Source organism: Acinetobacter sp. IRS14 (assembly GCF_034650275.1).
Classification (GTDB): domain Bacteria; phylum Pseudomonadota; class Gammaproteobacteria; order Pseudomonadales; family Moraxellaceae; genus Acinetobacter; species Acinetobacter oleivorans.
Window position 1 is genome coordinate 235583 of the sequence record NZ_JAOVFN010000002.1, and the last position, 57671, is coordinate 293253.

Here is a 57671-nt window from a genome sequence, read left to right on the forward strand (position 1 = left end):
GAGCAGCGGACTTTTAATCCGTTGGTCCCGCGTTCGAGTCGCGGACGACCCACCAAATTCTAAAAAGCCTCTCACTGCGAGAGGCTTTTTTTTATTGTTATCTTATTTTAGTTTCATGACTAAAAGATGACGATGCATTTCTTATATAAAATGTCTTTAACCCAATTCATAAAGATTTCTAAACGTTTAGGAATATAACTTCTGTTCGGATACAAAATATTGAGTGGCAAAGATTGAGCCGTATGTGTACTTAGCACTTCAACCAGAGTTCCTTGCTCTATTTTATCCTGAACATCGTAGTATGGAAGTTGAATAATCCCTAAGCCAGCACAAGCTGCCGCAACATAGGCTTCTGTATTATTTACACTTAAAGCACTATCGATCATTACTGTTCCATTTTGATATAAAAATATGCCCTGTTTTTCTCCTACGGCTCCTGCGTAGTTAATGAGTTTGTGCTGAGACAAATCTTCTAATTGTTCAGGAATACCATATTGTTCTAAATAATGGCGACTTGCACAGTTCACCATAATCAAGTTACCGACGAACTTCGCGATTAAACTACTATTCTCTAGCCGCCCCACCCGAACAACACAATCAATTCCCTTCTCGATCAAATCAGTCATGTCATCTGAGCTATTTAGTTGTAAATGAATGTCTGGATAGCGGCTATAAAAATCGGGAAGTTCAGGAATAATCACTTGATGCACGATTCGGCTGGGCATTGAAATTTTTAGCGTGCCACGGTAATGCTGCTTTTGCGTTTGTATGAGTTGTTCAAGCTGTTCATAGTCAAACAATAGGTTTTGACATTCAGGCAATATTCTTTGTCCATCTTGAGTGAGGCTTACTTTGCGCGTAGTTCGGTGAAATAACCGAACACCATAGTGAGTTTCTAATTGTTGAATTGCACTCGTTACTGTAGAGCGAGGTAAATCAAGCTGATTTGCTACCTCACTAAAGCTTTGTCGTTTAGCGACTTCTGAAAAAATAAAAAATTGCTGCAACCGATCCATTTAATTGTTCGTATTTTCTGAATAGTTAAACCAAACTAGCATAATTGATCAAAAATTACCGCCAATCTAGACTAAAAACACATTAAAACAAGTCATCATAGGAACAATCATCATGACAACTCATACTCTGAAAGATAAAGTTGTACTGATTACGGGCGGTGCAAAAAACTTAGGTGGACTTATTAGCCGTAAATTTGCAGAACAAGGTGCAAAAATTGCAATTCACTACAATAGCGCTGAAACTCAAGCAGATGCAGAACAGACGCTCTCAGATGTAACTGCATTCGGTGCAGACGCTGTTTTAATTCAAGCAGACCTAACGGATATTGATAATATTGAAAAGCTCTTCTTAGATACTAAGCAGCATTTTGGCGGAATTGATATTGCCATTAATACAGTTGGAAAGGTTTTAAAGAAATCGTTTTTAGACACCACAGAACAAGAGTTTGATAGCATGAGCGATATCAACTCAAAAATTGCCTACTTCTTTATTCAATCGGCGGGTCGTCATTTAAATGATGGCGGCAAGATCTGTTCAATCGTGACTTCTCTTCTTGCAGCTTACACTGGGCTGTATTCAACCTATGAAGGCTTAAAAGCACCTGTTGAGCATTACACTCGCGCTGCATCAAAAGAATTTGGTGATCGTCAGATTTCTGTGACTGCTGTTGCCCCTGGCCCAATGGATACACCATTCTTTTATGGACAGGAATCTGCCGAGGCAGTGGCTTACCACAAATCAGCTTCAGCTTTAGGTGGATTAACCAAAATTGAAGATATTGAGCCATTAGTTCGTTTTTTGGTAACCGATGGTTGGTGGATTACCGGCCAAACAATTTTTGCAAATGGTGGCTACACTACTCGCTAAAATCAAAAAAGCCGCATTTGATAATGCGGCTTTTTAGTTTGCTTCTTACAAGAACTCTTCTAGTACCGAGTTTAAGAAAATATGTCCCTGCTCTGTACAAGCCAAACGAGAACTATCCTCTACCAGTAGCTTTCTAGCTCGCAGTGAAGTGAGTACCTCATTTAAATGATCTAAGCTTAAGCCTGTACGCTGTTCATATAATTCAGCTTTTACCCCATCATTTAGACGTAAAGCATTCATCATAAATTCAAAAGGTAGCTCTTCTACCTCAATCTTTTTCATTTGCAAATGTTCAGCAGGAACCTTAGCTAAATAGTCTTTTGGCAAACGAGTTTTTTGGAAACGATACACACCATCTGGTCGTGTCACTTTGCCATGTGCACCTGCCCCAATCGCAAGATAATCACCAAATTCCCAATAATTCAAATTATGTGCTGAAGGCAGCTCTTTACGCCATGCCGAAACTTCATAATTTATAAAACCATTTGCCTTAAGATATGCCTCACCCTGCTCTTGAATGTCTTCAAGCATTTCATCTTGCGGTAAAACGGGTTGAGTACGGAAGAAAACGGTATTCGGTTCAATGGTAAGTTGATACCAACTAATATGTGTTGCGCCACTTTCTACAGCAAGCTTGAGATCATAGAGCGCCTGCTCTAGCGTTTGCTCAGGCAAACCATGCATTAAGTCTACATTTACTCGTTTAAAACCAGCCTGCTTTGCTTGTTGAATCGCTTCAATTGCATTGTTTGCAGAATGAATACGTCCAAGTTTTTGCAAATGATCTGTATTAAAGCTCTGAACACCTATCGATAAGCGGTTAATGCCTGCCTCTAAATACCCTGCAAAGGGGTCATGCTCTACCGTTCCCGGATTTGCCTCTAAGGTAATTTCGCAGCCATCTTCAAATTTAAGCAATGACTTAAGTTCTGCAAATAACCATACATAACCCTGGGCCGAAATCAGTGAAGGGGTTCCACCACCAATAAACACACTATGGATCGGACGTCCCTGTGCCATCTCTAGTTGAGTTTCAAAGTCGGCGACCAATGCTTTTAAATAGGTTTGCTCAAGTTCTGACGAAAGTGCTCCGTCTGGTACTGCATGCGAGTTAAAGTCACAATATGGACATTTACGCACGCACCAAGGCATATGGATATATAAAGATAGAGGAATAGAAGCAGGGTTTAATACGGCCAAGGAGCAGGTCCAATTTACACAATATTTCTATTTTAACATGACTGCATCAATGGGCTTATGAAAACATACCTTAATTGCTTTAGACTAAATTTAAACATTCTTAAATACTGATAAAAATGATGAAATTCTCTAGTCAACTTTTCCTGATCTTACCCTTAGCTATGGGAATCGGTGTTGCCATGGCTTTTCAGACCGCAATTAATGCTCAACTGCGCGAGCAACTACACTCACCCTTACAAGCAGCTTTATTATCATTTTTCATAGGTACTATTGTTTTAGCAATTATGGTTTTCTTTCAAAGTGCCGAGAAGCCCTCTTTAAGTGAAATATCAAATATTCCATGGCTTCTTTGGACTGGAGGATTTCTTGGGGTTTATGCAATCAGCATGAGCATTTATACTGCACCTAAGCTTGGTTTTTTAACCTTTACAGGGCTAGTCGTTTTTGGGCAAATCGTTATTTCAATGTTACTTGATCATTTTGGTTGGTTGGGCACAGAAAAGACACCTGTTACATGGCAACGGTTTCTTGGTGGAGTCATCATCTTTGTTGGTGTGGTACTCACTTTGCAGCGTTAGCTTCATTTTTTATATTTAAAAAGAGTACCTTTTGTGTCGAATGTCACATCTTTTCGGGCTGAATTAAAACAACTCTTCCACTTAATGCTACCGATTTTAATTACCCAGTTTGCTCAAGCAGGATTCGGGTTAATTGATACTATTATGGCTGGGCATTTATCTGCAACCGATTTAGCAGCAATTGCTGTAGGGGTCGGTTTATGGGTTCCAATCATGCTCCTGTTCAGCGGCATTATGATTGCAACAACACCTTTGGTCGCTGAAGCAAAAGGCGCAAGAAATACTAAGCAGATCCCCGTCGTTGTTCGTCAGTCATTGTGGGTTGCTGTCATTTTAGGTGTACTGGCAATGCTCATTTTGCAGCTTATGCCGTTTTTCTTGCATGTGTTCGGCGTACCAGAGAGCTTACGACCTAAAGCAAGCTTGTTCTTGCATGCAATTGGTTTAGGTATGCCAGCTGTGACTATGTACGCAGCGCTACGTGGCTATTCAGAAGCATTAGGCCATCCACGCCCTGTCACAGCTATTAGCCTATTAGCTTTAGTTGTATTGGTTCCTCTTAACATGATCTTTATGCATGGATTAGGGCCAATACCTGCATTAGGTAGCGCTGGCTGTGGTTTTGCAACCGCCATTTTACAATGGCTCATGTTGATCACTTTAGCAGGATATATTTATAAAGCTTCAGCTTATCAAAACACGTCTATTTTTGGCCGATTTGATAAAATTAATATGGCTTTAGTTAAAAGAATTTTACAGCTTGGTCTACCGATCGGTTTAGCTGTGTTCTTTGAGATTAGCATTTTTAGTACAGGTGCATTGGTCCTTAGCCCGCTGGGTGAGGTGTTTATTGCTGCACACCAAGTCGCAATTTCCGTTACCTCTGTGCTGTTTATGATTCCGCTTTCACTAGCCATTGCCTTAACCATCCGTGTGGGAACGTATTATGGTGAAAAGAACTGGGCTTCGATGTACCAAGTACAAAAAATTGGTCTCAGCACAGCAATATTTTTTGCCATATTAACCATGACTTTTATTGCTCTAGGCCGCGAACAAATTATCTCGATTTATACTCAAGACTTAAACGTAGCTCCTGTTGCGATGTATTTACTCTGGTTTGCAATGGCATATCAGTTGATGGATGCATTGCAAGTGAGTGCCGCAGGCTGTTTAAGAGGTATGCAGGATACTCAAGCACCGATGTGGATTACGCTCATGGCATATTGGGTGATTGCTTTCCCTATTGGGCTTTATTTAGCGCGTTATACCCATTGGGGCGTGGCTGGTGTGTGGCTAGGTTTGATTATTGGTTTAAGCATTGCTTGTGTTTTATTACTTTCAAGGCTTTATTTAAATACAAAACGTTTAAGCCAAACCTAATAAAAAAGCCGATGAAACATCGGCTTTTTTATTTTATGCAGACTTTGCCCGCGGGCTTGCTCCAATTTGCCAGACAAAGGGTAAATCGGTACGGTTCACTTCCCAATCGCCAATGACCTTTTCTTTATAGATGAGCGGATTATGAGAAGAGACTGTTCGTGCATTACGCCAGAAACGGTCGAGTTGTTTAACCTGACTACTTGCCGATGCACCTAAAGCGTTAAATAACTGGCTGGTTAAATCCAATACCAAATTAGAAATCACCACCTGCCCTTGTGCCGACTCAAGCTCTGCATCTACATTAAACTGATGTTCTTTCACTTCTAACTCACTAAAGTGACTTTCATAAGCCTTCTGTAAGGCTTCTGCTGTTTTAATCGTAATTGCTAGACTTCCATAGGCTTGAGCCGAGGCTTTACCCACCACCTGTAAAACTTGTGGGTCGTGACGAACAAGGTCACCATTACCATGACTAAAAATACGCTTTCGCTCACGTATTTCTTGGCTAAAAGTTTCGACCGCAGCATGCGCAATCCCTGTTAGAGTTGCAAGGTGTACTACTTGATAGAAAGCAGTTTGATATTTAAAACGCTGATCAAATGGAATAAGGTGCGAGGCTGGTAAATGCACCTGATGCACTTTTAAAGTACCACTGCCCGTTGTCTTTTGGCCAAAGCCATCCCAATCATCAATCACACTTACCCCAGTTTCATGGCGATAAATAGCAGCAATCACATGACGGTCATTTACTTCATCGTAAGCAAATAAATCGATCCAGTCAGCAAAAATACTTCCTGTTGAATAGTACTTTTCACCATTCACCACCAAGTTACCCGAAGCATCTTTAGTGACTCGGGTAACGACGTCACCAATCTGTACATTTCCAACTTCTGTCCATGCATTACCGACTAGATCACCTTGTACAAAGCGTTGGAACCAGACTTCCTGCGAATGCTCTTTATGCGCAACCAAACGGTCTTCGACAAAAGCAAAGTGTCCACGCAACGCTTGCACAATATTCGAATCTGCTTGCGCCAATTCTGCTAGAAGCTGGAAAAGTTGTGGCAATGACACCCCATCTCCACCATATTTAACGGGTACCCGTACTGCACCTAATTTGAGTTCTTTTAACCACTGAATCGGTTCAAAAGGCAAGATTCGTTCTTTTTCTCGTTGAATTGCACCTTGGGCAATTTTTTCAAAAACTGGACGAAATCTACTTGCTACCTTTTCATAATCGGCGCCTACCGATAGCTCTTCTAATTCAATTTGCGTAATTGTCATCTTTATTCTCCTAATCTTATTTTTTCTTCACTTTAGCTCCATGCATGACGAGGTGGATGGATGCCATTGAGGTAATAATTACCGACAATGTGATATTTCCAACGCACGGGATCATGCAAGGTGTGAGTGCGAGCATTACGCCAATGGCGGTCCAAATTAAGCTCTGACAAAGTAGAACGTGTTCCAGACAACTCAAAAAGCTTATTCGCTGCTAAAATCGCAACTTCTGTAGTGAGTACTTTTGCTTCTGCAACTAGTAATGTCGCTTGATTTACATGTTCTTCTGTCGTGTCGGCAATCGCTTGATCAATCGCATCTCCTGCCAAATCTAATACTGCCTCTGCGGCACGAAGTTTTATTTTTAAATCACCAATATTTGCAATCGTATAGGGGTCATCACTCGCTTTTTCCAAACCTGAATCGACCCATGCGCGACTATGATTTTTGACATAGTGAATTGTTTCTTCAATTGCACCACGTGCAATACCAGCGTCGACAGCAGCTTGAATAAATTGTGAAATTGCACCTGCTGGTGTAGGACGTTCGAAAGCCTGATAAATTGGAATGAGATATTCTTCACGTACTGGAACTTGATTAAGTTCAACGGTCCCACTGGCTGTGGTTCTTTGCCCGAAACCAGACCAGTCATTAATAATATTCACTCCTGAAGTTTCCCGAGGAACTAGCGCCGCATAAGGCTGCCCTTGTTCATTCACAGCGACAATTGGAACCCAATGTGCCAGCAATGCGCCTGTTGCAAAAAACTTCTTCCCATTAATTTCATAACCGTGCTCGGTCTTTTTTAATGTGGTAGTGAGGTCAGCCACCGTTTTGCTATGTTTTTCCGAAAATGCATTGCCAAAACGAATCCCTCTCAACACTAAGTTAAAGAAGAATTGTTGTTGTTCTGGGCCTGCATCAAGACGTAAATGTTCAATAAAAGCCAAGTGATTTTGGGGAAGCTGTGCAAGAGATGGATCAACACTCGCAATTGTTTTGATGACCTCAGCCAAAGTTCGATATTTGACTTGTGCACCACCAAATTGCTTAGGAACCGTAATGGCCCATAAGCCGCTTTGTGAGAACTGTTGAATTTCATTTAGGGGTAAACGGCGCTCTCTGTCTCGCTCAGATGCTTCTTGTGCAAACTCTTGAGCAAGTTGTTTGGCAACCTCAATTGCTTCTTCATCAGAACGAATAATATGCGCATCTTTTGACTGCTCAAACACAGATAAAGGAACCGCCTGAGACCGCCCATGGGCCGAACTTAAACTTGTCATAACTTTTGTTATCTCTATTTTTATTTAACCTGTCATTCACATTACCACCAAAAAAACAGGCACTTTATAGATATTAAAGCTTTGTTTATGAAATGGATTTTCACAAGCTTTTCATATTTTTTACTATAAAAATAACATTTTGTTTTTCGAAAATTTTCTTACATGAGATAAACAATTTCATATAGGCTTTTTAAGCTTTGTCACCTATGATCAAAACTAGGCAATATTATGTTGTAGTCAATGAGGTATCGAAGATATGGCAAAGAATGCAAGTTCACCCGGCAAACGATTTATGAAACTTGCAGGAATGACCGCGAGCATTGCAACGAAAACCGTTTCTAACTCGATTCGAAACTTGACCGCAGATGAAGAGCAAAAGTTGGCTTCAAAAACCAAGTTATTTCAGGATATTGGTTTGCAAATTGCTGATACCTTAGGTGAAATGAAAGGTGCCGTCATGAAAGTCGGCCAAATTGCATCTCAATATAAAGATATTTTCCCACCCGAAGTCGCCAAAGCAATTTCAAAGTTACAACGCCAAGCCCCAGCCATGCCTTTTGCTGCCATTCAGCAACAAGTTGAACGTGAGCTTGGAAAACCGCTCAATGTTGCCTTTAAATCTTTTGACCAAGAACCTTTTGCAGCTGCTTCAATTGGCCAAGTTCACAAAGCTACACTACCTAGTGGCGAACAAGTCGTTGTTAAAGTGCAATATCCGGGTGTTGATGAGGCCTGTGAAAGTGACTTAAAACAAGTGCGTTTAGCCCTTCGTTTAATGGGCGTACTTAAAATTGATAAAAAGCTACAAGATCAGCTTTTTGCAGAAATTCAGGATAGTCTTTCAGCAGAACTTAACTATGAAATCGAGGCTCAAAACCTTGAAGTTTTTAAAACATTTCATAGCCAGTTAGATGACAAAATTATCATCCCTACTGTTTATAAAGATTATTCTTCAAGACGTATTTTAACCTTGAGCCTCGAACAAGGTGACAGCATTGAAACTGCCAGTGCATGGCCTATTGAAATTCGAAATACGATTGGACGTCGTTTGATTCGTGCTTTAGGTCAGGAAATGTTCTTTTTAAAACGTTTTCACTGTGATCCCCACCCGGGTAACTTTGCCTTCCGCCAAGACGGTAGCGTCATTATTTATGACTATGGCAGTGTTAAAACACTTTCAAATGAAATTGTGTATAGCTTTAAACGCTTAGTAAATGCAGCTCGTCATGAAAATATCGATTTGATTGAAACTGAGTTACTTGAGCTACATTCACTAGCCGAAAAAGGCAAATTCCCGAGCGATCTTTATAAACTCTGGATTGAAGTGTTATTACGTCCGCTTACCACCACTTATGATTTTGCCGAGAACTCATCACATCATGATGGCATGCTGGTTGTGAAAAAATCTTTGAAGTACTGGGATGTCTTTAAGCCTTCACCGGATACATTAATGGTCAACAGAACCATTTCAGGACACTACTGGAACCTCATTCACTTAAAAGTTCATGACAATTTGAATGGACTATTTGAAGAGCTTGTCCCGCCTTCTAACTAACTTAATTTACTGATCAATGTAGCCTTCTAGGGGTTACATTGACTTTTTAATTGGTATGTTATAACATTTCTTTAATCAAAAATAATTTAGGACAATCTCTCATGCGTAAAGATATTCATCCTGCTTATCAACAAGTGTTATTTCATGACACCAATGCAGACGTGTACTTCTTAATTGGTAGTACTCTTCAGTCTAAACAAACCAAAGAATATCAAGGAAAAGTCTATCCTTATGTAACCCTTGATATTTCAAGTGCATCTCACCCTTTCTACACAGGTGAAGTACGTCAAGCAAGTAACGAAGGCCGTGTTGCAACCTTTAATAAACGCTTCGCTCGCTTTAATCGTAAGAGTTAATCTTACGTTAAGATTTGACCAATACACTTAAATCATTGGAAGCCTAAGACTATCTCCTCCACTTAGGCTTCTTTTTTTATGTGTATTTTTTCGATCTTTTTATGTTGTGTATAAAAGATAACTTATCCACAACTTGTATAAAAACTCTTCTTATTTTTCCCACAACTTATCATTTTTTTGTATTCGCCAAGCTTTCAAAGTTGCTATTCGATGCTATGCTTGAACCCTCATTTAATAGGAAGTTTAAGATAATGGCACAAGAGTTACTTGCACAATTACAAGCAGGCACAGCAAAATTTTCAGACGTTTTAGCTCATATTGAAGCACGTTACCAACATACTCCAACGGCTTTTCAAAATGGCGCACAGCATAATGCTGCGACTGAAAATCAAGGCAGTGCAAAAGTTTTCTCTTTTGCCAAGTTACAAGGTTTAGACCAAGCTCAAACTTTAAGTTTATTTGCAGAACACTACGCAGCTGTATTGGCTACTCCTGAGGGCACTGATCATCAAAATATTCGTCAGTTTATGCAAAATGGTTGGGATGGTGTGAAGTTTGAAGGTCAGGCTTTAACTGAAAAAGCTTAATCATTTTTTTAGCACAGCCTCAAATTATGAGATTTTCGAAAGCCTATTAATAGGCAATGCCTCACTTTTGAGGGCAAAAGTGACAAAACCCTTTGTCCCGCTGATGCTACATCCATGTAGCACAGCGAAACGACGGCATCCATGCCGTCTGTCACGATAGTAAATGACTAATTATTAATTAAATTATTTGATTAATCTCTTATATTCGATACTCGGTAAGTCATCAACAGCCTGACTCAAATCAGCCATATAATGTTTTTGCAACATATTTGATAATTGTAAACACATAACAGGTTCTGTTGATGAAAATGGTTTTGCCTATTTTTGCCAAAACAAAAGTAGGTCGAGCCGACGGCTAATCCAGGCATAAAACTTTATTGAAAAGACTCAGCAGTAAACATTTCAACCAAAACAAACACTCAATGTCCTGCTACCCAATAATAAGTCGCCAACCCCAAACACGTAAAAATTAACGATCCAATTAAATGAATGGAAATTCCCAACATCGCCATTCCCAACTTACCACTTTGTAATAAAGTCACAATCTCAATTGAGAACGTTGAAAACGTAGTTAAAGCACCACAAAAACCCGTAATCACAAAGAGCTTATAATTCGGGCTTAAATCACTTTGAGAAAAGTAGGCAATCGCAAAACCAATAATAAAACCACCAACCAAATTAACAGTGACAGTACCGAGCGGAATTTGCGGGTAAATCGGGTTCAGTTTTAAACCTAAAAACCAACGTAACCACGCCCCTAGAACTGAGCCTAAAGCAATTGAAAGTAGAGAATAATACATAAGACCACCCCTTTAGATAGACGCTAAAAGAGCAAAAAATAATGAAGGAAAATATGACATGGCGTACTCCAAAAATAAGCAGAGTACGCAATAACCTACGTACCCAGCGATATATAAATACATGAGGGTAACGTAGGCATCATTAGCCAATACGGCGGTTTTTCAGGGGAGGAATGCCATCTCCCCGTTTTAAGTATATTAGATCATCTTGAATTTGATTTAAACATACTTTTTAAATCATGGACGTTCATCGTATTGCGGTAAATCGTCACGAATGCATTCCCACTCTGCCTTAGAGGCAGCAAAAATATGCATTGTCGGTTTTTGGTCTAATGGTGTATCCAGTGTCCCAATTCTTACACGATACAGTTCAGGCTGCGCATCACGCGAACTAATCAAAGGTGAACCACATTCGCTACAGAACCAACGGTATACACCTTCCACAGCGAATTTTTTGACTAAGTCTTCACCTTGGGTAATTTTAAAATCTGTACTTTTAACAGGAGCATTGGTGGCAAATGCTGTTCCATTGGATTTTCGGCAACGTTGACAATGGCATTGAATGATATCCCCGATATCGCCTTTAATTTCATAGCGAATACCTTGGCACAAACAACTTCCTTGATAAACTGGTGATGCTTGAGACATGTTCTCGTAAATCCTATTATTATTGATCGCTCAAAAATAACACTTTTCACATATCAAAAATAGCACCAAATTCGCTGTTATTTTTCTAAGAATGAATGTACACCTTCACCAGCCGCTCGCCCTGTAGCAAAGCATGCTGTAAGTAAATATCCACCTGTAGGAGCATCCCAATCTAGCATTTCACCACAACAAAACACACCTGAGATTTGTTTAAGGCTCAAGTTCTCAGTTAATGCTTTTTGCTTAATACCACCAGCACAACTAATCGCCTCTTCAATAGGCCTAAAGCCATCTAACTTGATTTGAAGTGCTTTAATTTGCTGAGCCATAGTCTCTGGTTGGCTCCATAACGCTTTATCAACGACTTCTCTAATTAGGTTAATTTTAGCTGTGTCTAAGCCTGCTTTACGCCAGATATTAGTGAGCGATTGTTTTTTACCAGCCTGCAATTTTTTAATTAACTGGAACAACTCTACATCGGGCAATAAATCTAAAAATAGATTTAAGCTTTTCCCTTGTTTTTGCTGTTCTCGTAAAGCACGTCCAAGTTTATAAATAACACCACTTTCTAAACCATAGTGAGTAATCACAATATCGCCATGAGTAACTTGGCTAGGCTCAACCCACGCATTAATACGCTTTAAAGGTTCACCAAAACAGCTTTCCATAAAAGCTGACCAAGTGTGCAATACCCCTGCATTACTTGCTTGAAAAGGTTCAATACTGGATTGATCTATCCATTGCTGCCAAGCACCATCACTACCCAATTGAGACCACGACACCGCACCACAAGCCAATACAACCGCATCGTATTGCTGGGTAAAAGTTTCAGTACTTTGATTATTTTGGTTTTCTAAAGTCACCGTTGTACCTTGTAAATTAATGCAACGATGACGATAAAAGAATTTAACTTGTTGTTCTGCTAAGCGCTTGAGCCAAGCACGCAGTAAAGGAGCAGCTTTCATTTCGACAGGAAAAATGCGACCTGAGGTGCCCACATAAGATTCAATTCCTAGACTTTTCATCCAGCTTTGAATCCAGACTGCATCCCATTTTTCAACCCACGGTTTGAGCCATTCGGCATGGTCATAACGGTCAATGAACTGTGCTAAAGGTTCGGCGTGCGAGATGTTTAACCCAGTTTTACCTGCCATCAAAAACTTGCGTGCAGCGGAAGGTTTTTGTTCATAGACATCAATATCATAAGCGTATTGGCTCAGCACCTCAGCAGCCATAAGACCTGCTGGGCCTGCTCCAATAATGGCAACCCGCTTATTCGCCATGTGTTTGCCCTTGCAATGGCGCGAACTCATCAAATCGAGTTTGATAACCTTCAGGCTTGGTCATAATTAGCTGCTGACAAAGCTCACCACGCTCTAAATACTTAATTTCAAAATGAGTACGTGCAGATGTTTGAGCAATTTTTTCTTTTTGGTAAGGCAGCTTCCATACATTTAATAACTGCTGCTCTGCCTCTTCAATATATTCAGGAATATTACTTGCCAGAGTAATGGTTCCACCTGTTTGCAGACGTGATAACAGGAACTCAAAAAATGGCATGTTCAACCAGCGCTGTGCTGGATTATGTGGTTCTGGATTTGGGTAGAGAATAAAGAAATGTTCAACTTGAGCGGGGTGCAAAGCATGCACTACCCAAGGTAAAGCATCTGCATGTACAGGCACCAAGTTATCTCTTGGTTCCAGACCATGCTGCTTTTGCATTGCCAAGAATTTTTCTCGAGTTCGTTCAATTGCATACAACGTGTGCTGTGGCTGTTGCCCACTAAAAAGCAAAGCATGTTTGCCCTTGCCCGCTCCAATTTCTACACAAATCGGGGTATTTTCAATTGGAGTAAAATCACGAGGCGCTTGCATACGTTGTGCTTGAAATTGACGAATCGGCATAATCACATCAAACTAAATAAAAATCGGCATAAGTCTAACAAGTCACCTGACTTTTGCCTAATCTATTTCTCTTCACTTTGAGGATATCGCTTTATGCCACGTACATTTCCCTGCCCACGTTGTGGTGAACCAAGTGTTTGGGAAGGCAATGAATTTCGTCCATTTTGTTCTGAGCGTTGTAAATTAATTGATTTAGGCGCTTGGGCAAATGATGAATATAGACTGCCTACCCAAGATGCTCCTCAGCAAAACAAGGGTAGTCAAAATGAAGATGATTATGAAGATTAACCTGCTTTACCCGCGACAAACGGGTTAAATTGCTTTTCATAGCCAATGGTACTCATTGGACCATGTCCAGAAATAAACTGAGTATCATCTGGCAAACTAAAACACTCACGTTTAATCGATTCAATCAACTGCTCATGGTTACCACGTGGGAAGTCTGTTCGCCCAATCGAACCTTTAAACAGAACATCGCCCGTCCAAAGTAAGCCGTGGTTTTTATTATAGAAAACTACATGACCTGGCGTATGCCCTGGAGCAAAGCGTACCTCAAATTCATCTTCACCCAATTTTAGTACTTCACCACCTTCAAGCCATTGATCGACTTTGACAGGTTGTGGAATTGGAAAGCCATAACGTGCTGATACTTCCTGAATCATGTCTAGCCAGAACTGATCTTCTTTGTGTGGACCAATAACAGGAACGCTCCATTCTTTGGCAAGCTCACCTACTGCTCCAGCATGGTCTAAATGCCCATGAGTTAGCCACAAAGCCTTCACTTTTAAACCTAAGGCTTCTACTTCTTTTTTCAAAACAGCAGCATCACCACCTGCATCAATCAAAACTGCTTCTTTCGTTTCACTGTCCCAAACAAGGGAACAATTTTGAGCAAATGCAGTAACGGGAACAATTTTGACTTGCAGCATAAGAACCTCTGGCTAAAACGCAATTAACGGTGGGCTAAGGTATGGGTAAGGGCATCAAGATTAGCCTGAACTAAACCTGCAAGCAAATCAATATGAGCCTGATCGCTATTTAAAGCTGGAATATAAGCATAGCTACCACCACCTGCTTCTTGAAACAACTCTGCATTTTGAATAGCTAACTCTTCAAGTGTTTCTAAACAATCGGCAGAAAAAGCTGGGCTTAATACCTGAACAGACTTAACACCTTGCTTCGCCCAATCTTGTAAAAGCTGATCTGTATAAGGCTTCACCCATTCTTGTTTTCCAAAACGTGATTGGAAGCTAATTGCCCATTCATCATCTTTTAAATGTAAAGCTTCCGCGACTAACTTTGCTGTAATACGACAACGATCTGCATAAGGGTCGCCTTTGTCTGCATACGGCTGTGGAATCCCATGAAATGACATCAACAGTTTTTCAGGCTTACCATGCTGCTCTTGGTAGGCTAAAACGCTTTCTGCCAAGGCTTGAATAAACATAGGATGCTGATAATAGTCTTTAATAATAGTCAGACCCGGCAAGTTCCGCTGAGCTGGAATCCACTTGGCAAATGCATCATATAACGGCGCTGTAGACGTTGCAGAATATTGAGGAAATAAAGGCAATAAGATGACATGCTCTTGCGGGTTCGACGCCAATTTTTCTAAAACTTTATCAATACCCGGATTACCGTAAGTCATTGCGGGTAAAACCGTTAAATCAAACTGTTTATTTTCTTGTTCTAAATAAGCCTGCACACGTTTGGTTTGTTCAAACACAATTTCGCGCATTGGCGAATCTGCTGACCATACTGAAGCATACGCATGCGCTACTCTTTTCGGACGAAAAGGTAAGACGAACAGATTTAAAATAATCCACCAGATGAATTTTGGTATTTCAATCACGCGTGAATCAGATAAAAACTGTTTTAAAAAACGGCGCACCGCAGACACAGTCGCCTCATCTGGTGTGCCTAAATTCGCTAAAATGACAGTAACTTTCGGTTTTTGTTCAAACGACATGTGTAAATGCCTTTCAGTTCATCTTATGACACTAATGTAACAGTTTTCAGTGTCATATATAAATTGAATCGCTCTAAGCTTTTAATCGAACGCCTCGATGGTTCCATTTATAACTAAGCAATATCTTTTGAGCTTTAGTGGTTAGTTTCCAAAGGTCATATGATTGCTCAGTTTGTGTTGGGACAATCCAGCCTTGTGATTGCATTTGATTTTTAATTCGAAACAGTGCCTTATGATTAATCTGTGCGCAAGCCACCGCATGTGCACGAGGTAATTCCTGACGGGCATCTTCTAAGCCAGCCTGATTTAAATATTCATTCAGACAAATTCCAAAATTCTCTTCTGGCACAGCTGTTTCAAAGCGCTTTGCCAGCACGCTCAACAACTGAGACCACGTCATTTGTCGTTGTCGTTTAAGCTCTTTAAAGTTGCCATCCTGAAATGCTTGAATCTGATATTCAAATACAAAAATATCTTGTGGTGCGACTTCATTTAACTGAGTTGATGGCTCGGTTACTCGCTGTTCTAAACGCAAAATTTTACTTCTTAAGAGTCTAATTTCATCTTCTAACTGCTGAGCTTGATGAGCAGGAACCCAACCTTGTCCCATATGTTGCTCAACCATTAAAGGAATATTTAAACGGACAGCCAACTCCAATTCACGTGGAGTTTTAAAGTAAAAAATATGCTTTGCTTCGTGTAATAACTTTTTTCTAAATGCGAGAAATTTATCTTTAAGTTGTGGATGTGTTTCTTGTAAATCTATTTCACGACTTTCAGGCTGTTCATGCATGAACACAATAATAGGTTTAGCCTGACTTAACGCATATTCATATTCTAAAGACAGATAACTCACACCAGAAATCGATTGTTCTCCATACTGACTTCCTAGAAGTAAGATTACATAATCACATTCATCAATTTGTCGACGTGCAAGTGTAGTTGTTAAAGGTGTTCGATGCTCTAGTCCCCAAGCAAAGAAACCCATCCCCACCAAGGTTTGAGACAAAACCATTCGCTCTGGCTGCATATCGCGGCCAGACGTTGAAATAAAAATCTGATAGCGTGTATCGAGCATAACAATACCCTTTCGCCTCATGATCTCTATGTGACTTAAAATCAGCCAAGATCATGAACCGCCCCAAATAAAATAATAAATATAAAAAAACACTATTTTCTAAATGATGCTAAAAGATCAGTTCAGATTATGAAGTGTCCAAGTTAACTCTTGTGGAATCATATGTTGTAAAACAGGTTGCAGTGCGTCAGCATTATTTCCGCTGACGTAACATTCAATACGTGCAACATTCTGACCTATTTCGTCACATAATAACGCATTTTTTATTAAAATACGGGCTGTTTGTCGGGCAACTGCGAATCCCGAATCAACCAGTGTGAATTGGTTATCAAAAAGATGATGAATTGCTTCATTTAAGAAAGGATAATGCGTACAACCGAGCACTAAATAGTCTGCACCTTGCTCAGCGGCAGGCTGTAAAACATCTTTTAATGCCGTTAAACACGCCTCTCCCATTTGCTGTCCCGCTTCTACACAAGGAACAAGTTCAAGGCTGGTTAAAGTCATGACTTTAACTCCTGCTGGAACAGCAAACTTCTCAACAACATCTTTAATGAGTTGCCCACGAAAAGTAGCAGGTGTGGCCAACACCGCAACCACTTTAGACCGTGTCTGTAATACGGCAGGTTTTAATGCGGGAACTAACCCTACGATTGGAAAGTGTTCACCATAATGTTCACGTAAATGGTCAAGGCTAAATGCTGAAGCAGTATTACATGCAACTACCGCAATTTTACAACCTTGGCGGTATAACCAATCAACGGCTCGGGCTGTGAGTTCTCTAATTTCTTCATCAGAACGTGGGCCATAAGGAACGTAGGCTGTGTCGGCATAATACACAATGCGTTCATTCGGCAAATATCTAGCTATTTCTGCTGCAACTGACATTCCTCCAATTCCCGAATCAAAAATACCAATTGGGGCATCTGCTGATGCTTTAGGCATAGGTTCTAGATCGGTAAATAGAGGTTGTATGGCGGTCATAGCTGTACTGAAGTGTTAGAAAATTTCACTTCCTAAAGCTTAAACCTCAAGTGCCTAATTGCAAGAGCAAATTACCACTTTTTAACTCTAAAACGGTTTCACCATTCTGTTTTTCGACGAGTGTTCCATAGTTCACTAAGTGATAAAAAGACTGACGTTGAATAAGCGCATTAATTCCAAAACGCACATGTACGTAAGGGCGTAACTCCCCTGCATATTCACGCATAAAAATTGGATGTTCAGCATCAACCAAAATCACATCTTGATTGGTCGTGGTCAGTTGTAAAAATTGATCACCTGAAATTTCAACTTGATCGACCTGATTGACTAATAAAGGTTCATCTTCAACCTCAATTTCAATTTGTTCTACGGGGGTTTTCAGGTAGAATTTCCCTTCTTCTTTCCATAGGACTTTGGTAAATAGATCTAATAGGGCTTGGCGCTTAATTAATTGACCTTCGTGCCACCATTCTCCATTGGCTTTAACCGTCAAATCCATTTTGCCGCAATGCTTTGGATGCCACTGCTCTAAAGGTGGAATTGACCTTTTGTGACTTTGCTGTACACCTTTTAAGTATTGTGCAATGTTCATTAAGTTTTTATCATCAGATAACGGTATTTTTCCCATATCCGATGGGGAATTATTTTGATTTACCATAGTTTATGCCTTGCTGACGAAAAAATATGACGACTCAGCCAATTGGCTAGATCATGGTTTAAAACTATACTAGCCAAAACGATAAAAGGCACAATAGCATATTTGCGCCTATGGATTAAAACACTCACGGCAGCACCGAATTTCTGAATATGACGGTTGCCACCTTTAAGTATTGAGGAGTCCTACATGGAACACATCGAACGTGAATCGATGGAGTTTGACGTTGTCATCGTAGGTGCAGGACCTGCCGGTCTGTCTGCTGCGATTAAGATCCGTCAATTAGCGATTGAAAAAAACTTACCCGATCTTTCTGTTTGTGTAGTTGAAAAAGGCTCTGAAGTAGGTGCGCATATCTTGTCTGGTGCTGTGCTTGAGCCACGTGCCATCAATGAACTTTTCCCGAACTGGAAAGATGAAGGCGCGCCTCTTAACGTACCTGTAACTGAAGACAAGACATTCTTCTTACTTTCAGAAACCACTTCTAAAGAAGCACCTCACTGGATGGTTCCTAAAACCATGCACAATGATGGTAACTATGTTATCTCTTTAGGTAATGTTGTTCGTTGGTTAGGTCAAAAAGCTGAAGAACTAGAAGTTTCTATCTTCCCTGGCTTTGCTGCATCTGAAGTGCTTTACCATGAAGACGGTACTGTAAAAGGTATTCAAACTGGTGACATGGGCATTGGTAAAGATGGCGAACCAACACATAACTTTACTCCAGGCTATGAACTTCACGCTAAATACACTCTCTTTGCTGAAGGTTGCCGTGGTCACTTAGGCAAACGCCTCATTGCTAAATACAACCTTGATAAAGATGCTGATCCTCAGCACTACGGTATCGGGATTAAAGAGCTTTGGGAAATTGACCCAGCAAAACATAAACCGGGCTTAGTGATGCACGGTGCTGGTTGGCCATTGGCTGAAACTGGTTCTTCTGGTGGTTGGTGGTTATACCACGCTGAAAACAACCAAGTGACTTTGGGTATGATCGTGGACTTGTCTTATGAAAATCCACACATGTATCCATTCATGGAAATGCAGCGCTGGAAAACTCACCCACTGATTAAACAGTATTTAGAAGGTGGTAAGCGTATTTCTTACGGCGCACGTGCTGTAGTGAAAGGCGGTTTCAACTCATTGCCTAAATTGACTTTCCCAGGCGGTTGCTTGATTGGTGATGACGCAGGTTTCTTAAACTTTGCAAAAATCAAAGGCTCACACACTGCCATGAAATCAGGCATGTTATGTGGTGAAGCTGTATTTGAAGCGATTGCTGCTGGTGTAGAAAAAGGCGGTGACCTTGCGATTGCACGTGTTACCGAAGGCGAAGATTTATTCACTAAAGAATTAACTTCATACACTGACAAATTCAACAACAGCTGGTTAAAAGAAGAGCTTTATAACTCTCGTAACTTTGGCCCAGCAATGCATAAATTTGGTCAATGGATTGGTGGTGCATTTAACTTTATCGACCAAAACGTCTTTAAAGTGCCATTCACTTTACATGACTTGAAGCAAGACTTTGCTGTATTGAAAACTGTCGATGCAACTAGCTTCAAGCCAAACTATCCAAAACCGGATGGCAAGCTTACATTTGACCGTTTATCTTCTGTGTTTATCTCAAACACTGTACATGAAGAAAATCAGCCAGCTCACTTGAAGCTTACTGATCCTTCAATTCCAGTAAATGTAAACTTACCGAAATGGGATGAGCCTGCACAGCGCTACTGCCCTGCTGGTGTTTATGAAATCATGGAAGATAATGATGGCTCTAAACGCTTCCAGATTAACGCAGCAAACTGTGTTCACTGTAAGACTTGTGACATTAAAGACCCATCTCAAAACATCACATGGGTAACGCCAGAAGGTGGCGGTGGTCCAAACTATCCAAACATGTAACAAAAAAAGCCCCGATTATTCGGGGCTTTTTTATTGGAATCTGCTTATTGAAAAGGCGGTATTTTTGCTACGTTTAAATTGAGGTTCTTTTTATAAAAAATAAATGAGCCTAATAAAAACAGGCCAAGAAAACCAAAGTTTCGAGCTAAATCGAAGTACCAAACTGACTTACCAAGCAATAAATCAATAACTAACATAAGCCCCATAAAACTTGTATGTAAAATCAGACTCATCTTTATTTTTGGTTCGGGAGCAAAATATGTATTTCTATAACCCAACAGAATTGAGCCAAAAATAACAACAGTAACTAAAATAATGACAGCAACAGTTTCAGATAACCAAGAAGTTTCTAGATTTAATAAAATGGCAATACAGAAAAACCAAAGAAAAATAAATAAGCTTCGTTTTACAAAATATTCATTCATTTTTATACGTCATTTATATACTTAATTTTATAAATTATATAACGATTCTTATTTGTAAAAAATTATCATTTCAAATTAAATTTGAATTATTAATGGCTTCTAATCGTCATTATTAGAAGCCTTATTATTCTATTACCCTTTCTTCACCAAATAATGAAATTCTTTATGACCATTTTCATCTAAGCGTTCTTCTTGCAAAAGCAACTCATGGCCTAAATGCATACAAAATTTAGGAATATCCCACGAGGTCGAATTATCTGTTGCGAAGACTTCAACTACATCCCCTGATTTAGATTTTCGGATGGCTTGATGCAACATCATGACAGGTTCCGGACAACGTAAACCACGCGTATTGAGTTGTACAGTAGGTGAAATGGGTTGCTCTGACATAACAAACTCGAACAAATAGAATTTTCACATTTTAGCATAAACAAATTACTGCGCTGTTAACTGTAACTGGCTTTTACATAACAATATACGTTTTGTCTTTTAGCTTGTTTTATAGATGCATAAGCATGTTTTCTTCGGTATGATTCAAAGTATTCATTTGATAGATTGAGTCTTTAGGAAAGATCATGCAAGAGGAACCAAGTCCGTCGTGGGGAATGCGCGGCTTACGAAAATGGTTAGGCACAGCACCAGAAACCCGTGATGAATTATTAAAATTAGTCCAAAATTCACGTCGCTTTTTAGAACCAGATACTGTTGCCATGCTTGAAGGTGTTCTTGACCTTCCAGCTACAAAAATTCGTGAAGTCATGACACCACGAACAGCAATGATCAGTTTGCAAGAAGATGATCAGTTACTTGATATTCTTGATGTATTGGTCGAGTCTGCTCACTCACGCTTTCCAGTCTTCTCTTCTGATCAGCCTGATAATGTTGTCGGGATTTTGCTCGCAAAAGATTTACTACCGTTTCTAACCGAACCGAATACCAAAGTCGATATTCGAGTTCTTATGCGTCAACCGTTATTTGTTCCAGAAAGTGCGCGTTCCGATCAGGTTCTACGCATGTTGAAACATACTCAGACTCACATTGCCATTGTGATTGATGAATATGGTTCAACAGCTGGTCTTGTTACGCTCGAAGATATTCTTGAAGAAATCGTTGGCGAAATTGAAGACGAACATGACACTGCTGATGAAGATGCTCAGTACATTGTTCCGGACAATGACCATACAGTAGCAAATGCATGGATGGTGCAAGCACTTACACCAATCGAACATTTCAATACTGTTTTAGATGCTGATTTTTCTGACGATGAAGTAGAAACTGTCGGCGGTTTATTGCTTCAAGAGATTGGTCTGGTAAGTGATTTACAAGGTCAAACTGTTGAGCTTGGAAATTGGTTATTTACAATCGTTGAAGCAGATGCCCGCACTATTCATCTGATTCGAGCTGTACGTCAATGAGAGCATACTTTGAAAAGCTGTTAGATTCTTCGCAACAACAAAAACAGCTTCCTTTAATTTTTCCTTTACTCATTGCTTTATTTTCAGGTGCCGTGTTCAGTTTTTCACTGGCACCTTATTATTGGTGGTGGTTGGCAATTTTATCTCCAGCCCTACTCTATGCATCACTACATAAACGCTCAGCTAAACAAGCATTTGCAATTGGCTGGAGCTATGGCTTCGGCTTATGGTTTGTAGGCGCTTTTTGGCTCTACACTTCCATCCATGTATATGGCGATACCAATGCTTTTCTAAGCGTAGGTATGATTGCTGTTATGGCCCTGCTTATGGGCTTATTCACCGCACTTCAGACTTGGGTTTACCGACGTTTCTTCCCTGAAACGCCACTGACTTTTGCACCGCTCTGGATTGTTTTCGAGTGGGCAAAAACTTGGGTATTTACAGGTTTCCCATGGCTGTTTGTCGGTTACGCTTTTACTGAACGTTTACTCGATGGTTACGCACCTCTATTCGGTATTTATGCAATTTCCTTCGTTGTTATTGTATTAGCGTGTGCTTTAGTTGAAGTTCTGCGCAAGCGTATTTTCTGGGTTATCCCGTCTGCCCTATTGGTTTTAGGCGCATGGGGAGCATCATATATACAGTTTGTAAAACCTAAAGCTGCTAAACCACTTAGCGTTTCGCTCATTCAAGGTAACATTCCACAAGATTTAAAATGGCTGACTGAATATCAAGTCAGAACATTAGAAATTTATGCAGGTTTGACTCAATCTGAATGGGGTCGTGACTTAATTGTATGGCCTGAATCATCAATTCCACTCTTCCAAACTGACATTGAACCGTTTTTGGATGCAATGGATGCACAAGCTAAAAAGAACCACACTGCATGGGTAACCGGAATTCCTTACTGGGATGTTACCAAATCTCATGAAGTTGGTAGCCCGCTGTATTACAACAGTATTATGGCTTCTGGCAGTGATTCAAGCGGTCTTTATAAAAAGCAGCGTCTTGTGCCGTTTGGTGAATATATTCCACTGTCAGGTTTACTCTCTTGGGTATTACCAGCCATGCAAAATGATATTAGCATGAGCGGTTTTTCACGTGGTGAGAGTAACCAGAAACCACTCTTAATTAAAGGACATGCGCTTGCTGCTGCAATTTGTTATGAAGTGGCTTATCCGAACCTTACCCGACGTAATGCAGAAGACAGCGACTTTTTAGTGACTGTATCTAATGACGCTTGGTTTACGGGTACTGCCGGGCCGTGGCAACATTTACAAATGGTGCAGATGCGAGCTAAAGAAAATGGCCGCTGGTTTATTCGTGCAACCAACACAGGCGTAACAGCGTTTATTGATCAAAATGGTCATATCACTGAACAAGCACCGCTCGATAAAGAGTTTGTCTTGAGAGGTGATTTACCTGCCATGCAAGGTCAAACTCTTTATAACCGTTTAGGTGATTATCCAGTATTAGGATTTGCAGTATTACTGCTGATTTTAGGTTGGATCTATCGTCCACGTAAAGTTGACGTTTCTTTTAAATCACGTCGCTAAATTATAATAGCTTTGTACCCAGAGGAACTTCAAACTCTGGGATACAAAGTGCTACTTCACCCTCTGCATTATGAAATCCTGTCACCAAGCATTCTGACTGAATAGGCCCTATTTGTTTTTTAGGGAAATTCACCACAGCAACAACTAATTTACCAATTAAATCTTGTGGTTGATAAAGTTTAGTAATCTGAGCACTCGATTTACGTATACCCAATTCTTCACCAAAATCTACATGCAAAATATAGGCAGGTTTACGCGCCTTTTCGAAAACTTCAGCTTGAATAATTTTACCAACGCGAAGCTCTACTTTTAAAAAATCATTCCACTCGATTTGTTCCATTTACTTTTTCTCATGTTCTTAAATATCTGATTTGAAGCATATAATATGTACAAATAAAGAAACACCCTCTTTTTATTTCCAGTTTTCAAAATTCATGCTAAATTAAATCTGCTCATTAAAAAGCCGTAAACGTTTACGTCAATCAACGTGCCAACATACCTCCAACAATGCTTGGAGCTATTTGTTCAAAATATTTTTATATTTTTGAATGGCACTGGCGTTTGTTGGTTTACGGAGTCAAAAATGCAAAACTCAAAATCTTTGTCTAGTTTTAGAAAACTTCCAAATCGCTATACATCTATCGTTTTACCTTTTCTTCTATCCATCATTATGACTTTTGTAGTGTCCATGGTCAGTACTTTACGAAGTTTAGGACTAGAAGAATTTTCCCTTTATGTCTGGATGTCTGCATGGGTCATTTCTTGGCTAATTGCTTTTCCAACGTTACTTTTAGTCTTACCTGTTGTTCGTAAAATCACGGCAACATTGGTACAACCTGCTTAACTAAAAAATAAAACGTAGATATTCAATCTACGTTTTATCTAAAAATCTGGTTTTAAAATATCATTAAAAAGCGATAGATAGTTCCAAAGATAAATAAGCAACTAAGCTTGATAAAAAGATCATGGGTACATAACGATAAGCTTTAAACAGTAATTGCTCATATTTAGTAGATATTTGTTTAGCTTGCCAGACACTCGCTTTTAATGCGGTAAAGAAGCTCACCATCAACCATGCACTCACAATACTTAATGCAAAGAAGCCAATCATAATTTGGCTGCTTCCTTCTGTACTCAGCCATAGCTTTAATGAAACTTCAGCAAGCGGCAATAAACCCAAAATCAATAGGACAGACTTGAGCATTACCCAATGAAACTGAGTCAGTTCATCTAATATGAGAAATGCTTTCATTTAATCTCTCCTTTTTAATTGAATAAAGTGCTTTTTATTTATTATGCAAAGCTTTCATTTAAATATATAGCTTATTTTTCTCTACATTTTAACTTTCTTGTAACTATTAAATATGGGAATAATTCTTATTATAAATCTCAAATATCATTATTAATTTTAATTTATATTTTTCAGTTGTTTATTATATTTTTCTGATTGAGAGAGATTATCAATTCGAATTTATCGGTTTATCTTTTTAACTGAATTGATAATCTCTATTGTATTTTTAATTAAGGCTGATAATAAATATCCGCATCATTACCCTCACCACCATCTTTGCCATCTGCTCCAAATGAATACAAATCAAAAGCGCGACCATCTGCCCCAGGAATGACATATTGAATATCGTTTTTCCAACTGTCTTTAGGATAACCACCTTTTACATAGCCACCCGGCATCCAGTTTTTCGCTGTTGCTGGTTGATTAACTAAAGCATCTAGCCCACCTTCTTGCATGGTTGGGAAATGTCCGTTATCAAGCTTGTACTGATCTAAAGCACCAGCCACACCTTTTAATGTAATTTGGGTGGTATCAATTTTAGCTTTTTCACTACGCCCCATGACATTTGGTACGATTAACGCTGCTAAGACACCTAAAATTACAATCACGACCATGACTTCAATGAGGGTAAAGCCTGAGGCACGTTTCATTCGAGCACCGCTCGAACGTGCCTCAAGTCCGAAAGCTACGCTTGAGGTTTTTTGAGCATCCTTAACGTGCTCTTTTTGTTTCATGACCATCTTCATCATTATCTCTAATATCAAAGTTATTAAATCATATTGTTCATATTTACGATTGGCAGCATAACCGCGATTACAATAACCAGTACAATGCTTGCCATTAGAACCAGCATAAGTGGTTCAAGTAATGCCAGTAAGGTTGAAATAAATGTTGTAACCTCACGGTCTTGCATGGTCGATGCACGTTCTAACATGCGGTCCAGTTCGCCTGATGCCTCACCACTTCGAATCATTTGTACCATCATTGGTGGGAAATAACCACTGCGCTCAAGCTGTGTACCCAAGTTACCACCTTCGGTAACACGCTCAGCTGCATGGGCAATTGAATCACGTATGACCCAATTACTAGTCACTGCTGCACCAATCTTTAAGGCATCGACCAAAGGTACGCCTGAACGAGTCAAAATAGATAAAGTACTGGCAAATCGTGCAGAATTAATACCACGTGACAGTTTACCGAATAATGGCAATTTGAGTGTTAATCGATCAAAAGCATAGTGCCCAGCAGTCGTTTTTAAAAATCGTACGAATACGACAATTCCCACAACTGCAAAAATAATAATAAACACCCAAGCATGACGGATAAAATCACTGGCTTTCATTAAAGCAACTGTAATCCACGGCAAGGCATCTTTACTCTGGTCAAACGTTTTTACAATCTCTGGCACAACATAAGTCATTAAGCCCATCACAATACCAAAAGACATCAGCATTAAAATGATTGGGTAAATCATGGCGCCCTGAACTTTCTTTTGCATGGCAAAACGGTTTTCGGTGTAATCCGAGAGCTGATCTAAAATCAGATCTAAATGCCCAGAACGCTCACCTGCTGCGACCGTTGCAATATAGAGGTCTGGAAACCGTCCAGATTGTTGCATCCCTTGTGCGAGTGAATGCCCTTCTAAAACGCGAGAACGGACAGATAATAAAAGGTTTTGCACATGCGGTTTTTCACTTTGCCTGCTCACCGCACGTAAAGCTTCTTCTAGAGGAATCGCGGCCGCAACCAAAACAGAAAGTTGTCTGGTCATGAGTGCCAAATCATAAGCACTGAACTTTTTTTGGAATAACCCCTGACTCTGATGTTTATCTTTTTGTTCAACAGGGTCAACACTAATTGGTGTCCATGCTTTATCGCGTAATTGTTGGCGAATCTGGCGTGCTGAATCTCCTTCAAGCACTCCTTTTTGCTGCTTCCCTGAAGCATCAATGGCAGTAAATTGATATGCAGGCATGGTAATGTTCTAATTTTCCAAAAATAATAGTCGCTGCTGTTGCATCTATGCTACGCAATCATTCATATTCGTTCTATAGCCTGTGTAGAATACCCAAGTCCTCTTCACGACGCTATGCCGTTTTTTAAAATTGACGAAATGAGCCTCTATGACCATAACGCCAAAGCCAGATTCAGTTGTTTATCGTGTGCGTGTAGCCGTACCTGTGCATCTGTACGACACTTTTGACTATACACTCACCCAAGCACAATATGAACGGGCTCACGTAGGCTCACGCGTCGCTATTTCATTTGGACGCCAAAACCTGATTGGTATCATTACAGAAAAAGTAAATCCACATGAGCCATTTACAGGCAAATTTCAGCTTAAAGCCATTTCTGAACTTTTAGATGAAGAACCAATTTTAGATGAACAAGTTTTAAGTTTATTGACATGGTCCGCGCAATATTACCAATTTCCAATTGGTGAGGTTATGCAAACCGCCCTACCCGCGTTATTGCGTCAGGGTAAACCGATGGATGTTTTGTTCCATCTTTGGAAAATCACTCCCTGTGACAATGTTGAAGCACTTCTTAAACGTTCTGTTAAGCAACAAGATGCGTATCAAATTTTAAAATTACACCCTGCAGGAACTACAGAAAATATTCTCAATTTAAGTGGTGTAGAAACTGCAACGCTTAAAGCGCTTCAAAAGAAAGGATTGGTTGATTGCACATTCGAACCACACGACTTTAGCCCAACACCTGTTCAATTGGCACAAATGCCGCTCACGCTCAATGAAGACCAAAAGAAAGCAACCCAGCACGTCGTAAACGCGCAACATCAATACCAAGCCTTTTTACTAGATGGCTTAACTGGAAGTGGTAAAACTGAAGTTTATCTGCACATCATGCACGAGGTGCTAAAGCAAGGTAAACAAGTACTGGTGTTAGTACCTGAAATTGGCTTAACCCCTCAAACTATTTCCCGTTTTAAGTCTCGTTTTAACTGTGATATTGCTTTATTGCACTCTGGCTTAAATGACTCTAAACGCCTACAAGCATGGCAACAGGCACAGACCGGAAAAGCGTCTATTATTTTAGGAACGCGCTCTGCCATCTATACGCCACTGCCACGTTTAGGCCTCATCATTTTAGATGAAGAACACGACCTGTCTTATAAGCAACAAGAAGGCTTCCGTTATCATGCGCGGGATGTCGCACTGTACCGCGGTCACTTGCAAAGCTGCCCTGTTATTTTAGGCTCGGCAACACCAAGTATTGATAGTTATTATTTAGTCGAAACTGGCAAATTAACTGCACTGCAACTCAACAAACGTGCTGGACATGCACTTTTGCCTAAAATGCATTTGATAGACCTTAAAATTGTCAAAAAGCAGCATGGAATTAGCCAACCCCTTATTGAACAAATCAAACATACATTAGCTAGAAAAGAACAGGTTTTAATCTTTTTAAACCGTCGTGGCTATGCACCTGTACTGGTTTGTGAAAGCTGTGGATGGCAAGCAAATTGTCCGCATTGCGACGCGCATTTTACCTTACACACTCAGCCTTATTCTTATTTACACTGCCATCACTGCGGAACCATTCATCGCTTACCCGATCATTGCCCTGAATGTCAGCAAAAAAGCTTAAAAACTTTAGGTGCAGGAACCGCTAAGGTTGAAGAGCACTTACAAGAACTATTTCCAGATCATGATGTCATTCGGGTCGATCGTGACAGTACCAGTCGTGTCGGAAGCTGGCAAAAAATCTATGATCGTATTCATCAAAACAAACCAACAATTTTACTCGGCACTCAAATGTTGGCAAAAGGCCATCATTTTCCACATGTCACATTAGTTGCCATTTTAGATATTGATGCAGGTTTACTCAGTGTAGACATCCGTGCGCCAGAACGTACGGCGCAGCTGATTGTACAAGTCGCTGGTCGTGCAGGTCGTGGTGAACACAAAGGCCATGTTTATTTACAAACATTAAGACCTGACCATCCATTACTCACCACGCTCATTGAAAAAGATTATCGCGCAGTTGCCAAACAAACGCTGGCTGAACGTAAAGTAGCTTTGCTGCCACCTTATCGCTATGCAGTACTAATACGTGCAGAATCTAAAGATCGTGACTATACCTTACAATTTTTAAATGAAGCAGCCGAGCAACTTCGTCAAATCGCTGGTGAGATTGTTGATATTTGGGGACCTATTCCAGCGCCGATGGAACGTAAAGCGGGACGCTACCGTGCCCACATGGTGATTTTATCTGCTGACCGTGCTCGCCTACATTTTTACTTAAGACAATGGTGGTCTCAATTGGTTCATGCACCAAGACAGCATCAACTCAGGCTATCAATTGATGTCGATCCGCAAGAATTTAATTAGATGATTTGAATATCATGGTGTGAAGAAGCCTTTTTGGCTTTACACTTAAAAGAGACTAATACATTCGAGGCAATGAATGTCATTCCTACTGCAAGCAACAATCTTTCTTGGAGCTTCTCTGATTTTAGTCCCTCTTGGCAAACGCCTAGGGATAGCAACAGTTTTAGGTTATTTATTTACAGGAATACTTCTAGGTCCTAGTGTTTTAAATATTGCACATGACCCTGAAGCAATTATGGAACTTGCCGAATTCGGTGTCATTTTATTGATGTTCCTGATTGGTTTAGAACTAAGACCACAGCGGTTGTGGGAAATGCGTGACTCTATTTTTGTAATGGGAAGTCTGCAAGTCCTCATTAGCGGTGGCGTACTTATGCTGATCATACTATTACTCTTTAAGCAGCAGCTTTCTATCAGCTTTGTCATTGGTTTTGCCCTTGCACTGTCTTCCACCGCTTTTGTATTACAGCTTCTGACTGAAAAGCAGCAACTCAACACGACTTATGGTCAGCAGTCTTTTTCAATTTTGCTCTTTCAAGATATAGCGGCGATTCCCTTACTTGCCATCATTCCATTATTGGCAGGAACAGAATCAACCCATCACGGGATCGCTTATTTTGCGGCTATTATTGCAACCTTTACAGGCTTGTTTTTGTTTAGTCGCTATGTGATGCGTCCATTCTTCCGTTTTGTTGCCAAAAGTGGAGCGACTGAACTTATTACAGCAGTAGGATTATTTATTATTCTTGCTGTTGTCTTGCTTATGGATACCTTAGGAATTAGCACGACGTTAGGCGCATTCCTCACAGGTGTATTATTAGCAGATTCAGAATTTCGTCACGAAGTTGAAGCGAGTATTGCACCGTTCAAAGGTTTACTACTTGGCTTATTCTTTATGACCGTGGGTATGACCACCCAACTGTCACTACTCATTGAAATGCCTTTACTTATTATTGGTGGAGCAGTCGGCTTATTGCTCATCAAAACATTGATATTGACTGCCATTGCCCGCTATAAAAAATACAGTTGGAACAATAGCTTACTTTTGGGTACTTGCTTGGCACAAGGCGGAGAATTTGCTTTTGTAATTTTGAGTCTTGCAAAAAGTGAGAAGATTTTAACTCAAGCTCTATTAGAACCAGTGACCCTTATTGTGACGTTGTCGATGGTACTTACCCCGGTGATTTACTGGATTATGGCAACCAAGGTCATTCCTCTGTTTAATAAAGAACGTCCACCTGAGTACGATGAAATTCCTCAGCAGGATAATCCGATTATCATTGCTGGTTTTGGTCGATTTGGACAAATTATCGCGCGTATTGCCCGTCTGCAACATCTGGGTTTTACTGCAATCGACAACAATCTTCATCAAGTGGACTTTGTTCGTCGATACGGCGGTAAGCTTTATTATGGCGATGTGACCCAGCCAGATTTATTGCGTTCCGCGGGTATTGAAAAAGCCAAAGTATTTATTTTAGCGATTGATGATGTTGAAGATTCAATGAATGTCGCACGTCATCTCAGATTAAATTACCCAAACTTAAAGCTGTTGGCTCGTGCTCGTGACCGCCATCACGTACATCTTTTAAGAGATTTAGGCGTTGAATACATTTGGCGTGAGACGTATTTATCTTCATTAGGAATGGCTTATCGCGCCTTGAGAGAACTCGGTATCTCAGATGAACAAGCCTATAACAATATCGAAATCTTTCGGGATTATGATGAGAAATTGCTCATACAGCAGCAAAGTATTTATACTGATGAACAGAAGATCTTTGAAACGCATCGTAATGCCTTAGCCGAACTTGAACATTTGTTTGAAAGTGATGCACAGCAACAGGCTACGTCAAAACATGATGTGAATTTAAAGCGTCATTTACAGCCAAATCGCATCGACATTACAAGAGATCATCTAGAATAACTTGAGATTTCAAAAAATGGCTATATTAAGGACTTATTCACATTGCCTAAATAATTGGACAATGGGCACAAAGCTGCCCCTGTCCGGCTTGCGGCTTCGCTGCATTTCCTAAGCTTGATTAAAACGAAATAGTTATACTCTGCTTAGGGCCCTGGAGAATATTATGTCTGATTTACGCCAACGCTTTTATATTGAGAACTTTCCGGTTCGTGGGGAAGTAGTTCATCTAGAAGAGGCACTACAAACTATCTTAGCTCAACGTGACTATATGCCTGCGGTTAAAATTTTGTTAGGTGAAATGTTGAGTGCGACTGCATTACTTGCAAGTACACTAAAAATCAAAGGCCGTATCAGCTTGCAAATCCAGGCTAGCGGCACCTTTAAGTGGGCAATGGCTGAATGTAATCACTTAGGTGAAGTACGTGCTCTAGCTGATTACGAAACGGACCCACGCTTCATCGAAGCAACAGACAGTAGTACAGTTCTTGGCGCTTTAGTTAATCCAGTTTTATTTATTAATATTGAACCTGAATTTGGCGAGCGTTATCAAGGGATTGTCCCTCTTGATCAAAAAACTTTAGCTGGTTGTTTAATGCAGTATTACGATTTGTCTGCACAAATTCCAACTCGCATTGTGTTAGCAAGTACAACCAAACGCTCTGGTGGTCTACTAATTCAGCTTTTACCACGTCATGATGAAGAAGAGCAAAACTTAGTCGATGAAGATTTATGGCCACGTTTGACAATGTTGACCGAAACATTAAAAGCCGAAGAGCTGACCAATTTAGATGCAAACGAAATTTTATATCGTTTATATAACGAAGAAGAAGTTCGTTTACCAGAAATTGAAGCACTAAAATTTGGTTGTACATGTTCAAAAGAACGCTGTGCAAATGCGCTGATTCAAATTGGTGTAGACGCTGTTCATGAAACCTTAGAAGAACAGAACCCTATTCGTATGGATTGTCAGTTCTGTAATACTCAATACACATTTACTGCTGAAGAAGCTTTAGCATTATTTGGTGAACATTTGAGTTAATCATTAAAATTTATAAAAAGGCGGATATACCGCCTTTTTATTTGTCTGTACTTTTGATGATAGTTTTCAATATTTTATTTTAAATAGGATAATATAAGGCTACTTTATAGCCTATAAATAGATGCTTAAAACGCCATGAATTATTTTGATTATTTTCTCTTTATTTTTAGCGTAATTATTATGATTGCGACCCCAGGCCCCGTAATGATTTTAGTTGCAAGCGCTGGACTTAAAGGAGGCTATAAAAAAGCGCTTGAAACCATTTTTGGTACAAATCTAGCATCTCTTGTCTTAATTTTTATTTCAGTACTCGTTTTAAAGGGAGTACTGAGTGTTAACGATAGTTATCTCAATATCATTCGTATTCTAGGCTGCCTATATATTGGTTATTTGGGTTTTAGTATTCTTAAAGAAGTGATTCAAGCACCTCATCCAGAAGCAATACAAACAGTTTCAGCACAAAATGGTGGTTTTAAAAAAGGCTTTCTCGTGGGTATTTCAAACCCTAAAGATATTATTTTTTTCTCGGCTTTCTTTCCGCAATTCGTCTCTATTACCCCTCACTTAAATTTAAGTCTAACCATACTCACCCTGACATGGATTGTTTTAGACTTCCTCACCTTATCTTTGGTTTATATATTCTTCCGTCGCCTCTCTAACAGTCATTTATATCCAAAAATATTAGGGCTATGCGGTTTATTACTTTTACTTATTGCCCTGTATGGCTTATATCAAAGTTTCATCTAAATCATGAAAGGTATGGGCCTCATTTGCCTATACCTTTTTCTATCAATTTCATTTTGGAATAGAACAACTCTTATACAATCTAGCTTATTGAAAACTCTAAAAATCGTTTCATAATGAAATAAACAACTCCATCGTGATAAAACATTATGGCAAAAAATTATTATGAAGAATTAGGGGTTACACGCAAAGCCTCTGCTGATGAAATTAAAAAAGCTTATCGGAAACTAGCCCGTAAATATCATCCTGACATCAGCAAAGAAAAAGATGCGGAAGAAAAGATGCAGGCCATTAATGTTGCCTATGACACGTTAAGCAATGCAGAAAAAAAAGCTGAATATGACCAGATGTTAGATCACCCTCAAGGTTTTAATAACTTTGGTCAGGGTGCTGCACAAGGTGGTTTTGATGGAGCACAGTTTTATCGCCAAGGCTTTACAGGTGGTGAACAAGCAGACTTTAGCGGTTTTGAAGATTTATTTGGACGCTTTGGTGCAGGATTTGGTGGTGGTCAGCAACAGTACCAGAGACAACAGCGTAGTTATCGCGGTGAAGACCAACATGCCAGCATAGAGGTTGATCTTGATATTGCCTATCATGGATCAACGCAACAGATTACCCTGCAAATCCCGACCATGAATGCTTATGGCGAGCCTGAAGTTCAACGCAAAACCTTACAGGTGAAAATACCAAAAGGTATGAAAGAAGGTCAGCAAATCCGCTTAAGTGGACAAGGACAAAGTGGTATCAATGGCGGTGCCAACGGCGATCTTTATATTGAAATTCAGTATAAAGATACAGACCGCGTTCATGTTGAAGGTAGTGATGTATATTTGACTGTAGATGTGGCGCCGTGGGAAGCTGCATTAGGTCAGGGTATTGAAGTAAAAACACCAGCTGGACCTTTAAACGTCAATTTACCTCACAACGCAAAACAAGGACAACAGCTACGTTTAAAAGACAAAGGGATACCAAATAAAACGCCAGGCCATCTCTATTTAATTTTAAATATTGTATTCCCACCAGCGCATTCTGAAAAAGAAAAACAAGCTTATCAGCAACTGGCTGAAGCCTTCGCTTCATTCGAACCTCGTTCATCTCATTAGGGAGCAAGATCATGACAACCATTCATTATCGCGAAATTGTATATGACGGCCATACCTTTAGTGCGGAGGTCGTTGATGAACAATCTACATTTGATCTACAACAATTTGCTCAAGCTTGTGGTCAAAGCCCTGACTGGATTATTCAGTTAATTGAATATGACATTTTATCTGTCGACAATACGCCCGAAGCACACCAATTTATCGGTGAAGATGTAGCACGTGCACGTAAAGCTTATCGTCTGCAACGTGACTTTGACGCAAGTTTGGCAGCAGTTGCGGTGATGTTAGATTTGATTGATGAAGTACAACAACTTAGAAAACAGTTGAAGCATTTTCATTAAGTTTTTTTTCTCAATAACTTTTTCAAAAGGCATGAGCTAACGTGATGGGCGGCATGGATGCTGCCTTTTGGACTGCGGTAACATGGATGTACCGTCAGTCCAATAAAGGGGTTTTGTTACTTTTGCCCAGTCAAAAGTAAGGATATGCCTATACAAAAAAACATCTAATTCATCCTTAAATTTGAGGCAGTACTAACAACTCAAATTTACTGATTTTTGAAAATTCCTATTACTTCAACCGAGTAATCTTCTCCAATTCCTTCACAGTTTGTTTAATCGGCTCATATTCCAAAAACCAAAACAAATTCATCCGATCTTGCCGATGCTGTTGAGCCAGTAAATCAATCACACTTTTTTCACCACGCCCAACCAAGTGCTGCCGATAAAAATAGTACAACAGAAAAATTGTACTAATCAGCATGGCACCCAACATAATCCAGAAACCAACAGGTGATTTAAGACCAGGAATAAACTCAAAGTTCATTCCATAAATGCCCGTTAAAAGGGTAAGCGGCGCAAATACTGCCGTGATAATCGCAAGAATCCGCATGTTTTCATTAGTTTGGTTTGCAATAGCAGAAAAATGTAAATCAATGGCCGACTGAATTGCGCTACGTAACCGTAAAGTATGTTTCTGAATACGTTCCACATGACTCATTAAATCGTTTAAACGAACCAGTAAAATATCTTGAGAATTATGGATGTGGCTGCCAACAACATGATGGTAGTTTTCTACAATTTCATCCCGAAACTCTTGAAGGGTTTCGATTTGTTCTTCACATAAATTTTCGACCTGTTGAAAGGCCATATTCTCATGGAACAACTGGTGCCATTGTTTAAAACGACGATTACCCTGCAATAGTTGTTGTTGCCAATGCTCTACTCTTCTCGTCAATGGTGAGCGGATATCAAGATAACCATCAACCATACTATTTAACAAGCGTAATGATAAATCGACGGGTGAATTCGGTAATTTACGGGTTTTGTTTTGTTCTTCTAAAGTTTTACATAAAATATTTTCGAGACGTTGAATATAGTTTTCAATCGACTTATTCCCCTGCTCGCGCACACTAATCAGCACATCAGGTGTCAAAATAAAACTAATCGGCGTCGTTGCTAAACCAAAAACACTATCTTGTGATTCTGCATGCTTAATTTCATCGTCAGGCGTAACCAATTTCTTAAAAATTAATAGGTCATATTCTTCAAGTGTGTCAAATGCACAGGGATGTTCAATGTTGGCAATATCCCGCATATGAAACTCATTAATAACCACACCTGAAAGCTTATGAATCTCTTGTTGCCATTTTTCGTTATGGTTAACCACATCCGTTCTGACACTATCAATCCAGAAAAACTCCAGAACATGTTCACTATGCTGTTCGCGGCTTAAAAAGACATAGCCGTCGCTTTGATGGCGATAAAAATAATAAACCTGCATACCACAACGATCTGTTTTTGTATTACTTGCATCATGCCATAAAAAAAGTCCGCATCAAGCGGACTTTTTCGTGTCATTCAAACAATTATGCTTGTTCGATGTCTTTCATAGTCAATTTAATACGACCACGATTATCAACATCAGCAACTTGTACTTTCACTTCCTGACCTTCTTTAAGAACGTCAGTCACGTTCGCAATACGTTCGTTTGAAATTTGCGAAATGTGAAGAAGACCATCAGTACCCGGCATGATGTTTACAAACGCACCGAATTCTACAATACGGATTACTTTACCGTCATAGATCTTACCTGGTTCAACTTCAGCAGTAAGTGCTTGAATTTTTGCAATCGCAGCACGAGCAGCAGCTTTAGTTTCACCAAATACGCGAACTGTACCGTTATCTTCAATATCAATTGCAGCTTTAGTTTCTTCAGTAATGGCACGAATCGTTGCGCCACCTTTACCAATAACATCACGGATCTTGTCTGGATTGATGTTAATCACTTCAAATGTCGGTGCATGTGCGCTGATTTCAGCACGAGCACGTGAAATGACTTTATTCATTTCATTCAGGATGTGCATACGACCAGCAAATGCTTGGTTTAATGCAACTTCCATAATTTCTTCAGTGATACCTTCAATCTTGATGTCCATTTGAAGCGCAGTAATACCGTTTGCAGAACCTGCTACTTTAAAGTCCATATCACCTAAGTGATCTTCGTCACCCAAGATGTCAGAAAGTACTGCAAAACGCTCGCCTTCTTTCACTAAGCCCATTGCGATACCAGCAACTGGTGCTTTAAGTGGAACACCCGCATCCATAAGTGATAAGGAAGCACCACATACAGAAGCCATTGAAGATGAACCGTTAGATTCAGTAATGTCAGATACGATACGGATTACGTACGGGAAGCGGTCAGCAGCAGGAAGAACAGCTTGAACACCACGACGTGCTAAACGACCGTGACCGATTTCACGACGCTTAGGACCAGACTCACGACCAGTTTCACCTACAGAGTATGCAGGGAAGTTGTAGTGCAACATGAAGTTGTCAGTTTTAGTACCTGACAATGTATCAACCATTAATGCATCACGAGTATTACCCAAAGTTGTTGTTACCAACGCTTGAGTTTCACCACGTGTAAATAATGCAGAACCGTGAGCGCGGTCTAATACACCAACTTGAACGTCAATACCACGAACAGTTTTAGTATCACGGCCATCAATACGTGGTTTACCTGACAAGATGTTGTCACGTACTGTACGGTATTTAAGGTCTTCAAATAATTCATTTACTTCGTCAGCAATACCAGTTTCGTCATTTTCAGGAACGAACTGAGCTACAGCTTCTGCATAAAGTGCATCAAGTGCTGCATAACGGTCTTGTTTAACCGCAATGGTATATGCTTCAGAAATTTTAGCTTCGAAAGCTGCTTTTAATTGCTCAAGAAGCGCTTCGTTTTTGCTTGGAGCAACCCAAGTTGATTCAACCGCACCAGCAGCTGCAGCAAATTCTTTAATTGCTTGAATCGCGATTTGCATTTCGTCATGGCCGAAAAGCACAGCACCAAGCATTTGGTCTTCTGAAAGCTCTTTAGCTTCAGATTCAACCATTAATACAGCAGATTCTGTACCAGCAACAACAAGGTCAAGGTCACTTTCTTTCAACTGTTCAAAGTTCGGGTTAAGAACATATTCACCGTTGATTAAACCAACACGTGCGCCACCGATTGGACCACGGAAAGGAGTACCAGCAATAGATAATGCTGCTGATGTACCAAGCATTGCTGCAATATCAGCATCCATAGTTTTGTCAGAAGAAACAACTGTTGCTGTTACTTGGATTTCGTTGAAGTAACCTTCTGGGAACAATGGACGAATTGGACGGTCAATAAGACGTGAAATTAAAGTTTCAGCTTCAGAAGCACGGCCTTCACGCTTACCGTAACCACCAGGGATACGACCAGCTGCATATTGTTTTTCTTGATAGTTAACTGTTAACGGGAAAAAGTCTTGACCCGCTTTTGCTTTAGGTTGAGCAACAACTGCAACTAAAACAGTTACGCCACCCATTGTAATTAAAACTGTGTTTGCTTGACGTGCAACGCGACCCGTTTCTAAAACGACTTGATGTTGACCGAATTGGAATTCTTTACGAACGATATTAAACATTGACATGTATTGTATTTTCCTAATTTTATTCTAGTGAGACCCCTAAGGTTTGGCATTCAGACTACAACTGTTGGTAGATAAATGACAAAGCTTAGAAGCCATCACACTAGGCCAAAAATTTTAAATAATATTAAACGCAAAGAAGGAGCGCACAAGCGCCCCTTCTAAACATCACTTAACCTAAAATTAAGTGAAACTCTCTTTTCAGCGATAAAGCATTGCGACATGCGAAATAGCGAAAACAAAGTGAAAATCGAATTAACGACGTAAACCTAAAGCACCGATCAAAGCAGTGTAACGACCGTGGTCTTTACCATTTAAGTAGTCGAGCAATTTACGACGTTGGTTAACCATACGGATCAAACCACGACGGCTGTGATGGTCGTGTTTGTGAGCTTTAAAGTGACCTTGTAAATCATTGATTTGAGCAGTCAATAAAGCTACTTGTACTTCTGGTGAACCAGTGTCATTTTCAGCGCGAGCAAATTTAGCAATGATCTCTGCGCGGTCTGCATTAGTTAAAGCCATTCGATTTCTCCGAGATGCTTAAAAAAGTAAACGATATGAATCAGTTGAGGCAACTGACTGCCGTGCATCACTACAGCAAGTTGCCTATTTTAAGGTATCTATAGGTGGATTGCAAAATAGTTTTCAGTAACTTGTCATTTTAGACACTGACACGAGCATGCTAACCCTGCACACTAGCTTTGAATAAAAAGAAAGAAGCGCGAGGGACGTGTGAAAATTTTTTCAACCAACACTTGTCCAGTACCGGACAATATTGAGCAAGTTATTCGTCATCAAGATGAAGTTGCTGCTGAACAGGGTGGAATGAGTGAGCGCCAGGTTCAAAAAATCTGGAACAGTATAGAAGCACTATATAAAACCGGAAATTATCCACTCATTACCTTCTGCTTACGTAGACAAGGTAAAATTTTGCTGAACAGAAGCATTGGATATGCTCAAGGGAACTCTCCGGCAGAACTACAAGAGAATGCTCTGATTGCGACTCCAGATACGCCCGTTTGTCTGTTTTCAGCATCTAAGATGATCACGGCCATGCTGATTCATTTATTAGATGAAAAGGGCGAAATCAATTTACTTGATCCTGTGAGCTACTATATTCCGGAATACGGCGTAAATGGTAAGCGCCGTGCGACTCTCTTTCATTTATTAGCACATCGTGGCGGCATCCCCTATATTGATGGCGATGTCACGCCCGAACTCCTATTTGATAAGGACGAAATTTTAAAACGTCTATATGCTGCTAAGCCCGTGTCTCCTGCGGGTAACCATCTTGCCTATCATGCGGTTACGGCAGGTTATATTTTAGGAGAAGTTATTGAACGGGTGACTGGGCAAGATTTACGTGAGTTTGTGCATCAAACTATTGAAAAGCCAATGGGAATGCCTTATTTCAATTATGGCTTAAAACCAGAATACCGCTCACAAGTAGCCTTAAACTGTGCAACGGGTCTACACCCTCGACTGGGTACCGATCACTATCTAAATCATGTGTTGGGTGGAGGGCTGCAACTTGCAGTTGATGTGACTAACGATAGTCGTTTTATGGATACAATTTGCCCAGCTGGCAACATTTATACGAGTGCAGAACAAGCTGGACGTTTCTTTGAAATGCTTTTAAGTGGCGGAAGCTACGGGGGACAGCAAATATTCAGTGAGAAAACGATTTTCAGGGCAACACTGCCGACCACAGGCGTTAACATTGACCGTACTTTATTAATTCCAATGCGCTATGCCTTAGGTCCAATGCTCGGTAGCAATCCAGTAGGTTTATTTGGTCCCATGACTGGACAAGCTTTTGGTCATCTCGGTTTTTCTAATATTTTATGTTGGGCCGACCCTGAAAGAGATATTAGTGTTTCTCTACTAACAACGGGCAAATCGGTCGTGGGAACTCACCTACCTGCTTTAGCCAATGTGCTTTATCAGATTTCAACACAATGCCCACGCATTCCTAGAGATCAACGTCGATCTTTGTTTGGCAGCGACGCTCATGAAACCAACTTAGTGTAAATCAAATAAAAAACCCAAGCATTTCTGCTTGGGTTTTTTGCGCTGTAGTTTTTGTTTATCGTGTTATTTCTATTTTTATTATCGTTGGTGAGATGCTAGTCACATCCTTCTTGTTGTTTTAACTGACTTCCGTTGTTTTGTTTCTATTTCCTTATGTGATGTATTGTGACATATCCAATTATGAAGAAAAGTAGTATTTTTCTTATCATCATGTAAGCAAAAACGTACAGGTCTGTCTAATATTTAATAAATAACGGTTTTTGCCCCATTATCGTACAGTTCTGTATAACATTTAACTTAACAATTCACAGGAAAAATGGCTGTTTAAAAATCATATTACAGATAAATATATTGATATTATTGATATAAATTTTTAAAAGAAATTACACTCAATATTGGCTTAAATCCGAACTTTTCTGATAATTTTTAGAAGTAAATAAAATTGAGAATATAAAAAAGCCCTGTAGTCTCTCCCAAAACTACAAGGCTTAGCGGCTGTAAGTTTCCTCTTTATACACCTACGTCATTGTAAGTTCGCAGTCTCTCGACTTAAGCTATTATTATTGTGCGATTTTGCCCGACATTCCTTGCCAAGCTCGTTGTGCGTTTATAATCTCAAAAACGTGGGATGTACTCTAGCAGCAAATATCTCGAATCTATGTAAGCTTTTTCTTACAAGGGTGAAAATATTAAGTTTGGCTTAACGAACTAACCGATTAACTTTCTGAACTAAACCACTTTTTCGTGTCGTACGAACTGTAAAGGACTGTAGTAAAGCTTCGGGATGAACCAAAAGACTTACTACTTTTTTAGCACGTGTAATCGCAGTGTAAATAAGCTCTTGGCTTAATAAATTCTTTGCGGCTTGATCTAAAACGACAGCAGTGTGTGTAAATTCAGACCCTTGTGATTTATGAATCGTTAAAGCGAATGCACTTTGAATACTTTTAGGTAATCGATTTGCAGCGACCCATTTATTCAAACTTGGAAAATATACTTCAAACTGCTGAGGTTGAGTTCTGTGTTCAAAACACAGACCAATGTCACCATTTGAAATACCGAGCTGATAGTCGTTATAAGTCATCATGACCGGACGACCAACATACCATCCCCCTGCTGTCACTATTGAAAGTTGTTGCTGTATCCAACGCTGCGCATATTGATTTAACTGCTGTAACCCAAATGGACCATGACGAACAGCCGTTAAAATACGGTAGTCATCAAATGCTTTTACTACGTTTTGGACCTGTTCAATCGAGCGTTCTTCTTTTAAATAATTTTTTAGGCTTTTTACATATCCTTGGAAACCGAGCATGAGCTTCTGATAGTAAATTTCAACTTCTGCGTGATTCCCTTCTGGCAAATACTCAAGCTGAACCACATCGGGCATATCAACTTCTAAAGGAATTGAACGTAACTCTGAAACCTGAACAATGTCGATTTCAAACTGTTGCAAAACCGCTGCATGATCTTGTTGATAGATTTGTGCCTGAATAAATTTAGCAACCTGCCCAATCAACGCCCCTTCAGCAAAACGGCGACTGGTTTGTAATTGTACCCTGTTGTCGGCGAGTGCCTGTATTTGTTGCAAATCAGCAAGAACCGCTCCGACGTCGACGGAAGCGAGCTGATTTGCATCTCCTAATAAAATAATTCGACAAGACTCTGGCACTGCTTCAAATAGAAGAGTAGCTAGATTTAAATCCAGCATGGAAGCCTCATCCACGACAATCACGTCATAAGGAAGCGGTTGTTTTTGATTAAACCGTGGTGTTTGACTATGTCCCATCCCTAATAATCGGTGAATGGTTTGTGTTCCCTGATTCCTTAGCTCTTCGCTAATTAATCCAGACTCAAGCAATTTAGGGTCATTAAACGAGTTCTGTAAAGCTTCTTGCATGCGCTGTGCTGCTTTACCCGTTGGAGCAGCCATCGCCACACGAATATGCGGAATTGCTTGGCTAAGCACAGCAATAATACGTGCAAGCGTATAGGTCTTACCCGTACCTGGCCCACCCGTAATAATACTCAGGCTCTGCCGAGCAACCATTTGTAAAGCTGCCTGTTGATGCGGGTCTGTGAGTAGATCTAAGTGGTCATCACAAGATACAGGTTGAATTAATTGTTGCTTTAATCGACAAATTTGTTCTGCAAGTCGTTGCTCTAGGTGCCAATATCGGTATAATGCCAACCCCTGCTCATCATAGACGCATGGGGCAACATTTGAGGTTGCTTGATCGGCAGATATAGCAAGCTGACCAAGTGCTGCAATTTGCTCAGAACTGACATCGATACAGCTATCGCCTTGTAAGCTCGCTTCAATAAGCTGCTGCAAGTAAGAAGTGGCTTCTGACACTTGCGATTGCTCAGTAAATGGAGCCTGATTTAAGAAGTTACTCCACGTTGTTAACCAGCTTAAATCGGCCTGTTCAGAGCTATTTAGATTGTCCACACACTTATCCACCTAGTTTTCCACACGCTTGTCCACATGGTTATAGACAGGCTTATCCACATGCCAAATATTTGTTAATATTAAAATTACATAATTTATCAGCATTTTTCATGCAATTTTATCCTCAGCAAAATACCCTAAAATGGCATCAAGACGCAGAATAAACTCAATGCTAGGCTGCCAGTAATAATAGCCCTGCTCAGCTTCACCATTCATGCCACGTAAATAAAGATAAGTTGCCCCACCTAAGTGTTGCTCAATTTGGTAATCCTGCATTTTGACTTGCAAATAGCGATGTAATGCAACGAGATATAAACCTGCCTGTAGCCAATAACTTGCTAAAGACATGCTTTGGGCAATGCTATCGCTACGATAATCTGCAAGATCATCACCTAAGTAATTACTTTTATAATCGGCAATGTGATAACGCTGCCCATCAAAATAAACTAAATCGATAGAACCATTGAGGTAACGTGCTGAACGTGCTTCAAGTAATTCAGGCATATTCAAACCATACTCAGCGAAAAGCTGCTGAATACGAGTCATCGCTAGAACCCGATCTGACAACGCCAAATAAAAAGGAAACTCTGACAAATACTGCTCTTGTTGAAGCTGATTTAGTCGGAAACCTTGATCAAGTGGCGTTCGCAAAATATCTTTCAGCCACTCTGCAACTGTCTGGTAAAGCAGATTCTCAGCATCTTCTTGCTCTGGGAAGCTCTCGTTATATTTATTAAGTAAATCTTGCCAAAGACTACTATAGTCATTTTTAAAACGACGACGTATTTCACTTACCCAGTCATCTGAACATTGAAAATCGATATGCTCAAATATTTCATGTAAGAAATTACCAGCAAGTGTTCCTCGCGGAAAGTTACTCTTGATCCAGTCAATCGGCTGAGCACTGATTGCTTCAGCAGTGTTGATTAAATCCAGCTCATCTTCTGCTAATACAGCATCATTGCTCTGACTCGCCAATAAATCTGTGCCAGCCTTATGTTTTAAATGCTGTGCCAAATAACTGAAACTGGTTTTACCTCTCGAATAAAAACGTTGTTCAGGAAACCGTTGTGCTTGTATTTCAATAATACTTGTTTGTTTGGCTAAATGAATTGCCTGTGGAATCTGCTCCAAAACCATTTCATCCGTACAGCAGCGGTGTTGAAAAGGCTCAGTCCTATTTTTCCAAAACGCGAGGCCTGATACTGATTTACTATCAAGATCTTGTAAAAGCGCATAGACGCGGTGGCTTGCTCGCGTTAAAGCGACATACCAAAGGCGATTCTGTTCAGCAAGCGCTCGTTCTTCGTGTTGCTTAAGTTCAACTTCATTCAAATAAGTCTTGTCAGCAATCGCAACGACACGTTGAGTCAAGGTCTGACTTGAGTCTGGTTGGACTACATCTTGGGTCGAAAAATTCAGAGTTTTGTTATTTTCTCGAAAGGGCTTGTCTGCACCTAATAAGAAAACAATCTTAAATTCCAGTCCTTTTGACTGGTGAATTGTCATGAGCTGAACGCCAGCCTCACTCGACAATTTACGTTCTAACTCCCAATCACGATCCAGAGGAGAACCCAACTGTTTGAGGTACCAATGATAGAGGTTTTGCGCGCCTGAGTATTTCTCACTGTGCTGACTCAAAATTTCAGTCAAATGACGCAAGTTCACCACAACCCGTTCATTATCTTTACTTTGGGCAGCGACCAAATTTTGCCATATATCAAACCGGATTAAGCATTGTTGCCATGCCACTAAAAAGCCTTGAGCGGACCACAACTCTCTAATAGTGTCAAAACCAGTCATAAACTGGCTTAACCCTTCGGCTGTCTGCTCAAGCTGCAAGAGTTGTTTTAAGTCCATGGCAAATAGACGGCTAATTAAAGCTCGCTTCACTTTTGCCTCATCATAAGGATGAAGTATGGCAGTCAACAAAGCACCAACGTCTTGCGCAACTGTGCAATCGAAAACACTTCTTTTCGATGGCCTGTTAACCCGAATTCCTAAACGTTCTAGCTCAAATTGAACTTTATCGAGGCCATCATGATTACGGGACAATACCGCAATATCATCTTCGTTTAGAGTTTGAGTCTGAGCATCTTTTTGAAAATATAGCTCTCCAGCATGTGACTGGTTGAGTAGATCTCGAATCTTCCAAGCAACTTGCTGTGCCTCAGTTTCTTTATCTTTAAGCATGAGCCAACGTAAAGGATGAGGATTATGATTGTTCTGCTCAATCAGTACAGGATGAGGCCGAGTTCCCGCTCGAATTGGGTCATATTGAACCTCTTCGCCGAAATCAATTTGTCGTTGAAATAAGGCATCGACCACTTCAACCAGATCTGCAACGGAACGATGGTTATGAATTAACTTATATTCACGGCCATGCTTGGCTTGAATATCTTTATAGGCATTTAAGAAGGTGAGCATATCCCCACCACGGAAACCGTAAATCGCCTGTTTACGGTCACCTACCATAATCATACAACCTTTTTGGTAGCGCTCTGGATGGCGCCAAATGCTCGCCAGCATATCGTCTTGATCTTGGTTAGTGTCTTGAAATTCATCGACCAAAATTAAGGGATAACGTGCCTGAACAAATACAGCAAAACGCTGCCCCTGCTCACCTTTTAAAGCTTCAGAAAGTGTACGAATTTGCTGAGAAAAAGTAGTTTCACCTTTATTTTGCAAAACCTGTGGTAAACGTTTTTTAACTTCTACACATAAATAGGCTTTTAAGTAAATATGAAGCTGATCGAACTGCTCGGCGTAGTTTTTCAGCACACCAAACAACTTCTGAATCTGCTGCATGCAGGGATGCTGATAGAAACCATCTGAAATTTCAGCAGGGCATTTCTTGAAAACTTTCTGATCGGCAAGTTGACCTAAAAACTTAAAAACAAGCTCACGTTGTGTGGCCAAAGACCCATCAAAAACCAAAATGCTGTCGCTTTGCGTGAGAACTTGCAAAAGCTGCGGTAAGCATTCACTAAATAATTTGTTAAATGCCCCATTCCGAAATATTGTGCCGCTCACATGTTTATAGTGTTCACCATCAAGCTGGTAATAGTTTTCTAAAAGGCTTAAGTCAATTTCTGTCGCCAACTGTTTGAGCTGAGCAAGTTGTTCAAACTGAATGTTTGGCTTTTCAGGAAGCTTAAAATGAGCCGAACTAAAATTCAGTGAGTCTTCAACAAGTTTGACAAAACTATCGACACTTTTTAACTCACCTGCCAGATACAACGCATCAATCACGGTCTGAGGTTGAGACTGTATCCATTCACGCAAAACATCATGAATCAGTTGTCGGCTATAGGTTTTGGCATCATCAGTAATTTGAGCGCGTTCAATTTTGCCACTCTCAAAGGCAAACTCACGTAATAGTTTTTGGCTAAAGCTATCGAGCGTTCCGACAAATAACTCGTCTAACTGATCGATGACCAATTTTAAACGTTCACACGCGTAGGCAATACGCGTCGCAAAGCTTTTTAAAATATGTTGAAGTAATAAGTCAGACTCTTGCTCAGCCTGCGTAATTAATTCGTGTTCTGTAAAACTACGCTTGGTCTCTAAGTAACGATACGTTTCGACCAAACGGGCGCGAATACGACTTTTCAGCTCAGCAGCGGCAGCACGGGTAAACGTGGTTGCAATCACTTGTCGAGGCAAGTACTTTTCAAGAAAGATACGGACCATCAAACTTGATAAGGTATAGGTTTTTCCTGTACCTGCCGAAGCTTCAATTAAGTGTAAGCCACTAAATTCAATATCAATAATAGGTTGATAAGACACCTGTACTCTTGAGTTCATGTCTTACTCCGAATGTTGAAATTGAAAAACCGGATGATACAGATCATACGCAAACTCATCACAAGCATGTTGAAGCAAAGCTTGCGCATCTTGTTCTTGCAAAATAAAGCTCCAGTCTCGATGCAACTTGCAAGCTTCATTTTGAGTCATATCCATCGTGGTAAATGACCCTGTTTCATTCCAGTATTTTAACAGCTCAGTGTAGCTCTTCTCATCCAGTTTTGCTTTTTCTGCCTGGTTTGTTGTTTCCCACTGATATGCTTTGGCTTTTTCTAATGGTTTTAATAATAAGGCTGCTGGTAGAACCAATGGTTGTTGCTGTGCATGACGCCAGATTTTAAACCATGGCTGTAAATATTGCCGAGCTTGCTCAGAACTTACGCCACTACAAATCACAGTTTGATCGCTAAAAACCACAATACGGCGCTTTTCAGCTCCTGCACTTCCCTCATTCAAATAAGCTAACCAAAGTAAGTGTTCCAACCAGACTTTGGCTCGTCTTTTTGCTCGGGCGCTTGAAGGTTCCATGCTGACCCAATCCTGAGTTTCAGACTTTGGAACCGTAATATTCATATGTAGCTGTTTAGCAATTCGCCAAATACGCTGAGTCGTTGGTGTCACTGCTGGTGCATAATGGTGAAGGCGTTCAAGCAAACATTCTTGCTCAAACACACCTTGTTGCCATGCGCTATATTTGACTTTACCTACAGGCAGCTGATCAATTAATACTTCAGGTTGTGCGTGCTGGTCAGATTGTTGTAAAAAATGTCGGATCGCATAACGCCCTAAACCATCTAATAATAACGGTTCATTTTGGTCGAGCACTCCGACACTTCCTAAGTTTTCTACCCCTAAAGTTTTCAAATATAACCGTGCAGGGAACGTCACATCCTGTATCCACTGCTGGCTCTCTAAAACCAGCATATCAGGAGCTTGTAGCGGATAGGTCGTATTCGCCCAAGGTTGACGGTTTCCTGAGAGTTGCTGAATTTGTGAAGCGACCTTAAACCAGTGATCTTGATAACGGATCACACTTTTTTCTACAGTAAAACCTTTCGGATCGAAGGGCTGTAAGTCATGTAAGTGATAGAGTTGTTTTAACTGTGATGGAATCTCAATCCCTTCAATAACGACATTTTCAGGTACATCATCTTCAGCTTTCACAATCAGGGCAAGGTGTTCACGGAACTCTTGAAGAATACTGGAAGGTTCTCGTACCTCACCATCATTCACATCAAAACCGTTATAAAACAGCCATAAATTGTCTTGGGCTAATAATAAAGCATCTAAAAACGCACCTTGATCATCTTCAAGACGAGAGCGGTCACCTAACTGTTGACGCAGTGCATCCATTAAATCAAATGGAACGTGTGTATCACGGTTTGGAAATTGCCCTGCATCCAGATTTAGCATGACCATTAAACGATAAGGTAACGGCCGAATATGTCCAATTTGAGCAAAGGTAATCTGCCCTGTTGGTTCAGCTTGTGCACTTTGGCTTTCTAAAGTTCGCTGAATTTCTTCAATAATATAAGGCAGAGGTAAGGTAATTTTGCGCAAAGTTCCTGTTTCTGTCTCGGCGTAATAGCTCGCGAGCGTCAACATTCGCTCTTGTTTCTTAACAATTTCCCGAACAGCTTTTAAAGCAGCAACACCGACCTGTTCAAACTCAACAATATCTTTGCCCAATACCTGAAGCCAATATTCAACCGTGTAGACTTTCCCATGTTCATGCAGAGTCAGCCAATCACGGCGCTCATTCAAATCTTGATAAATTTGAATGAGTATACCAATCAGCTCAAAATCACCCTGTTGAACTTTGGCATAACTCAACACCTGATTAAATGTCGCATGCACAGGCACGGCAATACCAAGAGCCAATCGTTCTAAGGCAAATTTAAAGCTATATCGGTAATCATCATCACCGTCACACAAACTGCGCTTGAGATGTTCTGCATCAAGCCCTCGTTTAAAGCCTGCATCGGCAAGTAAATTTAAAATTCGCTCAACCTGAACATATTCAAGTTCATAACGTTGCTGAGTCGCATGCAAGCTTAACCAGTCAGCAAAATCATCAAAGCTAAAACGTCCCTGCATCAGTTGAATACGCCCAATCACGGCGCGCCATGCATTCAGTGCATCAAGTGATGCAACACCTGCAATTTTCACGGGCAAATGCACACCTTGCTCTGTGGCCGTCGCAGGAAATACACTTCGAATTAAAGGCTCTATGTCAGCCAAATTAGGAACTAAAACTAAAATATCGTTTGGACGGCGCGGCTGCTCATGCGGTTTAGCCAGCCAACCAATCAATTGCTCTTTTAATACTTCAAGTTGACGTAGCGTCGAATGACAAACATGAATCTGAATAGAGTCATCATCGGAAGCAAGCTCATATTGCTTAGCTTGCGGCTCCACTAAATGCAAAATATCTGACTGAACTTTACCGAGTAAACTTTCTGGAAAATCATCCACAAAAGCATCAACCCACTTACCTTCTTCGCCCGTAGACAAATTCGATAATAGTGAAAAGTGGTCGCGGGCTTGTTTACCCAATCTGGTTAAAAGCGGATGTCTGGACTCACGCGCTTCAGCATTAAAGTTGAGTGTAAATTTATTAAAGAAATCACTAATTTCAGCATCTGTAGCCTTTGGATTTTTTGCAATAAAACGCTCTTTTACCCCTAAGTCATAACGCTGCTTCCACAGTGGATCGACACTATCGGCCCAATATTCTTGTGACGGGTTATAATGCAAAATCAAGACATCAATATATTGGCCTAAACGGCGCAAGAACTGTAACTGGCTTGGCGGCAAATCTAATAACGTAAAGATCACTACTTGATTAGGTAATCTTGAAATAGCGCGCTTACTACGGTCCGGATGATCTAACTCTTGCCAGAACAACGCATCAATTTGCTGCATCTGCACAAAATCATCATGAAAATGTTGCTGCCACAACCAACGCTGCCAGCGTTCTAGCTCCTCAGTTTGGTGCAATGCAAAAGCAGTCACTTCTTCATCTTTTTGTACAATATATTTTTCAATATCAAGTGCTCGACCCTGCCCCCAAGCAGACAACCAGTTTTCAGGACAAGTGCAACCATTTTCACAACCACGCTGGCACTGTCCACGATAAATCATATAGTTGCTAAATAAATCAGCAACCTGCTCAGCGACCCAGTACAACATTTTTTGTTTTTTTAATTGTTTATCTATGCCTTGCTCGAGTCGATCTGCGCTGTCATAAATACGCTGAACAATGGAATGTAAAGGATGCGATGTGTCTATGCTCATCGTGTCAGGTTGAATAAATTCGTGTAAAGCCTGATGCACCCGCCATTTAAAAATCAAACGTGGGATGTTGGCTTTACGGACCTGTTCTTTATGCGCAGTTAAGACTTGCTGATAGGCATACCACTGGAAGCCGCGTACTCGTTGGTGAAACTGGTAATTGGCACTCATGCCTTGCTGTTCTGCAAGTTTTTGTATCAGCCACTGCTCGACCGCAGGACTTGGAACAATAAAATGTTGGGTTTTCAAAACCTGTAAAGGATGCGTTGAAGCTTGAGATGTAGACGCTAATACACCTTGCAACAACACATCAATACGTTGACTTTGAATAACATGGATCCCCATTTATTTCATTTCCTGCTTGCATAATTTATGCACAAAATCATAAACATTCATTACTATACAACTGAATCTGACTATGTCACGTTGGTTTAAACACAGCATAATTTAACTTCAGGTGTCACTTACACTTGGTTTGAATGACGCCATCAAGAAATTTATACAGGTAGACATTATGAAAATTGACAAGATTCCTGACTATATTGATCCTAGCCTAAATCTGGAACAAATTCGCGATGAGTGCCATGATCTCATCAAAAAAAGAGCTTACGTCTCAGCAGGCGCGGCAATTGTACCGATTCCTTTTTTTGACGTAGTGATAGATTTAGGAATTTTGTCGTACCTGATTCCAGATATCAATTCCCGTTTCGGTTTAGCCCCTGAACACGTAAGTGTCTATGACCCAAAAACTAAAACAATTCACTGGGATGAACTACGTAAACGGGGTTTTGAATTTTCAGGCTTTGTAGTGGCACGCACGACTGTTAAAAAAACATTTAACGGCTTTTTTGGCAAAATCGTAACGAAACAGGTGACTAAATTTATACCGCTAGGCGGACAAATTGTAGCAGCTAGTTTAGGCTATTTCATGATGAAAAAAATAGCAGAAACGCATCTTACTGACAGTTACAATCTTGCAAAGCGTATTCAGCAAAAAAGCCGCACCACCATTGTAAATTAATCTATGCCTTATGGCTGAGAGCTTAATCTGCTCTCAGCTGTTTTAAAACCGCCCTTAATACTTCTAGACGTGCCGTATATTTATCATCAGTTGCAACAATATACCAAGGCGCGTAGTCAGTACTGGTTCGCTCAAACATATCGGCTGCCGCTTTTAAATAATCATCCCACTTATCACGATTACGCCAATCTTCTGCGGTAATTTTAAAACGTTTATGCGGTGTCTCTTCTCTGGCCTTAAAGCGCTGTTCTTGCTCATCTTTGCTAATCGCAAGCCAAATTTTTACTACAATCGTTTGGCTATCAAATAAATCTCTTTCAAAACGATTAATTTCGTCATAGGCACGCTGCCACTCTAAAGGTGAAGCAAAACCTTCAACACGTTCAACAAGTACGCGCCCATACCATGTCCGATCAAAGATTGTGATTTTCTCGGCTTCATTAATGCGGTTCCAAAAGCGCCATAAGTAAGGATGTCGTGCTTCAAAGCGTTCAGGTGCTCCAATACAATGAATATCATATTCACGCGGGTCTAGGTTTTTAACAATTCGCTTAATTGCACCCCCTTTACCAGCAGCATCCATTCCCTCAAAAGCAATGACGACATTACGTTTATCGAAACGCATGGCATCAGCAATTTTTTTGCTTAGTTTATCGAGCTCTTTTTTGTATTCGGCTTTTTCAAGAGGTTCATTAGAAGGTTTTAATAAACTCTCTGGAATTTTAGCCTGCTGCCATTTCCCTTTGACTTCGGTTTCATGGTCTGGAAGTTGGCGCATGTGTTGTAAAAGGTACTGAGCAAAAAACTGATCACGTTGCTTTTCATCTTCGCCATCAATAATGTACCAATCATCGGTAAAACGACGGCGTAACTTTTGCAAAGTGTCGTATTGTTTTTTATTACGCCAATCTAGACCGTGAAGCTTATGCCAGTGTTGCTCAGACGGGTCAATTTTGTCTAAACGTTTTTGTAGTGATTTCCATGAAAGATCGAACCAGACTTTAACCACATCAACATAGTTATTTTTTAAATCTTGCTCAAATGCCCGCATATTTTCAACGTAAGCATCAAATCGCGCCTCATCTAAAGGCTCAGACACATGTGTCGCTGTTACGAGCAAATCGCTATACCAATTACCAAACATCACCACGATTTGACCTTCGGTAGGAATAAACTCCGAATAAGATTGCCAAAATGCTTCTGTATCTGTCAGCACACGTGGTGCATCTGCTTTGACTCGTAAATATCTAGGGTCTAACCACTCACGGAGCTGCTTAACTGCCTCCCCTTTACCTGCCAGCTCAATACCACTCATTAAAATGAGTGTGCTTTTAGCGTTGGGTTTTCCCCGACTTTCTTTTAACGCATATTGTGCTTCAATCAAGTCAACTGAAAGCAGTTCTTCATCTCGAATTTCAAATTTTGGTTGTTGTTCACTCATAGTCCACGGCTCTAATATTTTATTGTTTAATTTCGATGATCTTTAACTTATGCGGTTAAATGATGAATTGCTATACAAATTATGTCATTGCGACAAAAATCTGTCTAAGAATTGACGCATGAATCATTTTTTTTACATCTACTCGCCATAGTACAAGGTTACAATGCCTCTTATGATTTTTTGCAAATAGCCCAATATTAGAGCCTTAAATGTCTAAACTCGCTGCTTTTGATGATCTTTTACAACAATATAAAACATTTAATTATCACGACAATCCAGTGCTTGCCCAACGTTTGCAAGATGTACAAACATGGCTAAAAGAGCGGATGAAAGATACGCATCACGACTTTTTTAATCTGCCTGAACATAAACTCATGTCAGAATATTTTTTAAATCGTTTATATGGTGGTCCAGAGTTTGATGCTCTAGCAGCTCAAATTGAACGCTTATTGAAATATGCCCATAAAGCCGAAAAAGTATTGCCTGAAAATGCAATTAAAACTGGCACTAAATCAGTAAGTTTAGCTGTGCTTGCAACTCAACTTGATGAACAAGTAGCTATGCAGCTTCTTGAGGACTATCCAGCAGATACAGTACTCACTGATGAGATTATGCGTTTAACCTTAATCAAGCTTGATCAGGCAGAAGCTCGTTATCAGCAGCTTGCTCTTCTTGATGATTTAGGCGCAGCACTCGATAAATACATGCGCTCATTTATGATGTTTACGGCTTTTAAAATGTGTAAAGGCATTGCCCAAAAATATCACTTCGAATTGATGTATGATTTTATCCAAGATGGTTTTAGTGCGATGAAACCGTTAAAATCAGCCGAGAACTTTATCAAGACTTTTACTGAAAAAGAACGCCAAATTATTGAAAATGTACATTCAGGGCATCCGAATCCGTTTAGAGTGTGATAAGGTCGGCACAGAGAAAAAATCAACCTTACGAAGTTGAGATTTTATTCATTATATTTGCATGATGATGCCTGTAAAAATAGACAAAATCTGTCATCATGCAGAACTTATTCCGTTTCACTTGAGTTTGAGTCTAGGAGAGACAATATGTCTAACGAAAACCAAAAGCCAACATCTCCAACTGAGCAGGCACAAAGTTCAGACAAAGTTAGCCCATTCCTAAGCTCACCTTTACCGTCAGGTACCCCTCAAGGGCAACAACAATCTTTACAACAAACCTTAACCGACACACCTGTTAATGGTTCTGTACCGAAATACAATTTACCACGTGGCGCTGGCAATACTGGCAACGTTGGTGAAACCACCCACTTCGGTTATTCAACTGTTAGAACTGAAGATAAAGCTCAAAAAGTTGCAGAAGTGTTCCACTCGGTTGCAAGCAAATATGACTTGATGAATGACTTAATGTCATTTGGTATTCACCGCTTATGGAAACGCTTCGCAATTAACATGTCTGGCGTACGCCGTGGTCAACACGTATTAGATATTGCTGGTGGTACAGGCGACTTAGCAAAAGTATTTAGTCGTGAAGTTGGTCCTCAAGGTCATGTCGTTCTTTCAGACATTAACGAATCTATGCTTAATGTTGGTCGCGACCGCCTAATTGATGCAGGCTGTACCAACGTTGACTTCGTACTTGCCAATGCAGAAACTTTAGAGCCTTTTGCAGATAATAGCTTTGACTTACTCACCATTAGCTTTGGTTTACGTAACGTGACAGATAAAGATGCAGCGCTTGCTTCTATGTTCCGTGTGTTGAAGCCAGGTGGTCGTTTACTTATTCTTGAATTTTCTAAGCCTGTATTTGAGCCATTCTCAAAACTTTATGACCTCTATTCATTCACTGCTTTACCGATTATGGGTAAATTGGTTGCGAATGACTCAGAAAGTTATAAATATTTGGCTGAATCAATTCGTATGCATCCAGACCAACGCACCTTAAAAGGTATGATGGAAAATGCTGGCTTCCAGAACTGTGACTATCACAACCTTACTGCTGGTATCGTTGCCGTTCACCGTGGCTTCAAACTGTAAGGGATAACGATATGTGGTCGATTCTGGCACTCGGTGCAGTCGAACGTATCATTCATCATCTGATCGATCTGGATGCGGTTACACGCATTCAGCTTAATCAGTTACAGGGCAAAATGTTGCGTGTTGTGATTGATAGCCCGCAGCTTTCTGTCGATGTATTCTTTGACCAAGAAAAAGTACGTCTTGAACCTACTGCAACAGGGCACAGTGAAAAGCCTTCTATTTTTGAACAACGCCCTTTTGATGCGCAATTCAAAATTTCTGAAGCAACAGCAACTTTGCATGTTAAAGATGTCGTCGAACTGATTAAATTATTGGTCAGCGATCCAGATCAGATTGGCAATATCCCATTGCAAGGTGATTACCACCTGCTACAGGATATTCAAAAGATTATGCAACAAGCTGAACCAGATTTAGCTTCGCACTTATCAAGATGGGTCGGTCCTCAACTCGCCCACGAAATTGGCAAGATTCAACTTGCACCAAAACATTTAAAACGCTCTCTTCAAAGTCATCTATTTTTTGCAGAAGACGCATTAAAAGAAGATAGTGGTCTATTTGCCCCTCGTTGGGAAATGGATGATTTAACTCAAGCAACTCGCAAGCTTAATCAAGACATTGACCGTCTAGAAGCAAGATTGCAGCAACTCAACATACAACTACAACCCTCTCAAGATTAGGTAAGACCGTATATGATTCCGCACGTTTCACGTTTACTCGAACTTTGGCGTATTGCAGCGCACTATAGACTCGATACGTTGTTCCCTGCGGATGAATTACCAGTTAAAGCTCAACGTGCATTAAGTGTTATTAAAATGCACCCAGCTGCATGGTCTAGTCGCGAACGTAAAAATCCTTTAAAGCTCAAAGAAGCTTTGGAAGAGATGGGGCCGCTTGCAATTAAGCTTGGACAATTACTGTCAACTCGACGTGATTTGATTCCACCTGAAATACTCGCTCAATTGGTCTTACTTCAAGATCAGGTAAAACCTTTTGATAGCAATGTTGCCAAACAACGTATTCAAGAATCATTAAAAGCTGACGTAAATACCTTGTTTGCACGATTTGATGATCAGCCATTAGCAGCTGCTTCAATTGCACAAGTTCATACTGCTGCTTTGCACGATGGTCGAGAAGTTGTTGTTAAAGTGACTCGTCCTGACATTCGCAACCAAATTTTGCAAGACTTTGAGATTTTGGCATGGTTAGGCAACACACTAGAAAGCCGCCTTGAAGCTGCTCGTGCCTTACATCTCTCTGAAATTATTCAAGACTACCGCCAGATTATTTTAAATGAGCTGGACTTGAGTATTGAAGCAGATAACACTCGTCGTATGCGCCATTATTTTACTGGCTCAACCATGATGTATGTGCCTGAAGTCTACATGGACACCAAAGATGTCATGGTGGCGGAGCGCATTACAGGTGTACCTATTTCAGATACGGCAACCTTTGATCGTCTTGGCATGGACCGCGCACAACTTGCAGAAAAAGGATTAACCATTTTCTTTACGCAAGTATTCCGCGATAACTTTTTCCATGCCGACATGCATCCCGGCAATGTCTTTGTAGAAACAATTAACCCAAGCAACCCACGCTTTATTGCACTAGACTGTGCAATTATGGGTGAGTTATCTAAGCATGACCAGATGACCATTGCCCGCATGTTGCTTGCTGTAATGAACAGCAACTTTATGCAGCTCATTCAAATTGTGCATCAAGCTGGCTGGATTCCACCGGGTACAGACCAAGATGCGCTATCGCGTGAAATGCGTCGCACCGTTGGTCCAATGGTATCTAAACCAATGGATCAACTTGATTTTGCTGGCATCTTGATTCAAGTAATGGATATTGCCCGTCGCTTCCATTTAGAAATTCCACCACAACTCATGTTGTTGCTAAAAACTTTAGTGCATGTCGAAGGCCTAGGGACCGATCTGTACCCGCAGCTCGACATCTGGAAATTGGCAAAACCAATTTTGACTGAATGGGTCAAGGCCAACATGAACCCAGTCAAAAATATAAAAGAGTTAGGACAGCAGTTACCTGACCTGCTTTTAGGTGCTCAAGATTTCCCAAGCTTAATTGTTGATAGTTTAAATGGTTTAAAAAATCAGTCTGCTTGGCAAGACCGTCAGTTACGCGAAATGCAGCAACTTCGTTTACAAATGGAACATCAACAACGCCGCAGTTGGATGTTCGGTAGTAGCATGCTGATTTTACTCACCATCGCGATTATTAGTCCTTGGTTTGTTTCTATTATTTTAATTGTGCTAAGCAGTTTATTAGCGCTTTGGCGTATATTGAAATAAGTTTTAAATCCCTTGCCCGCGCAAGGGATTTTTTTATGGCTAACTTTAATTTTTAAAAATATAGATCGCTTGTTCGTTCATTGCTAAATTAGCATTCATAAATGCATCAAAAGAACAAACAATGAAAACACCTCATTTTGCCATTATCGGTGCAGGTACCGCAGGTTTAGCCACTGCGATTTTGCTCGCCCGTGAAGGTAATAACGTTACTATTTTTGAACAAGTTGATGAGTTATCTCCAGTGGGCGCTGGTTTATTACTACAACCTGCGGGCTTAGCAGTATTTGAACATTTAGGTGTGCTCGACAAAGCCTTAACCTTAGGTGCGAGAGTCACAGGCCTAGAAGGACAACTTCCGGATAAGCGCCTTTTAGTTAACAGTCATTATCACGAAGCATCAGCAAATCTTTATGGGCTAGGTATACACCGTGCCACTTTATGTCATGTGCTCACTCAAAAACTTAGCGAATATTCAAGCCAGATTACTTGGTGTATGAACCATTCTATTGAAAGTTTTGAAGAACATAATGATGAAGTTCGGCTATTCGGAACTTATCAAAGTCAAAAGTTTGATGCTCGCTTTGATGCCGTACTTATTGCCAATGGTGCTCGTAGCCAATTACGCCCCAAAGCATGGGTCAAGGTTGACCAAGCCTACCCTTGGGGTGCGGCGTGGAGTATCGTGCCTGAGTGCCAAGTACTCGATTCTGAAATTCTGCATCAATTTTATGATCGCTCGAAAATTATGATGGGAATTCTTCCTACAGGAGCGATTCCAACAGAACCTCAGCAACGCCTTTCAAGTATCTTCTGGAGCTTGCCTACTCCGCAATTACAAAGCTTTCTGCAAGATGAACAAGCTAAACAAATTTGGTTAAAACAAGTCTCTGAGCGTTGGCCCAAAGTTGCAGAATGGCTCAAAGAGATTTTATATGACAGTCAAACTCAACCTAAATGGCTATCTGCAAACTACCGTGATGTAGTCATGACTCAATTTGGTCAAGGTCGAATTGGTGTGATTGGAGATGCAGCTCATGCAATGAGCCCACAGTTGGGACAAGGCGCAAATATGGCATTATTGGATGCTTGGGCTTTTTCTCAATCATTACAACATGCTCAAAAGCACCAAACTATTGATTGGCCCCTGCTCTGGCAGCACTACCACCAGCTTCGCCGTTCATCTACTCAGTTTTATCAGTTCCTCAGTCGCTTATTAACACCCCTTTATCAATCTGACCATTGGTGGGCTGGAGGCTTAAGAGATTTAGTTTTTCCTTGGATGTATCAAATCCCCTATTTTCGAAAAGAAATGGCAATCACAATTTCGGGATTAAAGACTAGTCCATTTCAGCAACTTGATTATGATCGAGTGGCTCAAACACCTAAAGAAAGCAGCAATTTTAATTTAAAAAGCGAATCTCTGTCTGACTATTAACCCAACCAAAT

General features: G+C 40.3%; 50 protein-coding genes and 1 riboswitch. Of the genes, 24 read left to right on the forward strand and 26 right to left on the reverse strand.

Translation table 11 applies throughout. The annotated features are described in order from the left end of the window. Window positions 1-119: 119 nt before the first annotated feature. Window positions 120-1016 carry a LysR family transcriptional regulator gene (locus ODQ17_RS03345; protein WP_322005718.1) on the reverse strand — a complete coding sequence of 299 codons (897 nt, stop codon included), beginning with the start codon at window positions 1014-1016 and terminating at the stop codon, window positions 120-122. Between the two features lie 112 nt (window positions 1017-1128). Between ODQ17_RS03345 and ODQ17_RS03350 the strand changes: the two genes are divergently transcribed. Beyond that, a complete protein-coding gene (locus ODQ17_RS03350) occupies window positions 1129-1884 on the forward strand; it encodes an SDR family oxidoreductase (RefSeq protein ID WP_322901714.1) in 756 nt (251 codons plus the stop codon). A gap of 45 nt (window positions 1885-1929) precedes the next feature. Here ODQ17_RS03350 and hemW read toward each other — a convergent pair whose 3' ends face one another. Further along, window positions 1930-3084, reverse strand: coding sequence for a radical SAM family heme chaperone HemW (hemW, locus tag ODQ17_RS03355; RefSeq protein WP_322901715.1), 1155 nt, complete (start codon window positions 3082-3084; stop codon window positions 1930-1932). Window positions 3085-3200: 116 nt separating this feature from the next. Between hemW and ODQ17_RS03360 the strand changes: the two genes are divergently transcribed. Both ODQ17_RS03360 and abeM read left to right on the forward strand, forming a co-directional pair. After that, the gene (locus ODQ17_RS03360) at window positions 3201-3662 is read left to right on the forward strand and encodes a DMT family transporter (RefSeq protein ID WP_004794898.1); all 462 of its coding nucleotides are present in this window, start codon (window positions 3201-3203) and stop codon (window positions 3660-3662) included. A 33-nt stretch (window positions 3663-3695) separates the two neighbouring features. Next, window positions 3696-5042: a multidrug efflux MATE transporter AbeM gene (gene abeM / locus ODQ17_RS03365; protein WP_322901717.1), complete on the forward strand. Its 1347-nt coding sequence runs from the start codon at window positions 3696-3698 to the stop codon at window positions 5040-5042. Window positions 5043-5075: 33 nt separating this feature from the next. On the opposite strand, the gene ODQ17_RS03370 is transcribed toward abeM, so the two are convergent. Next, complete coding sequence (locus ODQ17_RS03370; protein ID WP_005301987.1) at window positions 5076-6326, reverse strand: acyl-CoA dehydrogenase family protein; 1251 nt, start codon at window positions 6324-6326, stop codon at window positions 5076-5078. A 32-nt stretch (window positions 6327-6358) separates the two neighbouring features. Continuing rightward, the gene (locus ODQ17_RS03375) at window positions 6359-7606 is read right to left on the reverse strand and encodes an SfnB family sulfur acquisition oxidoreductase (protein ID WP_322901719.1); all 1248 of its coding nucleotides are present in this window, start codon (window positions 7604-7606) and stop codon (window positions 6359-6361) included. Window positions 7607-7862: 256 nt separating this feature from the next. On the opposite strand from ODQ17_RS03375, the gene ODQ17_RS03380 reads away from it, so the two are divergent. The 3 genes from ODQ17_RS03380 to ODQ17_RS03390 all read left to right on the forward strand — a co-directional run bounded on the left by ODQ17_RS03380 (window position 7863) and on the right by ODQ17_RS03390 (window position 10104). After that, complete coding sequence (locus tag ODQ17_RS03380; protein WP_322901720.1) at window positions 7863-9161, forward strand: ABC1 kinase family protein; 1299 nt, start codon at window positions 7863-7865, stop codon at window positions 9159-9161. Window positions 9162-9262: 101 nt separating this feature from the next. Continuing rightward, complete coding sequence (locus ODQ17_RS03385) at window positions 9263-9517, forward strand: type B 50S ribosomal protein L31 (RefSeq protein WP_005301976.1); 255 nt, start codon at window positions 9263-9265, stop codon at window positions 9515-9517. A 251-nt stretch (window positions 9518-9768) separates the two neighbouring features. Further along, window positions 9769-10104 (forward strand): HopJ type III effector protein, encoded by a 336-nt coding sequence (locus tag ODQ17_RS03390; protein ID WP_322901722.1) that lies wholly within the window; start codon window positions 9769-9771, stop codon window positions 10102-10104. Window positions 10105-10523: 419 nt separating this feature from the next. Here the strand turns inward: ODQ17_RS03390 and crcB are convergent, their stop codons facing one another. From crcB to ODQ17_RS03410, 4 genes are all read right to left on the reverse strand, one after another. After that, on the reverse strand, window positions 10524-10904 hold the full coding sequence (gene crcB / locus ODQ17_RS03395) for a fluoride efflux transporter CrcB (RefSeq protein WP_057105397.1): 381 nt from the start codon (window positions 10902-10904) through the stop codon (window positions 10524-10526). A gap of 126 nt (window positions 10905-11030) precedes the next feature. Continuing rightward, a riboswitch (Fluoride riboswitch) is annotated at window positions 11031-11097 on the reverse strand. Between the two features lie 44 nt (window positions 11098-11141). After that, the gene (locus ODQ17_RS03400; RefSeq protein WP_107880663.1) at window positions 11142-11552 is read right to left on the reverse strand and encodes a GFA family protein; all 411 of its coding nucleotides are present in this window, start codon (window positions 11550-11552) and stop codon (window positions 11142-11144) included. Between the two features lie 77 nt (window positions 11553-11629). Continuing rightward, a complete protein-coding gene (locus ODQ17_RS03405) occupies window positions 11630-12835 on the reverse strand; it encodes a TIGR03862 family flavoprotein (RefSeq protein ID WP_322901725.1) in 1206 nt (401 codons plus the stop codon). Then, window positions 12825-13463: an SAM-dependent methyltransferase gene (locus ODQ17_RS03410; RefSeq protein WP_322901727.1), complete on the reverse strand. Its 639-nt coding sequence runs from the start codon at window positions 13461-13463 to the stop codon at window positions 12825-12827. Before ODQ17_RS03410 ends, ODQ17_RS03405 begins: the two co-directional genes overlap by 11 nt. Window positions 13464-13550: 87 nt before the next feature. Between ODQ17_RS03410 and ODQ17_RS03415 the strand changes: the two genes are divergently transcribed. Continuing rightward, on the forward strand, window positions 13551-13745 hold the full coding sequence (locus ODQ17_RS03415) for a DNA gyrase inhibitor YacG (protein ID WP_004794921.1): 195 nt from the start codon (window positions 13551-13553) through the stop codon (window positions 13743-13745). Here ODQ17_RS03415 and ODQ17_RS03420 read toward each other — a convergent pair. The 5 genes from ODQ17_RS03420 to ODQ17_RS03440 form a co-directional block, all read right to left on the reverse strand. Continuing rightward, on the reverse strand, window positions 13742-14386 hold the full coding sequence (locus ODQ17_RS03420; protein ID WP_004794923.1) for an MBL fold metallo-hydrolase: 645 nt from the start codon (window positions 14384-14386) through the stop codon (window positions 13742-13744). The genes ODQ17_RS03415 and ODQ17_RS03420 overlap by 4 nt on opposite strands. A 23-nt stretch (window positions 14387-14409) precedes the next feature. Next, complete coding sequence (hemH, locus tag ODQ17_RS03425) at window positions 14410-15426, reverse strand: ferrochelatase (RefSeq protein WP_322901728.1); 1017 nt, start codon at window positions 15424-15426, stop codon at window positions 14410-14412. 73 nt (window positions 15427-15499) lie between these two features. Continuing rightward, complete coding sequence (locus ODQ17_RS03430; protein WP_322901730.1) at window positions 15500-16504, reverse strand: DUF4062 domain-containing protein; 1005 nt, start codon at window positions 16502-16504, stop codon at window positions 15500-15502. A 117-nt stretch (window positions 16505-16621) separates the two neighbouring features. Continuing rightward, the gene (murI, locus tag ODQ17_RS03435) at window positions 16622-17488 is read right to left on the reverse strand and encodes a glutamate racemase (RefSeq protein ID WP_322901732.1); all 867 of its coding nucleotides are present in this window, start codon (window positions 17486-17488) and stop codon (window positions 16622-16624) included. Between the two features lie 46 nt (window positions 17489-17534). Continuing rightward, window positions 17535-18146 carry a DUF1285 domain-containing protein gene (locus tag ODQ17_RS03440; RefSeq protein ID WP_322901734.1) on the reverse strand — a complete coding sequence of 204 codons (612 nt, stop codon included), beginning with the start codon at window positions 18144-18146 and terminating at the stop codon, window positions 17535-17537. Between the two features lie 186 nt (window positions 18147-18332). Between ODQ17_RS03440 and ODQ17_RS03445 the strand changes: the two genes are divergently transcribed. Further along, window positions 18333-20045, forward strand: coding sequence for an electron transfer flavoprotein-ubiquinone oxidoreductase (locus ODQ17_RS03445; RefSeq protein ID WP_322901735.1), 1713 nt, complete (start codon window positions 18333-18335; stop codon window positions 20043-20045). Between the two features lie 44 nt (window positions 20046-20089). Here the strand turns inward: ODQ17_RS03445 and ODQ17_RS03450 are convergent, their stop codons facing one another. Together ODQ17_RS03450 and tusA are read right to left on the reverse strand one after the other, a co-directional pair. Then, entirely contained in the window at window positions 20090-20470 is a 381-nt protein-coding gene (locus ODQ17_RS03450) for a hypothetical protein (RefSeq protein WP_322901737.1), read from the reverse strand. 132 nt (window positions 20471-20602) lie between these two features. After that, window positions 20603-20860, reverse strand: a complete 258-nt coding sequence (tusA, locus tag ODQ17_RS03455; RefSeq protein ID WP_002053527.1) for a sulfurtransferase TusA — start codon at window positions 20858-20860, stop codon at window positions 20603-20605. Window positions 20861-21045: 185 nt separating this feature from the next. Here tusA and ODQ17_RS03460 point away from each other — a divergent pair, with 185 nt between their 5' ends. Together ODQ17_RS03460 and lnt are read left to right on the forward strand one after the other, a co-directional pair. Continuing rightward, window positions 21046-21885, forward strand: a complete 840-nt coding sequence (locus ODQ17_RS03460; protein WP_004794939.1) for an HlyC/CorC family transporter — start codon at window positions 21046-21048, stop codon at window positions 21883-21885. Next, a complete protein-coding gene (lnt, locus tag ODQ17_RS03465; RefSeq protein ID WP_004794940.1) occupies window positions 21882-23441 on the forward strand; it encodes an apolipoprotein N-acyltransferase in 1560 nt (519 codons plus the stop codon). The genes ODQ17_RS03460 and lnt overlap by 4 nt, the downstream gene beginning before the upstream one ends. Before the next feature lies 1 nt (window position 23442). Here lnt and ODQ17_RS03470 read toward each other — a convergent pair whose 3' ends face one another. Then, window positions 23443-23781 (reverse strand): tRNA-binding protein, encoded by a 339-nt coding sequence (locus ODQ17_RS03470; protein ID WP_192835780.1) that lies wholly within the window; start codon window positions 23779-23781, stop codon window positions 23443-23445. A gap of 243 nt (window positions 23782-24024) precedes the next feature. Here ODQ17_RS03470 and ODQ17_RS03475 point away from each other — a divergent pair, with 243 nt between their 5' ends. Beyond that, complete coding sequence (locus ODQ17_RS03475; protein WP_322901741.1) at window positions 24025-24285, forward strand: DUF2798 domain-containing protein; 261 nt, start codon at window positions 24025-24027, stop codon at window positions 24283-24285. A 63-nt stretch (window positions 24286-24348) separates the two neighbouring features. On the opposite strand, the gene ODQ17_RS03480 is transcribed toward ODQ17_RS03475, so the two are convergent. The 3 genes from ODQ17_RS03480 to gspF form a co-directional block, all read right to left on the reverse strand. Beyond that, window positions 24349-24693 carry a hypothetical protein gene (locus tag ODQ17_RS03480; RefSeq protein ID WP_322901743.1) on the reverse strand — a complete coding sequence of 115 codons (345 nt, stop codon included), beginning with the start codon at window positions 24691-24693 and terminating at the stop codon, window positions 24349-24351. Window positions 24694-24962: 269 nt separating this feature from the next. After that, a complete protein-coding gene (gene gspG / locus ODQ17_RS03485) occupies window positions 24963-25478 on the reverse strand; it encodes a type II secretion system major pseudopilin GspG (RefSeq protein WP_322901748.1) in 516 nt (171 codons plus the stop codon). Window positions 25479-25501: 23 nt separating this feature from the next. Beyond that, the gene (gene gspF / locus ODQ17_RS03490; RefSeq protein WP_322901750.1) at window positions 25502-26707 is read right to left on the reverse strand and encodes a type II secretion system inner membrane protein GspF; all 1206 of its coding nucleotides are present in this window, start codon (window positions 26705-26707) and stop codon (window positions 25502-25504) included. A 148-nt stretch (window positions 26708-26855) separates the two neighbouring features. On the opposite strand from gspF, the gene ODQ17_RS03495 reads away from it, so the two are divergent. The 6 genes from ODQ17_RS03495 to ODQ17_RS03520 all read left to right on the forward strand — a co-directional run bounded on the left by ODQ17_RS03495 (window position 26856) and on the right by ODQ17_RS03520 (window position 34235). Then, window positions 26856-29084 (forward strand): primosomal protein N', encoded by a 2229-nt coding sequence (locus ODQ17_RS03495; RefSeq protein ID WP_322901753.1) that lies wholly within the window; start codon window positions 26856-26858, stop codon window positions 29082-29084. 76 nt (window positions 29085-29160) lie between these two features. After that, window positions 29161-31005 carry a monovalent cation:proton antiporter-2 (CPA2) family protein gene (locus ODQ17_RS03500; protein ID WP_322901755.1) on the forward strand — a complete coding sequence of 615 codons (1845 nt, stop codon included), beginning with the start codon at window positions 29161-29163 and terminating at the stop codon, window positions 31003-31005. A 163-nt stretch (window positions 31006-31168) separates the two neighbouring features. Continuing rightward, window positions 31169-32044, forward strand: a complete 876-nt coding sequence (gene hslO / locus ODQ17_RS03505; RefSeq protein ID WP_005301920.1) for an Hsp33 family molecular chaperone HslO — start codon at window positions 31169-31171, stop codon at window positions 32042-32044. Window positions 32045-32179: 135 nt separating this feature from the next. Next, entirely contained in the window at window positions 32180-32791 is a 612-nt protein-coding gene (locus tag ODQ17_RS03510; protein ID WP_198307988.1) for a LysE family translocator, read from the forward strand. Window positions 32792-32937: 146 nt separating this feature from the next. After that, window positions 32938-33894, forward strand: coding sequence for a DnaJ C-terminal domain-containing protein (locus tag ODQ17_RS03515; RefSeq protein ID WP_013199061.1), 957 nt, complete (start codon window positions 32938-32940; stop codon window positions 33892-33894). Window positions 33895-33905: 11 nt separating this feature from the next. Then, window positions 33906-34235, forward strand: a complete 330-nt coding sequence (locus tag ODQ17_RS03520; protein ID WP_005301912.1) for a chaperone modulator CbpM — start codon at window positions 33906-33908, stop codon at window positions 34233-34235. Window positions 34236-34464: 229 nt separating this feature from the next. Here ODQ17_RS03520 and ODQ17_RS03525 read toward each other — a convergent pair whose 3' ends face one another. From ODQ17_RS03525 to rpsO, 3 genes are all read right to left on the reverse strand, one after another. Then, window positions 34465-35676 (reverse strand): magnesium transporter CorA family protein, encoded by a 1212-nt coding sequence (locus ODQ17_RS03525; RefSeq protein ID WP_322901759.1) that lies wholly within the window; start codon window positions 35674-35676, stop codon window positions 34465-34467. 85 nt (window positions 35677-35761) lie between these two features. Beyond that, window positions 35762-37849: a polyribonucleotide nucleotidyltransferase gene (gene pnp / locus ODQ17_RS03530; RefSeq protein ID WP_171056879.1), complete on the reverse strand. Its 2088-nt coding sequence runs from the start codon at window positions 37847-37849 to the stop codon at window positions 35762-35764. 258 nt (window positions 37850-38107) lie between these two features. Beyond that, window positions 38108-38377 (reverse strand): 30S ribosomal protein S15, encoded by a 270-nt coding sequence (rpsO, locus tag ODQ17_RS03535; RefSeq protein WP_002114951.1) that lies wholly within the window; start codon window positions 38375-38377, stop codon window positions 38108-38110. Window positions 38378-38587: 210 nt separating this feature from the next. Here rpsO and ODQ17_RS03540 point away from each other — a divergent pair, with 210 nt between their 5' ends. Next, window positions 38588-39886, forward strand: coding sequence for a serine hydrolase domain-containing protein (locus tag ODQ17_RS03540; protein ID WP_322901761.1), 1299 nt, complete (start codon window positions 38588-38590; stop codon window positions 39884-39886). 700 nt (window positions 39887-40586) lie between these two features. Here ODQ17_RS03540 and recD read toward each other — a convergent pair. The 3 genes from recD to ODQ17_RS03555 form a co-directional block, all read right to left on the reverse strand. After that, entirely contained in the window at window positions 40587-42338 is a 1752-nt protein-coding gene (gene recD, locus ODQ17_RS03545; RefSeq protein WP_322901763.1) for an exodeoxyribonuclease V subunit alpha, read from the reverse strand. Window positions 42339-42446: 108 nt separating this feature from the next. Next, entirely contained in the window at window positions 42447-46145 is a 3699-nt protein-coding gene (locus ODQ17_RS03550) for a UvrD-helicase domain-containing protein (RefSeq protein ID WP_322901765.1), read from the reverse strand. A 3-nt stretch (window positions 46146-46148) separates the two neighbouring features. Further along, window positions 46149-49784 (reverse strand): exodeoxyribonuclease V subunit gamma, encoded by a 3636-nt coding sequence (locus tag ODQ17_RS03555; protein WP_322901767.1) that lies wholly within the window; start codon window positions 49782-49784, stop codon window positions 46149-46151. A 169-nt stretch (window positions 49785-49953) separates the two neighbouring features. On the opposite strand from ODQ17_RS03555, the gene ODQ17_RS03560 reads away from it, so the two are divergent. Further along, window positions 49954-50460 carry a hypothetical protein gene (locus tag ODQ17_RS03560; RefSeq protein ID WP_005301888.1) on the forward strand — a complete coding sequence of 169 codons (507 nt, stop codon included), beginning with the start codon at window positions 49954-49956 and terminating at the stop codon, window positions 50458-50460. 22 nt (window positions 50461-50482) lie between these two features. Here ODQ17_RS03560 and pap read toward each other — a convergent pair whose 3' ends face one another. Then, entirely contained in the window at window positions 50483-51901 is a 1419-nt protein-coding gene (pap, locus tag ODQ17_RS03565; protein WP_005301884.1) for a polyphosphate:AMP phosphotransferase, read from the reverse strand. Window positions 51902-52110: 209 nt separating this feature from the next. Here pap and ODQ17_RS03570 point away from each other — a divergent pair, with 209 nt between their 5' ends. The 5 genes from ODQ17_RS03570 to ODQ17_RS03590 all read left to right on the forward strand — a co-directional run bounded on the left by ODQ17_RS03570 (window position 52111) and on the right by ODQ17_RS03590 (window position 57660). Beyond that, window positions 52111-52818, forward strand: a complete 708-nt coding sequence (locus tag ODQ17_RS03570; protein WP_107880643.1) for an FFLEELY motif protein — start codon at window positions 52111-52113, stop codon at window positions 52816-52818. A 147-nt stretch (window positions 52819-52965) separates the two neighbouring features. Beyond that, the gene (gene ubiE / locus ODQ17_RS03575; protein ID WP_005301878.1) at window positions 52966-53913 is read left to right on the forward strand and encodes a bifunctional demethylmenaquinone methyltransferase/2-methoxy-6-polyprenyl-1,4-benzoquinol methylase UbiE; all 948 of its coding nucleotides are present in this window, start codon (window positions 52966-52968) and stop codon (window positions 53911-53913) included. Window positions 53914-53924: 11 nt separating this feature from the next. Beyond that, on the forward strand, window positions 53925-54593 hold the full coding sequence (locus tag ODQ17_RS03580; protein WP_004794980.1) for a ubiquinone biosynthesis accessory factor UbiJ: 669 nt from the start codon (window positions 53925-53927) through the stop codon (window positions 54591-54593). 12 nt (window positions 54594-54605) lie between these two features. Then, the gene (locus tag ODQ17_RS03585; protein WP_004794982.1) at window positions 54606-56225 is read left to right on the forward strand and encodes an ABC1 kinase family protein; all 1620 of its coding nucleotides are present in this window, start codon (window positions 54606-54608) and stop codon (window positions 56223-56225) included. 121 nt (window positions 56226-56346) lie between these two features. Beyond that, the gene (locus tag ODQ17_RS03590; protein ID WP_322901770.1) at window positions 56347-57660 is read left to right on the forward strand and encodes an FAD-dependent oxidoreductase; all 1314 of its coding nucleotides are present in this window, start codon (window positions 56347-56349) and stop codon (window positions 57658-57660) included. Window positions 57661-57671 lie beyond the last annotated feature (11 nt).

Coding starts and splice junctions, on each gene's coding strand:
- ODQ17_RS03345 (WP_322005718.1), bottom strand. CDS start 1,016: ATGGATCGGTTGCAGCAATTTTTTATTTTTTCAGAAGTCGCTAAACGA.
- ODQ17_RS03520 (WP_005301912.1), top strand. CDS start 33,906: ATGACAACCATTCATTATCGCGAAATTGTATATGACGGCCATACCTTT.
- ODQ17_RS03580 (WP_004794980.1), top strand. CDS start 53,925: ATGTGGTCGATTCTGGCACTCGGTGCAGTCGAACGTATCATTCATCAT.
- ODQ17_RS03370 (WP_005301987.1), bottom strand. CDS start 6,326: ATGACAATTACGCAAATTGAATTAGAAGAGCTATCGGTAGGCGCCGAT.
- ODQ17_RS03450 (WP_322901737.1), bottom strand. CDS start 20,470: ATGAATGAATATTTTGTAAAACGAAGCTTATTTATTTTTCTTTGGTTT.
- gspF (WP_322901750.1), bottom strand. CDS start 26,707: ATGCCTGCATATCAATTTACTGCCATTGATGCTTCAGGGAAGCAGCAA.
- ODQ17_RS03550 (WP_322901765.1), bottom strand. CDS start 46,145: ATGAACTCAAGAGTACAGGTGTCTTATCAACCTATTATTGATATTGAA.
- pnp (WP_171056879.1), bottom strand. CDS start 37,849: ATGTTTAATATCGTTCGTAAAGAATTCCAATTCGGTCAACATCAAGTC.
- ubiE (WP_005301878.1), top strand. CDS start 52,966: ATGTCTAACGAAAACCAAAAGCCAACATCTCCAACTGAGCAGGCACAA.
- ODQ17_RS03350 (WP_322901714.1), top strand. CDS start 1,129: ATGACAACTCATACTCTGAAAGATAAAGTTGTACTGATTACGGGCGGT.
- ODQ17_RS03445 (WP_322901735.1), top strand. CDS start 18,333: ATGGAACACATCGAACGTGAATCGATGGAGTTTGACGTTGTCATCGTA.
- ODQ17_RS03495 (WP_322901753.1), top strand. CDS start 26,856: ATGACCATAACGCCAAAGCCAGATTCAGTTGTTTATCGTGTGCGTGTA.
- gspG (WP_322901748.1), bottom strand. CDS start 25,478: ATGAAGATGGTCATGAAACAAAAAGAGCACGTTAAGGATGCTCAAAAA.
- ODQ17_RS03430 (WP_322901730.1), bottom strand. CDS start 16,504: ATGCTCGATACACGCTATCAGATTTTTATTTCAACGTCTGGCCGCGAT.
- ODQ17_RS03470 (WP_192835780.1), bottom strand. CDS start 23,781: ATGGAACAAATCGAGTGGAATGATTTTTTAAAAGTAGAGCTTCGCGTT.
- ODQ17_RS03585 (WP_004794982.1), top strand. CDS start 54,606: ATGATTCCGCACGTTTCACGTTTACTCGAACTTTGGCGTATTGCAGCG.
- ODQ17_RS03390 (WP_322901722.1), top strand. CDS start 9,769: ATGGCACAAGAGTTACTTGCACAATTACAAGCAGGCACAGCAAAATTT.
- ODQ17_RS03500 (WP_322901755.1), top strand. CDS start 29,161: ATGTCATTCCTACTGCAAGCAACAATCTTTCTTGGAGCTTCTCTGATT.
- hslO (WP_005301920.1), top strand. CDS start 31,169: ATGTCTGATTTACGCCAACGCTTTTATATTGAGAACTTTCCGGTTCGT.
- ODQ17_RS03375 (WP_322901719.1), bottom strand. CDS start 7,606: ATGACAAGTTTAAGTTCGGCCCATGGGCGGTCTCAGGCGGTTCCTTTA.
- ODQ17_RS03460 (WP_004794939.1), top strand. CDS start 21,046: ATGCAAGAGGAACCAAGTCCGTCGTGGGGAATGCGCGGCTTACGAAAA.
- ODQ17_RS03525 (WP_322901759.1), bottom strand. CDS start 35,676: ATGCAGGTTTATTATTTTTATCGCCATCAAAGCGACGGCTATGTCTTT.
- ODQ17_RS03415 (WP_004794921.1), top strand. CDS start 13,551: ATGCCACGTACATTTCCCTGCCCACGTTGTGGTGAACCAAGTGTTTGG.
- lnt (WP_004794940.1), top strand. CDS start 21,882: ATGAGAGCATACTTTGAAAAGCTGTTAGATTCTTCGCAACAACAAAAA.
- rpsO (WP_002114951.1), bottom strand. CDS start 38,377: ATGGCTTTAACTAATGCAGACCGCGCAGAGATCATTGCTAAATTTGCT.
- ODQ17_RS03515 (WP_013199061.1), top strand. CDS start 32,938: ATGGCAAAAAATTATTATGAAGAATTAGGGGTTACACGCAAAGCCTCT.
- ODQ17_RS03400 (WP_107880663.1), bottom strand. CDS start 11,552: ATGTCTCAAGCATCACCAGTTTATCAAGGAAGTTGTTTGTGCCAAGGT.
- ODQ17_RS03440 (WP_322901734.1), bottom strand. CDS start 18,146: ATGGTAAATCAAAATAATTCCCCATCGGATATGGGAAAAATACCGTTA.
- ODQ17_RS03590 (WP_322901770.1), top strand. CDS start 56,347: ATGAAAACACCTCATTTTGCCATTATCGGTGCAGGTACCGCAGGTTTA.
- ODQ17_RS03385 (WP_005301976.1), top strand. CDS start 9,263: ATGCGTAAAGATATTCATCCTGCTTATCAACAAGTGTTATTTCATGAC.
- ODQ17_RS03510 (WP_198307988.1), top strand. CDS start 32,180: ATGAATTATTTTGATTATTTTCTCTTTATTTTTAGCGTAATTATTATG.
- ODQ17_RS03360 (WP_004794898.1), top strand. CDS start 3,201: ATGATGAAATTCTCTAGTCAACTTTTCCTGATCTTACCCTTAGCTATG.
- pap (WP_005301884.1), bottom strand. CDS start 51,901: ATGAGTGAACAACAACCAAAATTTGAAATTCGAGATGAAGAACTGCTT.
- ODQ17_RS03570 (WP_107880643.1), top strand. CDS start 52,111: ATGTCTAAACTCGCTGCTTTTGATGATCTTTTACAACAATATAAAACA.
- ODQ17_RS03555 (WP_322901767.1), bottom strand. CDS start 49,784: ATGGGGATCCATGTTATTCAAAGTCAACGTATTGATGTGTTGTTGCAA.
- ODQ17_RS03420 (WP_004794923.1), bottom strand. CDS start 14,386: ATGCTGCAAGTCAAAATTGTTCCCGTTACTGCATTTGCTCAAAATTGT.
- ODQ17_RS03480 (WP_322901743.1), bottom strand. CDS start 24,693: ATGAAAGCATTTCTCATATTAGATGAACTGACTCAGTTTCATTGGGTA.
- hemH (WP_322901728.1), bottom strand. CDS start 15,426: ATGTCGTTTGAACAAAAACCGAAAGTTACTGTCATTTTAGCGAATTTA.
- ODQ17_RS03405 (WP_322901725.1), bottom strand. CDS start 12,835: ATGGCGAATAAGCGGGTTGCCATTATTGGAGCAGGCCCAGCAGGTCTT.
- ODQ17_RS03560 (WP_005301888.1), top strand. CDS start 49,954: ATGAAAATTGACAAGATTCCTGACTATATTGATCCTAGCCTAAATCTG.
- murI (WP_322901732.1), bottom strand. CDS start 17,488: ATGACCGCCATACAACCTCTATTTACCGATCTAGAACCTATGCCTAAA.
- crcB (WP_057105397.1), bottom strand. CDS start 10,904: ATGTATTATTCTCTACTTTCAATTGCTTTAGGCTCAGTTCTAGGGGCG.
- tusA (WP_002053527.1), bottom strand. CDS start 20,860: ATGTCAGAGCAACCCATTTCACCTACTGTACAACTCAATACGCGTGGT.
- ODQ17_RS03380 (WP_322901720.1), top strand. CDS start 7,863: ATGGCAAAGAATGCAAGTTCACCCGGCAAACGATTTATGAAACTTGCA.
- ODQ17_RS03475 (WP_322901741.1), top strand. CDS start 24,025: ATGCAAAACTCAAAATCTTTGTCTAGTTTTAGAAAACTTCCAAATCGC.